44 protein-coding genes and 1 pseudogene (2 of these 45 only partly in view) are annotated in these 57,671 nt (G+C 40.1%); 26 read left to right on the top strand and 19 right to left on the bottom strand.

Annotation, left to right across the window (positions count from 1 at the left end; genetic code table 11):
- A protein-coding gene (gene hyaB, locus EGC86_RS10755; RefSeq protein ID WP_123777572.1) for a nickel-dependent hydrogenase large subunit crosses the window boundary here: on the bottom strand, positions 1-1,446 show its 5' portion. It extends 258 nt beyond the left edge of the window; 1,446 of the gene's 1,704 nt are visible here — the first part of the coding sequence; the start codon lies at positions 1,444-1,446; the stop codon falls past the left edge of the window.
- A 2-nt stretch (positions 1,447-1,448) separates the two neighbouring features.
- Entirely contained in the window at positions 1,449-2,585 is a 1,137-nt protein-coding gene (gene hyaA / locus EGC86_RS10750) for a nickel-dependent hydrogenase small subunit (RefSeq protein ID WP_123777571.1), read from the bottom strand.
- Between the two features lie 848 nt (positions 2,586-3,433).
- Here hyaA and EGC86_RS10745 point away from each other — a divergent pair.
- From EGC86_RS10745 to EGC86_RS10735, 3 genes are all read left to right on the top strand, one after another.
- Entirely contained in the window at positions 3,434-4,090 is a 657-nt protein-coding gene (locus EGC86_RS10745) for a Qnr family pentapeptide repeat protein (protein ID WP_207893044.1), read from the top strand.
- A gap of 280 nt (positions 4,091-4,370) precedes the next feature.
- A complete protein-coding gene (locus tag EGC86_RS10740) occupies positions 4,371-5,204 on the top strand; it encodes a hypothetical protein (RefSeq protein ID WP_123777568.1) in 834 nt (277 codons plus the stop codon).
- 342 nt (positions 5,205-5,546) lie between these two features.
- Positions 5,547-6,311 (top strand): mechanosensitive ion channel domain-containing protein, encoded by a 765-nt coding sequence (locus tag EGC86_RS10735; RefSeq protein WP_404948474.1) that lies wholly within the window; start codon positions 5,547-5,549, stop codon positions 6,309-6,311.
- A gap of 395 nt (positions 6,312-6,706) precedes the next feature.
- On the opposite strand, the gene EGC86_RS10730 is transcribed toward EGC86_RS10735, so the two are convergent.
- The 6 genes from EGC86_RS10730 to EGC86_RS10705 all read right to left on the bottom strand — a co-directional run bounded on the left by EGC86_RS10730 (position 6,707) and on the right by EGC86_RS10705 (position 11,629).
- Complete coding sequence (locus EGC86_RS10730) at positions 6,707-7,807, bottom strand: alkene reductase (RefSeq protein WP_123777566.1); 1,101 nt, start codon at positions 7,805-7,807, stop codon at positions 6,707-6,709.
- Between the two features lie 13 nt (positions 7,808-7,820).
- Complete coding sequence (gloA, locus tag EGC86_RS10725) at positions 7,821-8,207, bottom strand: lactoylglutathione lyase (protein ID WP_123777565.1); 387 nt, start codon at positions 8,205-8,207, stop codon at positions 7,821-7,823.
- 207 nt (positions 8,208-8,414) lie between these two features.
- Positions 8,415-9,197 carry an EAL domain-containing protein gene (locus EGC86_RS10720; RefSeq protein ID WP_123777564.1) on the bottom strand — a complete coding sequence of 261 codons (783 nt, stop codon included), beginning with the start codon at positions 9,195-9,197 and terminating at the stop codon, positions 8,415-8,417.
- A 504-nt stretch (positions 9,198-9,701) separates the two neighbouring features.
- On the bottom strand, positions 9,702-10,409 hold the full coding sequence (locus EGC86_RS10715) for an SDR family oxidoreductase (RefSeq protein WP_123777562.1): 708 nt from the start codon (positions 10,407-10,409) through the stop codon (positions 9,702-9,704).
- 270 nt (positions 10,410-10,679) lie between these two features.
- Positions 10,680-11,132: a DUF302 domain-containing protein gene (locus EGC86_RS10710; RefSeq protein ID WP_123777561.1), complete on the bottom strand. Its 453-nt coding sequence runs from the start codon at positions 11,130-11,132 to the stop codon at positions 10,680-10,682.
- A gap of 173 nt (positions 11,133-11,305) precedes the next feature.
- On the bottom strand, positions 11,306-11,629 hold the full coding sequence (locus EGC86_RS10705) for a heavy metal-binding domain-containing protein (RefSeq protein ID WP_101087111.1): 324 nt from the start codon (positions 11,627-11,629) through the stop codon (positions 11,306-11,308).
- A gap of 612 nt (positions 11,630-12,241) precedes the next feature.
- On the opposite strand from EGC86_RS10705, the gene EGC86_RS10700 reads away from it, so the two are divergent.
- On the top strand, positions 12,242-13,144 hold the full coding sequence (locus EGC86_RS10700; protein ID WP_123777559.1) for a CLCA_X family protein: 903 nt from the start codon (positions 12,242-12,244) through the stop codon (positions 13,142-13,144).
- Positions 13,145-13,492: 348 nt separating this feature from the next.
- On the opposite strand, the pseudogene EGC86_RS10695 reads toward EGC86_RS10700, so the two are convergent.
- The 6 genes and pseudogenes from EGC86_RS10695 to EGC86_RS10675 all read right to left on the bottom strand — a co-directional run bounded on the left by EGC86_RS10695 (position 13,493) and on the right by EGC86_RS10675 (position 20,424).
- Positions 13,493-14,501, bottom strand: a pseudogene (locus tag EGC86_RS10695) (Xaa-Pro dipeptidase).
- 602 nt (positions 14,502-15,103) lie between these two features.
- Complete coding sequence (locus tag EGC86_RS21070) at positions 15,104-15,382, bottom strand: S24 family peptidase (protein ID WP_245423140.1); 279 nt, start codon at positions 15,380-15,382, stop codon at positions 15,104-15,106.
- Positions 15,369-18,002 carry a DEAD/DEAH box helicase family protein gene (locus tag EGC86_RS10690; RefSeq protein WP_245423139.1) on the bottom strand — a complete coding sequence of 878 codons (2,634 nt, stop codon included), beginning with the start codon at positions 18,000-18,002 and terminating at the stop codon, positions 15,369-15,371. The genes EGC86_RS21070 and EGC86_RS10690 overlap by 14 nt, the downstream gene beginning before the upstream one ends.
- Before the next feature lie 10 nt (positions 18,003-18,012).
- The gene (locus EGC86_RS10685) at positions 18,013-18,603 is read right to left on the bottom strand and encodes a class I SAM-dependent methyltransferase (protein ID WP_123777558.1); all 591 of its coding nucleotides are present in this window, start codon (positions 18,601-18,603) and stop codon (positions 18,013-18,015) included.
- Between the two features lie 80 nt (positions 18,604-18,683).
- Positions 18,684-19,652: a DUF4268 domain-containing protein gene (locus EGC86_RS10680; RefSeq protein WP_123777556.1), complete on the bottom strand. Its 969-nt coding sequence runs from the start codon at positions 19,650-19,652 to the stop codon at positions 18,684-18,686.
- Between the two features lie 181 nt (positions 19,653-19,833).
- The gene (locus EGC86_RS10675; RefSeq protein WP_123777555.1) at positions 19,834-20,424 is read right to left on the bottom strand and encodes a hypothetical protein; all 591 of its coding nucleotides are present in this window, start codon (positions 20,422-20,424) and stop codon (positions 19,834-19,836) included.
- A 400-nt stretch (positions 20,425-20,824) separates the two neighbouring features.
- Here EGC86_RS10675 and EGC86_RS10670 point away from each other — a divergent pair, with 400 nt between their 5' ends.
- Complete coding sequence (locus tag EGC86_RS10670) at positions 20,825-21,847, top strand: DUF4382 domain-containing protein (protein WP_123777553.1); 1,023 nt, start codon at positions 20,825-20,827, stop codon at positions 21,845-21,847.
- Between the two features lie 165 nt (positions 21,848-22,012).
- On the opposite strand, the gene EGC86_RS10665 is transcribed toward EGC86_RS10670, so the two are convergent.
- Both EGC86_RS10665 and EGC86_RS10660 read right to left on the bottom strand, forming a co-directional pair.
- Positions 22,013-22,366: a YkgJ family cysteine cluster protein gene (locus EGC86_RS10665; RefSeq protein WP_011637537.1), complete on the bottom strand. Its 354-nt coding sequence runs from the start codon at positions 22,364-22,366 to the stop codon at positions 22,013-22,015.
- 214 nt (positions 22,367-22,580) lie between these two features.
- Positions 22,581-23,261 (bottom strand): Hpt domain-containing protein, encoded by a 681-nt coding sequence (locus EGC86_RS10660; protein ID WP_123777551.1) that lies wholly within the window; start codon positions 23,259-23,261, stop codon positions 22,581-22,583.
- 221 nt (positions 23,262-23,482) lie between these two features.
- Between EGC86_RS10660 and EGC86_RS10655 the strand changes: the two genes are divergently transcribed.
- Entirely contained in the window at positions 23,483-23,890 is a 408-nt protein-coding gene (locus EGC86_RS10655) for a response regulator (RefSeq protein ID WP_123777549.1), read from the top strand.
- Positions 23,891-23,893: 3 nt separating this feature from the next.
- Positions 23,894-26,644, top strand: a complete 2,751-nt coding sequence (locus EGC86_RS10650; RefSeq protein WP_123777548.1) for a PAS domain-containing protein — start codon at positions 23,894-23,896, stop codon at positions 26,642-26,644.
- A gap of 631 nt (positions 26,645-27,275) precedes the next feature.
- Here EGC86_RS10650 and EGC86_RS10645 read toward each other — a convergent pair.
- Positions 27,276-29,516, bottom strand: coding sequence for a peptidase U32 family protein (locus EGC86_RS10645; protein WP_123777546.1), 2,241 nt, complete (start codon positions 29,514-29,516; stop codon positions 27,276-27,278).
- Between the two features lie 383 nt (positions 29,517-29,899).
- Positions 29,900-31,501, bottom strand: coding sequence for an ABC-F family ATPase (locus EGC86_RS10640; RefSeq protein ID WP_102037000.1), 1,602 nt, complete (start codon positions 31,499-31,501; stop codon positions 29,900-29,902).
- A gap of 303 nt (positions 31,502-31,804) precedes the next feature.
- Between EGC86_RS10640 and EGC86_RS10635 the strand changes: the two genes are divergently transcribed.
- The 7 genes from EGC86_RS10635 to EGC86_RS10605 all read left to right on the top strand — a co-directional run bounded on the left by EGC86_RS10635 (position 31,805) and on the right by EGC86_RS10605 (position 42,369).
- A complete protein-coding gene (locus tag EGC86_RS10635) occupies positions 31,805-32,314 on the top strand; it encodes a hypothetical protein (protein ID WP_123777544.1) in 510 nt (169 codons plus the stop codon).
- Between the two features lie 60 nt (positions 32,315-32,374).
- Complete coding sequence (locus EGC86_RS10630; protein WP_123777542.1) at positions 32,375-32,947, top strand: PcfJ domain-containing protein; 573 nt, start codon at positions 32,375-32,377, stop codon at positions 32,945-32,947.
- Positions 32,948-33,174: 227 nt separating this feature from the next.
- Entirely contained in the window at positions 33,175-33,951 is a 777-nt protein-coding gene (locus EGC86_RS10625) for a hypothetical protein (RefSeq protein WP_123777541.1), read from the top strand.
- A 497-nt stretch (positions 33,952-34,448) separates the two neighbouring features.
- A complete protein-coding gene (locus EGC86_RS10620; protein ID WP_123777540.1) occupies positions 34,449-37,166 on the top strand; it encodes an EAL domain-containing protein in 2,718 nt (905 codons plus the stop codon).
- Positions 37,167-37,590: 424 nt separating this feature from the next.
- Entirely contained in the window at positions 37,591-38,235 is a 645-nt protein-coding gene (locus tag EGC86_RS10615) for a hypothetical protein (RefSeq protein ID WP_123777538.1), read from the top strand.
- Positions 38,222-40,426, top strand: coding sequence for a CHASE domain-containing protein (locus tag EGC86_RS10610; RefSeq protein ID WP_123777537.1), 2,205 nt, complete (start codon positions 38,222-38,224; stop codon positions 40,424-40,426). Before EGC86_RS10615 ends, EGC86_RS10610 begins: the two co-directional genes overlap by 14 nt.
- 233 nt (positions 40,427-40,659) lie before the next feature.
- On the top strand, positions 40,660-42,369 hold the full coding sequence (locus EGC86_RS10605) for a putative bifunctional diguanylate cyclase/phosphodiesterase (protein WP_207893043.1): 1,710 nt from the start codon (positions 40,660-40,662) through the stop codon (positions 42,367-42,369).
- Between the two features lie 150 nt (positions 42,370-42,519).
- Here EGC86_RS10605 and EGC86_RS10600 read toward each other — a convergent pair whose 3' ends face one another.
- Positions 42,520-43,431: a LysR family transcriptional regulator gene (locus EGC86_RS10600; protein ID WP_123777535.1), complete on the bottom strand. Its 912-nt coding sequence runs from the start codon at positions 43,429-43,431 to the stop codon at positions 42,520-42,522.
- 349 nt (positions 43,432-43,780) lie between these two features.
- On the opposite strand from EGC86_RS10600, the gene EGC86_RS10595 reads away from it, so the two are divergent.
- The 12 genes from EGC86_RS10595 to EGC86_RS10540 form a co-directional block, all read left to right on the top strand.
- A complete protein-coding gene (locus EGC86_RS10595) occupies positions 43,781-44,515 on the top strand; it encodes a histidine phosphatase family protein (RefSeq protein WP_123777534.1) in 735 nt (244 codons plus the stop codon).
- 53 nt (positions 44,516-44,568) lie between these two features.
- Positions 44,569-45,339: an SDR family oxidoreductase gene (locus EGC86_RS10590; protein ID WP_123777533.1), complete on the top strand. Its 771-nt coding sequence runs from the start codon at positions 44,569-44,571 to the stop codon at positions 45,337-45,339.
- A 72-nt stretch (positions 45,340-45,411) separates the two neighbouring features.
- The gene (locus EGC86_RS10585; protein WP_123777531.1) at positions 45,412-46,536 is read left to right on the top strand and encodes an NADH:flavin oxidoreductase; all 1,125 of its coding nucleotides are present in this window, start codon (positions 45,412-45,414) and stop codon (positions 46,534-46,536) included.
- Between the two features lie 161 nt (positions 46,537-46,697).
- Positions 46,698-47,909, top strand: coding sequence for an acyl-CoA dehydrogenase family protein (locus tag EGC86_RS10580; protein ID WP_123777530.1), 1,212 nt, complete (start codon positions 46,698-46,700; stop codon positions 47,907-47,909).
- A gap of 156 nt (positions 47,910-48,065) precedes the next feature.
- Positions 48,066-49,100 (top strand): phosphotransferase family protein, encoded by a 1,035-nt coding sequence (locus tag EGC86_RS10575; protein ID WP_123777529.1) that lies wholly within the window; start codon positions 48,066-48,068, stop codon positions 49,098-49,100.
- Positions 49,101-49,247: 147 nt separating this feature from the next.
- Positions 49,248-50,009, top strand: a complete 762-nt coding sequence (locus EGC86_RS10570) for an SDR family NAD(P)-dependent oxidoreductase (protein ID WP_123777527.1) — start codon at positions 49,248-49,250, stop codon at positions 50,007-50,009.
- Between the two features lie 114 nt (positions 50,010-50,123).
- Positions 50,124-51,929 (top strand): acyl-CoA dehydrogenase, encoded by a 1,806-nt coding sequence (locus EGC86_RS10565; protein WP_123777526.1) that lies wholly within the window; start codon positions 50,124-50,126, stop codon positions 51,927-51,929.
- A 409-nt stretch (positions 51,930-52,338) separates the two neighbouring features.
- The gene (locus tag EGC86_RS10560) at positions 52,339-52,800 is read left to right on the top strand and encodes a MaoC family dehydratase (protein ID WP_123777525.1); all 462 of its coding nucleotides are present in this window, start codon (positions 52,339-52,341) and stop codon (positions 52,798-52,800) included.
- Positions 52,801-52,872: 72 nt separating this feature from the next.
- Positions 52,873-53,793: an SDR family NAD(P)-dependent oxidoreductase gene (locus EGC86_RS10555; RefSeq protein ID WP_123777523.1), complete on the top strand. Its 921-nt coding sequence runs from the start codon at positions 52,873-52,875 to the stop codon at positions 53,791-53,793.
- Between the two features lie 121 nt (positions 53,794-53,914).
- Positions 53,915-55,096: an acetyl-CoA C-acyltransferase gene (locus EGC86_RS10550; protein WP_123777522.1), complete on the top strand. Its 1,182-nt coding sequence runs from the start codon at positions 53,915-53,917 to the stop codon at positions 55,094-55,096.
- A gap of 106 nt (positions 55,097-55,202) precedes the next feature.
- The gene (locus EGC86_RS10545) at positions 55,203-56,873 is read left to right on the top strand and encodes an AMP-binding protein (RefSeq protein WP_123777521.1); all 1,671 of its coding nucleotides are present in this window, start codon (positions 55,203-55,205) and stop codon (positions 56,871-56,873) included.
- Positions 56,874-56,927: 54 nt separating this feature from the next.
- Positions 56,928-57,671: the 5' portion of a patatin-like phospholipase family protein gene (locus EGC86_RS10540; protein ID WP_123777519.1), read on the top strand. The gene runs 321 nt beyond the window's last position; 744 of the gene's 1,065 nt are visible here — the first part of the coding sequence; its start codon is at positions 56,928-56,930; its stop codon lies off the right edge, out of view.

Raw genomic sequence — 57,671 nt, 5'->3', positions numbered from 1 at the left:
GATCCAATGACTTAACATGCCGCGAGGAGCTTCAATCATCGAATAACCTTCGTAAACGCGGTCTGGGTCTATCTCAGGTTTAACGTAAGTAGACTGATCCGACTGTATGTTTATCAGTAAAGCATCAAAGGTTTGCAAACTGGCTTGGCCAACCAATACGGTTTGCAACATACGTGCAGCAGTACGGCCTAAAGTGGTAAACAACGCCTCAAGAGGCAAGCCAGTGCGAGCTAACAAACCATCAACCGCATTGACCACAACTTGGTTTCCGCGAGCATAGTTAACTAATAAACAGGCTAGTGGACCCACTTCAATCGGTTCATCCTGGTAACGCGGAGACTTAACCCACGAGTATTTACCATCGCCATTAATGGTCGGCAATTTGCCATACACAGTGTCGCGCTCAATAAACCCGGTGTAATCAGGAATGGTGGTGCCTTGATATGGATGTTGCGGACCATCGGCTTTATACCAAGCGTGAGTCACGTCTTCTTTAATCAAGCTCGGATCAATATCCAATACATTGGCTAAATCACCGTTTAAAATGACTCCTTGGTTAAATAAATACTCGCCATTGGCTGTGATAAAATCTTCACCGCACAAGAAGCTGTTAACATTTACACCGCCAAGTACACTGGCTTCAGAGCCAAATGCTTCTGCTGCCATCACAATATCGGCTTGGTAAGCTCGCTCAATAAAGTCTTGCACGATGGCGTGCTTTTGTTTCCATTCTTGTAAACGGGCAGGGCTTAACATGTCTCGCACTGAGGTTACGCCGCCCACAACAATAGACTGTGGGTGTGGCGATTTACCACCAAAAATAGCCAACATTTCAGCCGCAACACGTTGTACTTCAAGTGCTTTTAAATAATGCGATAACGCAATGAGGTTTTGCTCAGGGGTAAAACGATAAGTACCATTACCCCAATAGGCATTGGCAAACGGTCCTAGTTTTCCGGTTTCGACCAAGCCTTTTACGCGTGCCTGTACCGCTTTTAATTCACCTTCACCGGCAGCAATCGGTGCATCAGAGTAATTCATTGCCACTTTAGCGGCTAAGGCTGGGTCGGCACTTAATGCCGATACAACATCTACCCAATCAAGACCATGTAAATGATAAAAATGAACAATATGATCATGCATGTAGAGTGACGACTGCATTAAGCTGCGTAAGTATTTTGCATTAAGAGGGATCTTAACTCCGAGGGCATTCTCAACGGCCTCAGTACCACAACGATAGTGCGAATAGGTACATACGCCACAAATACGCTGCACAATTAAGCCCACATCCATTGGAGTTCGGCCTTTTAAAATAACCTCAATGCCCCGCCATAAGGTCGACGAAGACCAAGCCTTGGTAATGACATTATTGTCATCAACTTCAACTTCGACACGTAAATGGCCTTCGATACGGGTGATAGGGTCGATAACGACACGTTTACTCATGATTATTCCTCCAAAGGCTTAGCAAATACGCTAGCAACTGCATGGGCGCCAATACCAACAACGGTAGCGCCTAAAATGACCGCACCAATGGTGTCAGCGGTGGCATCAATGCCATGTAAAAGTTGGCGTCCTAGCGGTTTTTCAAAGTCCGCCATGTCATCCCAAAAATTCGGTTCAGAGCAACCCATACAGCCATGACCTGCTAACACCGGCCAACTGGTGTGGTGGTTAAAGCGCTCAGTTGGGCAGTTGTTGTAGGTATAAGGGCCTTTACAGCCGACCTTATAAAGGCAGTAACCTTCTTTAGCACCTTCATCGCCAAATTCTTCAACAAACTCACCAGCATCAAAGCGACCACGGCGTTCACAGTTATCATGTACCCGTGCACCGTATGCCCATTTAGGACGATTAAACATGTCCAGCGCAGGTAACTTACCGAACATAATGAAATACATTAACGTGCCAACAATGTTTTTTTCACTCGGAGGACAACCGCCTAAGTTAATCACCGGCTTATTGACCACTTCGTAAACGCCTTTTGCACCAGTAGGATTGGGTGCAGCGGCTTGTACACCACCAAAGGCAGCGCAAGTCCCGACAGAGATAATTGCAGCAGCATTTTCAGCCGCTTCTTTAACAATGTGTAAACCTGTGTGACCTTTACAGCCTACGGTTAAAAAGGTGCCGTTATTGGCGGTAGGGACGGCACCTTCAACGGCCAGTAAATACCGACCTTTGTAAGTTTCTAGTGCATGCTCTAGGTTCTCTTCGGCTTGCCAACCAGAGGCTGCCATTAAGGTTTCATGATATTCAAGCGAGATATGATCAAAAATCAATGTGTCTAAATTGGGCGAATCGGTACGAATTAATGACTCAGAGCACCCGGTACATTCGGCTAAATGTAACCAAATTAACGGTACTCGGTCGGCTAATTCAGCCGCTTCGGCAACCAGATTACTAAAGGGTAGGGGCAAGGCGAACATTGCGGAGACCGATGCGGTCCACTTAATGAAGTCTCGACGAGATATCCCAATGTTGGCCATTTTTTGTTGTAGTGATACGGGCTGACGTTGGGTAAATTGGCGTAAATAATCAAGGCGATCTTGACCCTGTTTATAAAGGGCTGCATGTGTGTCCATGTTGATACCTTCTGCTTAAGTTAGCTCAGTGGCTAATAATTAGTTGCAATCCATCGGTATCAATTTTAGAACTTGGCTAAAAATCGTCTTTGATATAAATCAATTTGTGAGATATTCCCATAACATATGTAGGGCTATATCGCAGTATTTATGATGTTGATCAAGTTAACAAAAATGAAATTGGACAAATTGTCGCAGATCACTAATTCATAGAGAAGGTGATCAAGCACTTCACTTGGGGATTTTGTAGAAACATGATGTTGTTGTTTTTAACAGCCATTGCAATATCGGCTGTACCCAATATTGGCAACAATAAATACTACACAACTTATTTGCGAGAACAGATAAATATAGATAAGCAGTATTGAGATTATGCGCTCCCTTTCTTTGCTTTTTATCAAAGGAGACTTGCCAACCCTCAATCGACCATTAAGCGTAAGAATCAGGTTTTAAATAAATTGCTTGTTAACAGAAATGCTATCGCGTGAAACTTATCCCCTAAGCATTAATGGTTTTTCGCTGTCAAATTAGGCCAAAATACTGAAGCTAATATCAACATTTCGGTTTAAATGAATTTATACACTTACTCAGAAAACAGACAAAATGTGTTATCAAACTGAGTGATTTTCAGCCAAAAGCACATTTAATTCAGTCGCTGGTGAAGTGGTTAAAAGTTTTTCCGAGGGAAGCGACTAGGGTGATGCTATATAAAGTCTCTCAAAACGTCTCTTTTGCCCCTTAAAATCGCTATTTGAGGGGTTTGTAATATGTTGATTTTAATGGTGTTAATAAATTGGTTTTTTGCTGTTTTACAATGTTAACCTTGGCCAATAGTCAATTTGGAGGCCCTGATGAGTAACAACCAAACTTTTCGTGAACATGATTTCTCACAACAACTTTTACCTGAAACCACATTTGAAAATTGTCATTTCTATCATTGCGACTTCAGTCGTGCAGACTTAAGGGATGCAACATTCATCAACTGTAAGTTTATTGAAGCAGGAGACAGTATAGGTTGCCAATTTAAGTACGCCGATTTGCGTGATGCCAGTTTCAAACATTGCAAGCTAGGCATGGCCAACTTTCAAGGTGCTAATGGTTTTGGAGCCGAGTTTAGAGAATGTGATTTACAAGGAGCCAGTTTTTTAAAAACCAGCTTTGTAAACCAGATTTCACACAAAAGTTATTTTTGCTTGGTGTATATTACCGGCTGTAATTTGTCTTATACCGACTTTGAAAAGCAATGCATTGAAAAATGTGACTTGTTCGAAAACCGTTGGACGGGCGCCAATTTACAAAAGGCCTCTTTTAAAGGTTCAGATTTAAGTCGCGGTGAATTTTCATCCAATAGCTGGCAACAATTTGATATGCAATATTGTGATTTATCACATTGTGAATTAACCGGTTTGGATCCTCGTCGAGTTAACTTAACGGGGGTCAAAATCTGCGACTGGCAACAAGAGCAATTATTAGAGCAACTCGGCGTTATCGTGTTACCTAGTTAACTCTAAATGAGGCATAACGATACTGGCTCTGCTTATTCTGAATTAACTTGTCATCATTAATTGTTCACATGTTTAGCGCTAGGTAATATACATGTGCAAAGTGCTCGGTTTATTGTGATGTCTACACTCTAACTGAGTCGACATCTTTGATTAAAGAGTACTAATAATGACAACGTACAGCTTTCACTTTGCTTGTTTTTATAACATCATGACAACAAAATTGTGTTTTGCTTAAGCAACAATGACGTTAACGATGACATTAAAAGGATGTTACTCACCTATGAGAGCCACTTATCTATTTTTGTTATGCTCATTGCTAGTGCCTATAGTTGTCTGCGCTAACAACTTACCAAATTTCCTCACCGCAGATTCTGATAAAGAGTACCGTGCAACAATAAATCATTTACGGGGTTTATTACCCAAAAATGGCATTGCAGAAATATTACCCGGATTAGCCTCACCGTATGGTTTGCTTGATGTGCACCCTACAAAATTTACCTCAGCCGAGGATAAAAATGATTTTGCTAATTTCAACTTAGGTGTAATGAGTAACGCGATATTTAAAGCCGACCCCAACTTTGTCACCAGTTTGCCCAATCGAGTACTGTGCAATGAAAAATCATGTCGAAACCAAAGGGTTAAGGCCATCAACAAATTGCTGATACAGCAAGACGTAATCCGTGTTTTTTTTAAGGACAATGTCGATATCACTATCGTGCAGCAGTCAGATGATAATGTATTTAGAGTCAATAACGCATTTTTCACCCCCGCAGGTATTATTCAATATCAACCGTCAGCGGTAGCTGGGTTTGTACCTTCAGGCGATGCCACTTTTTTTAAAAATGTCACCAATATAGAAGCGTGTAATATGTGCTCAACACGCTCAGCTAGGGTAAGGGACATTATGGCCAAGTACCACGTTGCCGCGATGGTTAAAGAAAGTGACGGGGTAATTAATATTATTTTCGAAGGTATTAGTAATAATCATTGGGGAGTTAAGTTAAGCGACAACTCAGATGTTAAGCCAGTAAAAGGGCAGCCAAATGCTTTGGGGTATCCATATGATGATGTTATAGCAATAACACCAACGGTTATTTACTACCAATCTAACTAAAATGATCACCAGCTAACATATTCATTTCTTTATTTCGAATGTTGATACGCATAAAGCCATTAATGTCAGTCACATTAATGTTTTTATCGTGTTTATTAAGGGGCAAGTTTACTGAAGTTGGTTAAGTGTTTTATGCTGCACCAGGTTAGACTTCATACTGTTATGGCCTAATTACCTTGTCTTCTGCTGCTATTGCCAATAGAGTGACGGCCGGAATGTCCGTAATTCAGCACCATCAGTGTGAAAACACAAACAACGTAGGTAACAGGTTTGATAGATAATATAACTTTGATCGTCGATTTCTTTCTTGAACACAAATTATTATTAACGGTGTTAATAATAATGCTTATCTCAGTGATAAAACGTTTTATCATTTCAAGTATTCGTGGCGACGTCGCTTTTCTTTCTGATGTGCAACGGAAATGGATGTCACGCACTAAAAATGGCACCTTCATTTTAATACTGGTTATTTTGTTCATACTTTGGCAATCCGAAGTTAGCAAATTTGCCCTGTCAGTTACCGCCATTGCCATTGCCATAGTGATAGCATCAAAAGAAATCATTCTTTGCTTTACCGGCTCAATACAACGCGCGAGTTCACGTTCATTTGTGATTGGTGATTGGATTGAAGTGGGAAAAATATATGGCGAAGTGATTGAACATAACTTAATGGCCACAGTGATCCAAGAGATCGACCTCGATCAAGGTCAATACCATTACACAGGAAAAACCGCGACGTTACCTAACAGTATGTTTTTTACCTATGCGGTTAAAAACCTCAACTTTATGAAACGTTATGTTTACCACAACATAACGATTACCGTAGTCCAGTTTGTTAATCTCTATACATTGTTTCCGGCGTTAACCCGTCAAATAGAACAGCACTGTGAAGACTTTATTGAAGTGGCTAAACGTTACAACGGCGTAATAGAAAAACATGCTGGTGTCGATTTACCTGGCAGCGAACCGCATATTCATATCACTAGCGGCATTAACGGCGAGCAAAATGTGCATATCATGATTTTTTGCCCCACAGAACGCGCCATACATTTAGAGCAGTTAATAAGAGAAGACTTTATGATTGCTTACCACGAAAACTTTAGTTAATTCAATTATGATTAATCTCAGTTTAATGCTGAGATTAATCAAATCGCCACTCCGCTTTAACATCAATAGCTTCACTTAGTTTTAGCATCAATAAACACTTCACCGTGCATCTCTAAATAACAAGTTTGGAGGCTATCCAACCCACAGCACCAAGCATAGTGGCCAGTATAAGAATAGTTTGCCGCGCAACTCATTGGTTTTTCATTCAACGTTTTTTCAGCTTATGGCAGGGCTAAGGGAGTAAGGTTTTGGCAACGCTGAATGATACAGCATCACATAAAGACAGATGAAGATTGATAAGTGGTCTATACGCACAAAGCGATCCTAACGTTACGTCAGAATCGCTCAAATATTCACTTAGTTAAATAGCACGTAGTTAAATAGCACGATTGCTATTAACTTGGGCTGTATTGTGGGTAATCAGTTAAGCCTTTTTCAGAGCCGCCAAATAATGTCTCTGGTGTGTGCACCGCTAATGGATAACCATGCTTAATGCGGTTTGGCAAATCAGGATTAGATACAAATGGTCGACCAAAACCAATCATATCAGCTAGGCCATCGTTAATTGCCTGTGTGCCTTTTTCACCGTCGTAACGACCAGCATAAATGAGTATCCCTTTATAGGCCGCTCGAACTGCATCTTTAAACGCTGCAGGAGTCTCCGGGGCATCATCCCAATCGACTTCAGCAAAATGAATGTAAACCACATTTAAGCTGTTCAGTAATACTGCCGCTGCGGTGTAGGTTTCAATGGGGGTTGCATCAACAGTACCATTTAAAGATGTAAATGGCGCAAGACGAACACCAACACGATCAGCACCGATGGCATCTGTCATTGCACCAACCACTTCACCTAAGAAACGCAGGCGGTTTTCGATACTACCACCATATTCGTCAATACGATTATTCGCTTCAGAATCGATAAACTGGTTAATTAAATAACCGTTTGCAGCATGCAATTCGATGCCATCAAAACCTGCTTCAATCGCATTTAACGCCGCTTGGCGATATTCACCAATAACATGTTCAATGTCAGCTTTAGACATTTCACGCGCCACAACCACGTCAACAAAACCAGGTTCGTCAGTACCATTATCTACAAACACTTTTACATTTAGTGCTTTTAGTGCAGAAGACGAAATAGGTTGCTTGCCATTGATATTATCTGGATGAGTCACGCGGCCAACATGCCAAAGTTGGGCGAAGATAGTGCCGCCTTTTGCATGCACAGCGTTGGTGACTTTTTGCCATCCGGCTATTTGTTCTGGAGAATAAATACCTGGCGTCCAAGCATAACCTTGGCCCATGGCTGAAATCTGGGTACCTTCACTCACAATAAGACCCGCTGAAGCGCGTTGAGCATAATATTCAGCCATCATATCGTTGGCAACATTACCTGGCTGAGAGGCGCGCGATCGCGTCATTGGAGGCATAACAATACGATTTTTTAAAGAAAGTTTACCGAGTTGTATCGGTTGAAATAGTGAATCTTTCATTGTGTATTCCTCTTTACTGACTAATTTGGATGAGTTCAATTTGGTATCCATCAGGATCGACAATAAAGGCGATGTGGGTTGTACCACCTTTTACCGGTCCTGGTTCACGGGTGACGTTGCCTCCGCGTGCTTTAATGTCATTACAGGCTCTATAAATATCCTCTACACCCAGCGCAATATGACCAAAAGCATTACCTTGATCATACTCATTGGTATCCCAGTTATAGGTTAATTCAATTGTGGTGCTGTCTGCTTGAGTGCCATAACCGACAAAGACTAAGGTGTAGCGATACTCTTTGTTTTCGGCTGTTTCTAACACTTTCATGCCCAGCACATTGGTGTAAAACTCGATTGATTTCGCTAGGTCAACAACTCTCAACATGGTGTGTAAAAATTTCATCTATTTCTCTTTTGGCAATATCTTTGAATCGCATCATTAAATGTGCAAGCTCTTGGATAAACAATTGGCTACATTACCGGGTGAAGTGTGCGTATTAATGATGAATTATGTTCGATAAGAGTAATATACAGCGAGTATGCTTAAACATTAAATTATTAAAAATTATCCTTTTAATAATTTAATGTTATTAATTGATGGTTCAAAAAATTAACTTTTACTGCGGTAGATGTCGTCAAAATCAACTTGTGGTAGGCATTCAAAGCCGGGCTTGGCAAATAAATAACCCTGCATCAACTCAATGCCGCAATCGCGCAGCCATAGCATTTCTTCTCTTGTCTCTACGCCTTCGGCCAAAGAGATAATGTTAAGTTCATCGAACAAGTTTAAGCAGTTTTTAATAATCGCTTGTCGAGTTTTATCTTGGTTGATATTACGAATAAGATTCATATCAAACTTGATAATATTGGTTTGAAAATCAGCCAACAATCCCAAGCCTGCATAGCCAGAACCAAAATCGTCTAGTGCGGTGATAAATCCTGATTGCTTATAATACTCAACGATACTCTTAACAAATGCAGTATCGCTAATGTTCTCATTTTCCGTAAATTCAAACATGATTCTGTTGGTCGGAAAGCCATACTCTTTAGCGGCTTCTAAGGTTGTTCGAATACAGCGCTCAGGTTTATAAATGGCATTTGGAAGAAAGTTAATGCTAAGCATTGAGTCTAGCTTTAGTTTCGCCGCCAGTGCGATGGCTTTGACGCGGCAAAGCTGATCAAAGAGGTAACGATTATCATCATTGACTTGAGAAATGATCGAAAAGGCCGATTCATTCTGTAAACCACGTACCAATGCCTCATAGCCAAATATGGTATTGGTCTTACAGTTAATAATTGGCTGAAAAGCCATGGTGAAATCAAAATCAAGGCTGCTTTTATCAACACATTTATTACAAGAAAATCTGTCATAAATTATTGGCTTTGTTTCCATTGTAGCAACCTCAATCAATATAACACTCACTTAATGCTGCAACGCAACCTTAAACTCTGCCTTACCTCGTAATCACTAAAGTCATTACTTGTACAATGCAGCGTGTTGCAAATTAACATTAAGTGTTTGTTTAACTAAGCCGCTATGCGGCAGGGAAAAGATAAAACACATCTTAATTGTGTCAATTTTAATTTGATTAACTATCGACTTCATCTCTGTTGCCAAACTCTGTGGGTTAACACTCAAACATCAAAATAATATCAACGATAAACACAGTAAAACAACATCTTACCCATTTCAATTTTTAAGGCAAGCCACGCACATACATCAATACACTTTATCTAATATTTAATAGTTTATCGGTCAATTTGTTGTCTATTGGCTTAATAAAAATCATCATAATTACCATCTTGCGTACTGAAAATATAGCTTCAATTCAACCCAAGGTATAACCCTATAACCAACATAACGGTTAGTTGTTTGCTGTCCGAATTAACGCGCTGATTAGAACGGCAGTTGCTCACCGCTAACATCATAAAACTGACCGGTATTGTGAATAGATAAATTGTTGATCACTTTGATAATCCCAATGGCGGAATCGTTAACGCTAACCTTTGCAGAGCTGCCGCCCATATCCGTTTGCACCCAACCAGGATGAACCGATACCACCGCGACGTTATCATTAACCAGTTCAGTCGATAAATTCACAGTTAACATATTGGCTGCGGCTTTAGACATTCGGTAACCATACCAGTCGACACCTTGTGCTTGTGATAGTGATCCCTTAGAAGAAGAGATAATCGCTATTTTGCATAAACGATTTTTATTCAGCAGGTTTATTAAACAATGGGTTAAAAAAAATGGCCCGAGCGCATTCACTTTAAAACACATTTCAGCGTCAGCATAATCGATAGCATGAATACTGTGGTTATCTCGATCCAAAAAGCCCGCATTATTAACGATTAAATCGAGACTAATATTTTGCTGGCTAAGATTATTCGCTAAGCATTTGATTGATTCAGAGCTCGTGATATCAAGTGACTCAATCAATAATTTGTCAGTAAACTGAGCCTTCAACGACAAAAGCTCAGTCGTTGTAGCGATATCTCTACAGGTCGCTATGACGCTGCAACCGTTGACAAGATATTGCTCTGTTAACGCTAAACCAATGCCTCTATTCGCACCAGTGATTAATACCACTTCACTATTCATTAAAAACCTCTAAATCGATTGTTTTATCAAACTTTTCTGATAAGTTCTTCTGATAAATCATTTTGAAAAATATAGATGTAAAGTATAGATGTAAAGTATTGATAAATATCATCTTGTATTTGTGTTGCTGTGGATGTGATTCGATATATTTACTCTGTGTTGCGGTAGGAATCGTCATTCGATAAAACACCATGCCTGAGCAATCATAATCATGCTTTTCTTGTTCCTCAGATAATCGTTTTCAATCACACGCTGGAGGCCGCTCAATAACTACTTAGACGTTGCAGCAAGGCTTAATGTATTGAGGACACCAGAGATTTTATTAATAACCTTATCGCAGCCTGCAATACTATGACGCTGTTTAGTGTACTGCGGATTGTTATACGACAGCCAAACCTTGTTATCAGCATCCTCGCTAATCAATACCTTTTGTGGCAAGTCAATCGCGACAAGTTGGTTACACTGCATTAATTGAGTACCGATGTTAGGGTTACCGAAAATAATCACTTCAGTTGGTCTCAGAGTTAAGTTCACACCGGCGGCATTTTTTTGATGATCAATCCTGGAAAAAACCGTAAAACCTTTGTCTTTTATGATCGACTCAAACCTATCTGCCGTTTCTTTGGCCGAGTAATGGCTTTCAACATTGATAAGGCTTTCTACCGCATATGCATGAGTAGAGGCGAATAACACGGCAACAGCTAAAGAAATATTTTTAATCATAAAATCACCTATTCGTTATGTTTGGTCATACTCGTTATGCTTGGTCATATTAGTTATGTTTGATCAATAGAAGCATTTCGGCAATAAACTCGGCTAACATCAAGGATATAAAAATCGACTTAAGTATTTGTTGTACGCAAATACTATTAATACCCGTTTAGTTTCAGGCGTATTTATCTGCTTGGCCCTAATTTAACCGCAGTACCAAAAGCCATAATTTCAGACGAGCCATCCATAATGGCACTTGTCGTAAAGCGGATCCCCACAATCGCATCAGCCCCTTTTTGTGCCGCACTGGCAACTAAACGCTCAACTGCGACATCTCTGGCATCAGATAACATTTCGGTGTAACCGCGGATTTCGCCACCCACAATGCTTTTTAAGCCGGCCATAATGTCTCGACCAATATGTTTAGATTGAACCACATTACCGGTTACAACACCGACAATCTCGATAATGTCCCGACCAGGAATGGTTTCAGTTGTGGTATAAATCATAAATCCTCCATGAAAAATCAATCGTAAACCATCGTACTGCTAACAAGCTTAAATAGGAATCCAATTAGTGATACTTAACTGACCCCCAATACTGTTGTTTACGCTTTAGGCGCATCTTGTAATAAAGGGAAGTAATGATGAGTCGTATTGAAGAGAAGCAATAAAGGGTCGTGATGAAGAGCCGTAATAAATAGCCGTAATGTAGATTCATAATACAGAATCGTAATCTAGACGATCCATAAAATGCTGGTGGACGTAATAGGTCACTTAGTGAGTATTGTAATAGACAACTTAATGGCAGAGTAAAATACGCTCGGTGTTTTATAGGTCGATTTTATGTAACCTGCGCAGACTTATTTTGAGTAAATATGCATTAAAATGAATGAAGGTTAAAAATTTACCGAGGGTAATACTTTTATTTTTGCATAATCACGAATAGTTATTCTAGTGGTGTGCTGGTGGCATTAGCCTACGTTAGCGGTGTTTTTTACTATCAGTTTGTTTTTATAGGACTGTGTATGGCGTTAAACATGGCATAATTAACCACTACGTTCAGCATTCGTTTTTGTGTAAACGTTTTTAGTAATCGCTTTAGTGACAACAGAGGTATGTTTGGCTTCACATCATTCATTATTAAATCATCAACGTCATTTTGAACGTATCGGGCCCGACTATCGAAATGGCGATTCGGTCAGTTTTCTCGACATTAAACACACTTTTGGTTTGCAGCATATCCGTGTTGGAAAATGGGTTAACCGTGAGGAATCGGCACTTGCGGCTAATTTGATATTTGACTCACTAGCAGACTTAGCCAACATATTAGCAGTACCGCCAGAGTTGATTGGTTTACGCGGTAGCTTACGCTTTGCCTTTGGCCATGGCGGCCAAAAAGGTGTGCAAGCTCATTATGCACCAGCATACAGGGAACTGGCCTTAGCCAAAAATGCCGGAGCAGGGGCGTTGGCTCATGAGTTTTGGCATGCATTCGATCACTATATTGCTGATAAAATGTTTATCGACGACAGTATATTAGACCCGTATTTGTCGTCGCTTGTATTATCAGAGCAAACTACCAATACAAGTCGGACTAACTTCAGTCGCGCCAATTTATTTACTTGCGCCAGCGACAATTGGCTGGCCGATAAATCCATAATCGCTCACCCGCTGAATAAAAAACTCTCTAGCTTATTTAAAGTGACCTTGCTGAGTGCCAACGGCCAAGAGCCACACGATTATGTGCGTCGCTCTATCGCGCTCGATAAGCAGCAACGCTGCCATTACTTTGCCAAACCGACCGAAATGATGGCGCGCGCCTTTGAATCCTGCATTGAATTATATTCACAGGGTTATGCCGAAATTTCTAATCCATACTTGGTTAACAGTACTATCGACTCGCCACTGTCTAGGAATGGTGGCTATCCTGATGCAGAACACTGCCGTGAAATATATCAAGCCATGATGGAATATTTTGAACCTTTAGGGCTAGCGTTTGATAAGCAGAATGGACAAAAGTAACTTAGATATTAATGTACAGCCTTGAGCCAGTAATAGCCTTTGGGCGAATAATCATCTTGAGTTAATAAAAAGCTAGCGTGAAAAAGCAGTCCATCACAAGGTAAACAGCCCTTAGTCACAAGGTCTTGTTATTAAATCCCTACAAGTCATATCAGCTCACTTAGATTATAAAATAATTAAAAAAGGCCAAGCGATTAAGCGAGGCCTTGGTATGTTGTTGCTAGTCCTGAGATAAGTCATCAGGACTAAACTGCTAAGTATATCCAAGCTAATAGCAGCCTTAAGATACTAATGTTAGAAACTCATTTAGAAACATATTTTAGATAGCGATAGCCTTTAGCTTATGCTCTAAAGCTGTTTGTATACCACACCGTCTTTCATCACAAAGATGACGTTTTCCATCAAGCTAATGTTATCCAGCGGATTACCATCGACAGCGATAATATCTGCCATAAATCCTGCTTTAATCTGGCCTAGGTTATCTTGTTTTATCAAGGCTGCACTATTAATGGTAGCGGCCTGCAGCGCTTGAATAGGCGTCATGCCAAATGTCACCATGCGCGAGAACTGCTTACCGTTATCGCCATGAGGATAAATAGCGGCATCGGAACCAAACACCATTTTAGCGCCAGCCTTAACGGCTTTTCTAAAGCTGTCGCGCTGGGCTTGCGACACTTGCTTTGGCTTCTGGTACGCCGTTAGCCGCGCCATAGGCGAGGGTGTATTCGGTGTTGTAAATGTCGCAAGACAAATACGTGCCTGCTTTTATTGCCATCTTAATGGCTTCATCATCCATAAAACTACAATGTTCAATGCTATCTATACCCGCGCGTATCGCATCTTTAATGCCGCTGGTACCATGAGCATGGGCGGCGATAACAAGGCCGCGCATATGCGCTTCATCTGCAGCAGATTTTAGTTCTTCGTAGGTCATTTGTTGCGCACCAACTTGAGTACCTTTAGAAAATACCCCACCAGTGGCACAGACTTTAATCGCATTGGCACCGTATTTAATGTTTTCACGTACTTTAGTGCGTACTTCCCAAGGGCCGTCGGCAACACCTTGAGCTTTTGCATGGGCTTCTGGTGCTGGGAAGTTATCATCGCAATGCCCGCCAGTGATACCAATTGCATGGCCCACAGCCCAAATACGGGGCCCAGGAATATCGCCAGCATCAATTCCATCACGAGTGGCAATGACGGAATAACCCGATGCGCCTAAGTCTCGCACTGTGGTAAAACCCGCTAGCAAGGTTTTCTGAGCATTTTTAACCGCTTTAACCGTCTGTCTTGGCACTGAATAATTCATCGACTCTAAAAAGTTATCTTCGGCATCAAAGGATAAATGCACATGCATATCCATCACACCAGGCACCAGCGTTTTACCCTTAAGATCAATCAAACTGTAATCGGCTTTATTGTTGATGTTTGCCGCGGTGGTAACTTTAATGATTTGATTGTTTGATACGATAATCGCAGCATCATTAATGCTTTTACCTTTGGCTACGTCGATATACGCATCTGCTAAAATCAGCGTGTCTTGGGCAATCGCTGGGGTGATAAAAGTGGTACCTAAAATTAGGCTAAGGGCGAATGAAATCGCATTAATCTTACTGTTCTTTAAAGGCATGGCTATTTTAAAATCCTGTGTTGTTATTGTTAGACGCGGACATTGTTTACTTTGTATCGTACTAGGCACAATCAATTATTTAGCAGTTTAATAAGGTGGAAAGTGTGTGAGAGTTAAAGGCTAAAACTGATAATTTATATTAACAACGTGTTAAATTTAACCGTAATCATTTTGTGTATCAATTTGTATTAGCAGACAGTAATTGAAGCCAGTTTTGCGGAAAGAGCGTAATAGAAAGAGCGTAATAGAGAGACCGATTAAAAAACGCATAAAAAAAGCCACTCGCGAGTGGCTTTTTAGAGAAGTGCTAAATGGTAGGTGTTTATGATTTACACAAAATCAGAGCCATTTAATACCTGCTTTAAGCGTGCAAAGGTGTTCATTGAGTCATTTGCGAGTATTGGTGTGTACTCAGGATTATGGGCATTAAGTTGATACTGACCATTAGTGAGTTTACTCACTTTACGCAATAAGTATTGGTTATTACCTACATCATCTTGGATTTCAATTGCCATGATTTTTCCGGTAATCGAACCTGCATTGATTGGGGTAACTCGTTCTAATAACAGTAAATCACCATCATTAATTCGATTCTTACCGCCATTCATAGTGTTGCCACTGGCTGGCGCGATAAAGTAGATGGATGGATGGATCTAATCTGCTAAAGTTATCGTTCAATTGTCGAGTTTCAAAGTAGTCATCTGTTGCGGTTTTGAAGTGGCCACAAGCAATTTTTAAATCCGGATAAAAACTCAGTGATGTTAATGCGTCTTGTGTAACATCTTTGGTAATAGCAACTACATTATCCTGACGGTTATTAGTCGATTCTATGGTATTCATTTTGGTCTTGGTTAAGCGCTGGCTATAACGTGCGAGCAGTAATTGGCTCAACTCACTCATACTACGTGTGACGGTTTCAATATCTTCAACAGCAATATCAACATTAGCGTGTAAACAATCATTTTGAACCACAAACCAAGATTGAATATCAGACTTATCCTGTTTACATAAAAACGTAATTGGATTGTCTAACCAATACTTACGCCACTGAGGAGACTGAGCAGTAACTTGCTGCAAGCCGGCTTTAACATCTTGGGTCCACAATTTTGGATAACGTTTAAATACCTGCCAACTTTTGACACATAGAGAGTCAATACTAGGCGGTGTGCTTAAGCCGTCTAGTTCGATGAAAGCCTCAAGTAAAATGGCTTTAAAGCATTTACTCATAGTGGCTTTTTCAACGCCTCGACTCAGAAATTGCAAATAGGGTGCTAACGCATATAGTCGTGGGTCATCAACTTCTTGGTCAATGACCAAGTCGAACCAACTTTCATGTTGCTTGCTGAGTTTGCTCCAATTAAAACCACTATGATAAAACTCGGTAGCCGTTGGCCTATGGCCGAGTTCATCTTTTAAACGTTGAAAATGGCTATTGGCTTTTGTGTAATCGAGCTTTAATTGCTGCCAAAAATTGATGAGTTCTGGATCAATATTGATAACACAATCAGGATGTAACGTTGGAGCATTAAGTTGTTTCAACGTATCTTTGGCATTCGTTGTTTGTAATAACGCCATTGGACGATTTAAAAAGCTGATGTGATTACCGATAAAATCAATAACAGAGACAAAGGTTTTATGAGTTTCAGGAGATGTACGTAATCCACGGCCTAACTGTTGTAAAAAGAGAATTTTAGACTCAGTAGGCCGTAAAATTAAGATCGTGTCTATTGAGGGTAAATCGGTGCCTTCATTAAATAAATCAACTGAAAATATTACCTCAATTTGACCAGAGTTTAATTGGCTAAGCGCTTCTCCACGCCTGACTTCAGAGTCACTGTGAACCGAAACCGCATTTATGCCATGTGCAGAGAACCAGTTAGCCATAAAGTCGGCATGGGCTTTAGACACACAAAAAGCCAAGGTGCGATGTTGTTTGTGTGTTTGCCAATGACCAAACACATGTTTGGCTCGCTTGACCGTGGCAAATTGGTTTTCAAGAGCTTTAGGATCAAACTTTCCATTGCGCCAAGGTAACTCACGGTAATCAACCGTTTCATCATTGATACCTTGATACTGAAACGGCACCAAAATGCCGGACTCAATCCCGTCAATTATGTTTCGTTCAAATACTAAATTGTTATCACATAAAGACAAAATATCTGCTTGGTCGGTGCGTTCTGGCGTTGCAGTTAAACCGAGTAAAAATTGTGGGGTAAAATGGTTCAATAATAATTGATAACTCGCCGCGCCAGCATGATGAAACTCATCAATAATGACGTAGTCGAAGTGAGTCTGATCAAGTTTATTAAGGTATTCTGGTTTGCCTAATGTTTGAATCGATGCAAATACAATGTCAGCATCAATGACCTTAGTTTTGGCATTAAAGTGACCCGTTGTACTTTGAGGTAATAAGGTTCTAAATGTCCGTTCTGCTTGAGTTAATATCTCTTCTCTATGAGCAACAAATAACACTTTTTTTGCATTGAATTGCAGTACATCAAATGCAGCTAACCATGTTTTACCCATGCCTGTAGCTAATACAACTAGCCCTTTTGATTGCATGGCTAAACGTGTTTCAGCTAACGCAATTAAGGCTTGTACTTGGGCAGAATTAGGTACTGGTTCTTCAGGCTCTACTTCATGCACGATAGCTAAAGGCGGTTTACACAATTTACGCTTTTGGGCGTAGTCGTTGATAAATACATCACTGAGATCGATTGCCTGCGAATGATTAAAAATCTGCATAAATTGTTCGCGTATAAAAGTAAATTCTTTAGGATCTTGATTCGGCAATAAATCATGGCGTAAGCACCATTCAAATGCGTGTGTGAATGCCGCTTTACTGATGTTATTTGATCCAATGAAAGCGCTACCAATATCTGTTAGTCCAGTTTGTTGTTGGACGAAAATATAGCTTTTCATATGAAAGCTTTGATTGCTTTTACAGGTAAATATCTTGGTTTTTGCGCCGCGAGATTGCAAAATCATTAAGTGGCGCAATGCGACTGGATCGGTAATAAAAAGATAGTCTGAGGTGACGATTGAAATGTTTACATCGCGTTCTAATGCATCGGATAAAGCATCAAATATTAAATTAAGTCCAGATTGTTGAATAAACGAAACTGATATTTCAATGCTGGTGGCACGGTTAATGGCTTGCATTAACTTTGGTAAAAAGGGGTCATCCAAACCACCGCTGGTTAATACAGGTCCTTCTGCTAGCTTCATTTTTACATCTCTAGTTGGTGTTTTTGATTAAAATTGCGTTGAGCCATTGTTCACTGTCACGGCCAGGACGAACATCAGTTGTTATCCAAGTACGTTTAATGTCTAAAGGGGTTTGGCTAAGCCATTGCTGTAATCGTGCTTCGTTGGCATCGGTAAAAAATCGGCCATTATGATTGCGTTCTTGGTCGCCATATTTGAATGAGCAATAAAGCACACCGTTATCGACTAGTGTGTCGGCTAATTTAGTAAAGGTTTTAGGTAAATTCGAAGTATCAACATGCAGCAATGACGCACAAGCCCAAATGCCGTCAAATTGCTGTTCAAGCGAATCAATATGCTCAAACGTACAAACATGTACCTTTTTACCTAAATACGTTGTTGCCGCTTTGGCTAATTCAACACTGGCATCAATGGCGGTGACTTTATAGTCCATATTAATGAAAGCTTTGCTGTCACGACCAGACCCACACCCCGCATCTAAAACACGTGCTTTTGCGGGCAATTGGGTGACAAATGGTTGATATAATTCACTCACATCAGCATTCACAGTTGAGTCAAAAAAATCTTGTGAATTTGTGTCGTAGAACTCGATAGTAGGCATAACTAACTCTATGATTTGTTGTATTAAGTCACTCAATTCACATCAATGACTCAAGTTGTTAAGATGACTTAAAAAGGTAATTAGTCCACCAACGTATTTATACTTACATGATTAAATGACTTCAAATGTTTGGTAAAGACAGACTTGAATTTTAATAGATTTTTAATATGCCATTCGGTGATTAGTTCCAATTCAGCAGCAGAACTCTTTTCAATTGACCCATCTTTATAAATAGCCACTCTTGTTGCTCTTTTACCGTCGATACTTTCCCAGGAAAGCGCGCAACCAAATTCAGCTTCAATAGTTGTTTTGTGTTGCTCTAGATATTGAAGCAATTGCATATTCTCATCAGCATCACCTCTATCAATATATAATTCAGTCCTAACTTTACTTCCCTGGCAGAAATTTGCACCAAATGATGAACCGCTTATACCTGAAGAAAATGTATACCAATTTTGTGGTTGGCCAGCTCGAGCTGAAGTGAAATGATATTTTTCACGCAATTCATCAATTAAGTATTGGAAATAATTACGATACTTTTCGCCTTTTGGGCTAGCTTGATTAGAGGCCGTGTGCTTTGTTTTACTTTTATGCCATTCATTTGGGAAAACAATCGGTTTAAAATTATAAGCAGGCTTAGAATCATCAATTTTTAAAACCTCAACCACCACAGCAAAGAACTGTGTTTCCGTATCAGTTCTGTTATTTAGCCATTCCAAGGCTTGACGATGTTCTTCTCTTATACTTTCAGCTACCCAAATAACAAATGAGGCATCAAATCCTGCTGCATATGTTAATAATTTCCCTAAATGGTCATGATCTGTTTGTGTTAGTTGGTTTTCAATAATTGCAACTTTGGATGTACTTAGATCTTTTGCTAGTAAATCCAGTGAGAAATCACCGACACATGCTTCTTCTTTTATAAGCTCTAATTCAAGACCTAATGCTAGGCCTAATGAATCAATATTTTCAGCAAGCCACGGTGTAAAATCTAGCGCTTCATGTGGCCACATATTACGAAGTGGGACTTTTTTTAATGAGCCAAACATTATAAATATTCCTTTATTAAAAATGCTGTTAAATAACAGAATCAATAAACAAGTTTATACTCATTAATATTGAAAATGTATATGTTTTTTAACAATATTCTACATGAAATATTGCTTTTTTTAATTATATTGAGGCGATTGTAACCAAGAGTTTTTAAGACATACTAATATTTAAGATCGGTTAATAATCTACCTGGTTTATCACCGCGATTGCCGTTTCATCACGGCCTTTTTTAGATGGAACGCGATGGCCTGTGTCGGCATTGGTTTTCATGGTTTGTATGAACTGATTCATTTGCGGGCCAATGCTGATGTGTATTGGTCGGTTTTTACCGTAGTAGTAGAGGCGATCAAATTTCAGGTTTTCACACATCCATAATGCAACTTGCTGCATATCAATCGGTTGGTCATCGTTGCTGCTCACTAGGGTAAAGTCACAGGCGGCACCTAGGCGGTCGCAGATGATTTTTTGATTTTGATTGAGTTCGTGCGAGCAATGTTGATCAAGCTTTGGGGCAATATGCGGATTACGATTTTTAGCAATTTTTCTAACAAGCTCGGGTGAACAAAAACCATAGGTGAGCGAGATAGGGCCAAATTGATCGACGATTGGGTCCAGTATTTGAGTGGCGAGTAAACTCAGGGCGCGCCAGGTGTCAGGTTGTAATGGCAGGTTTTCAATATTATGTTCGAGCGCAGTTGCACCACAATTAATGAGATCTGCGTAAGTGAAAAAGCGGCTGGCTTTACCGTTGATATTATAGGTAAACAATCAAAATCCATCGTGTACGTTCATTTGGGGTAACAATACCGCGGATTGCTCAGGCTGGCTAGATGGAACAGTGGGTTGAACGTGAGATTGATTAAATATCGTTTAATATCATATTTTTTGAAGTGAAATAGGCGTTTAATGATTTGTTAATTTTGTTGTCTATGTAGCCAAGTTTTTTTAATGCTTATGTCTATGCAGACAATACACTTTATTGTTTACAGCGCTTTTTATAAACAGCGCTATATTGTAATGATCAGCGAACAACACGATAACAGCAAGGAGTCCTTACTAGGTTCTTAAGTATTGATTGTATAAAAATCGGTCATGAGTTGTTAGGTGATCAATACTTTATACAGTTGTAAAACAAACAATAAAAAATGCACCATTAATTAGGTTTATTATGAAAAAGCTTAATACGTTACTTGCCGTCTCGATATCGACTTTACTAGTAGCTTGTGGGGGTAGTGACGATAAAATAGACTCTCCTCAAATGGGCGTATTTAGTTTAGGTGTATCAGATAACCCTAGTGATGCCAAAGACGTGACGATCGCTTTTAAACAAGTTGTGTTAAAAAATAACTCGGGGAGTATTTCGTTTGATGTGTCAGATGATGGTGCTTTGAAACAAGTTAATTTACTTGAATTTCAAGGGCAAGCAGTTGACACTCTTGTGAGTGGGCAAAGCATTCCTGTTGGTGAATACCAAATGTGTATTTATATGCAAAGAAGTGAAACCCCGAATGCGGACAGTTCATATGTCATAACCAATGACGATAATTTATTTGGTTTAACGACCAACAGTAATGGTTCATGTGGTGGCGTTGGTGCTACAGATACCGATACTGGTCGACTATTTTTTAATAAGACATTTACGATTGCAGCTGGCACAAATAGTTTTGTTGCTGAATTTGATCTGTCTAGTGGATTACAAGACCCTCATGGTAATAAAGATTACTGGACTTTAAAACCTACGTCGGTGCAGTTACATAACATTTCTGAAGTTGGTGCGATTGAGGGAAGTATTCCTGCCGACGTTATGACTCAATGTGAAGTTGCTGCTGGCGGAAGTGAATTTAGCCATGCGGTGTATTTATATCAAGATACTGCTGCCTTAGAAAATATGACTGATTTTAACATTGATGCAGTGGTTGCCCCAGACGTTGAGCCTATTGCTTCTGCAAGAGTTAACGCTATTTTAGATCAAAATGGTCAAGTGATAGGCCAGGGCTATGAATTTGGTTTTGTGGTCGCGGGTAATTATAGTCTGGGTTACACCTGTGTTGCACAGAACGATGATCCTGATGTAACAAATACGCCTGATGATGTAGAAAGTCCTTTCTTTTTACATGCGGACTTACAAGATGTTGAAGTGACAAATGGTACTGTCGCGAAGGGTGAGTTTGTTAGTTCATCTACTATTTAGTCTTATGTTGGCATTTTCGTGAACACGAAAATGCCTTTACTTAGTTTAGCCATATTTTGTATGTTGCAGTGGTATCTTGCTCACCGAGTGAGATAACGAATATCTGTAATGTCGAGCTAGATACCTCAACACTCTACACCGCTATATTTAATAGCAATTCTATGGCTACACTAACACTTGGCGGGTGTTGGCAATGTAGTGATGGATTTGAGCCTCGGTTCTAGTATCAATCATTTCATCTGGACGGCGATCTTCAGGGCAAGGCATACGCGGTGTTGTACCAAATAACCTGCAAATTAATGGACGTTCTTCATATACTTCACAGCCATTAGGGCCTAAGTACACACAATTCCATTCTTTTAATGCTGCTTCATGTTCGGCATCTGTTTTTACCGGTAGACGGGCCATTTCAGCCGATGATGTAGTGACGGGGCCGCAGCAATCGTGACAACCTGGCTTGCATTTAAATGAAGGAATACGCTCGCGCAGCAGGTCAACTATCTCTATGTTGTTTTTCATTAATACCTAACGTTTAAAGAGTTCGCGGACATTATACGGTGATAGTGGGCTGACTAAAAGTTGCCACACTGTTTATTTGGCCGCAACTTATTTAGAAGCAATGGACCCTTTGTGCAGGATGGTATGTTAGTGGAATGACACTTTTTGTTTATTATTTGCCTAGTGGCATCAATGATAAATCTGCTTTTATAATCCGGTAACGGTTAAATGGCTATTACAACTTGTTTGATAATGAAGATAATGCAACAAGCGCATTGTCGAAATCTAATATTTCTACTGCATCATATAGCACTGCTAATTCATGCTTAACCCATAAATTATTAGCCAACATATTTTGCAGGCTTAGGATGATATTCACCGCTTCTAAATTGTTATTTTCTAGGTGTTGTTTAAGTTCTGCGAGCATAGCGATGAGCTCTGGGATTGAATAATCAACTGTTAGGTGTTGTGTTTCAACTTCTTTTTCTGCTAATAAAGCATGGATTTTTGACAGTTCAGCTTGTGTGACTGACCGTAACTGGGGTGCCAGTTCGACACAAAGTATCTCAAAAGCATGTGTACTATTCGCGTCCTTGAGTTTTATCTCCCAGGCACATAAGGCTTGATAGATTGATGTTAAGCCAGCGGTCCCAGAAGTCCCTTTAAGGGTATGTACAATGACCAACAACTCCTTGGTGTTGTTTTGCAATATCATTTGTTCCAGATTAGTCAGTTGCTGATCTAGATTTGTTTCAAAAACTTTTAGTAAACGTCGATAAAACTTTTCGTTACCACCAAAAGGCTTAAGTAAATTTTCTAGATCCTTATTATCAGATTCTGAGCTAATCTTATTAACGTTCTGTTGATTAATTTCATCAAGGGGCTGCTGATTAACAGTAATTTTAGTAGATTTCATATCTATCACTCTCGGACCATGATGACTTTCTAAGTACACTATAGAAAAGATAACAGCAATTTACTGCATTATTGGGTGCTAATGGATGTCCTATCGACATACAAAAAGATAGGATTTATTGTTAATCAATAGCTTAGTTTGCTTCAACAATCATTATAATGCAATATTAGTCCATCAAATTTGGCATATTTGGGGTTTACACCAATCAAACTGGAGTCGGCATGCAATTAGATAAAATTTTACACGTAGAGGATGATGAGTCGATTCGGATCATTGTTGAAATGGCTCTCGTTGATATATGTGGATTTACCTTGTTGGCTTGTGATGGCGGCCAAGAGGCTATTAGCCAAGTTGAGGGTTTTACCCCAGATTTAATATTGTTAGACGCCATGATGCCGGGTATGGATGGTATACAAACGCTAAATGAAATTCGTAAAAAACCAAATTGTCTAAACATTCCTGTTGTTTTTATGACAGCCAGGATTCAGGATTCTGAAAAGCAGGAATATTTGGCTGTTGGTGCCGTTGCTGTGATTGAAAAGCCCTTCGATGCTATGAGTCTTGGTGATAGGTTAGAATCTATTTATCAAGCTAGCTTAATCTCTCAAGAAATCCACAATCAAGAGTAACTTATGCAAACTCCTGTATTTCCACTTTCCGAGACAGAAAGACTTACCGCGCTAAATAATACTGGCCTGTTAGATACGGGGCCAGAGGAACGTTTTGATCGTTTAACGCATTTGGCTCAACTTTGTTTAGGCACGGAAATTGTGCTTATTTCATTAGTCGACTCCAATCGTCAGTGGTTTAAGTCGAAACAAGGTTTAGATGCATGTGAGACAAGCAGAGACATTTCATTTTGTGGCCATACCATTTTAGGCGATAGTATTTTTGAAGTTGCTGATGCTCTGCTTGATAGTCGGTTTGCAGACAATCCATTAGTTGTATCTGCACCGTTTATTCGATTTTATGCCGGTGTGCCTTTAGTGTGTAATGGTGAAAATATTGGCACACTCTGCTTTATTGATAGCAAACCTCGCCAATTCACTGATAAAGAACGAGATATCGCATACGGTTTTGCTAAAAGTATTGAACAAGAAATTATTGATAGATTACAAGAGCAAGCACATGAACAATTAACCGCAAGTGAACTGATGTATCGGTCGGTGTTGGAAGGCACTCGAGTCGGCACTTGGCAGTGGAATGTTCAAACGGGTGATATCGTATTAAACGAACGCTGGGCCGAGATTATTGGTTATACCCTTGCTGAACTTGAACCCATTTCTAACGAAACATGGGCTGCTAGAATACATCCCGATGACAACATAAAATCTAGTACATCATTGCAAGAGCATTTTAATGATGAAAATCCATTTTATGACTTTAAATGCCGAATGAAACACAAAGATGGTCATTATGTTTGGATACATGATAAAGGTAGAGTGATTTCAAAGACCAGCAATGGTAAGCCATTGATGATGTATGGCACTCGTGCCGACATAACAAAACAAAAAAATAACGAGTTAGATTTACTGCAGAGTCGTGACCAGTTTAAGACTTTGGTTGCTAATATTCCAGGCGTTACCTACAGATGCAATCCTGATAAAAAATGGACTATGCTCTTTATGAGTGACTATATTTATTCGCTTTCAGGATATCCAGCCAGTGAGTTCACCGATAATTATTCTCGCAGTTACGTTAATATTATCCATCCTGAAGACCGTGCTTTGCTTGATAAAATCGTACAAGAGTCTCTGCTTAATCAAACTAGCTGGGTATTTAATTACCGTATAGTGCATAAAAATGGTTCGGTTAAATGGGTAGAGGAGCGGGGCTCCGCTGAATATGATAGTGCAGGTAACGTGCAATTCCTTAATGGTTTTATACAGGATGTGAGCAAGCAAAAAAAACTACAGGATCAATTATTAAAACTGACACAACAACTTCCTGGTGTGGTTTACCAGTATCAGTTGTGGCCAGACGGACGTAGCGCATTCCCATATGCTAGCTCTGGAATCGAAGATATTTATGGTGTAAAACCCGAAGATGTTGTTACGGATGCTTCCAATGCATTTTCTACAATTTATCCTGAAGATGTTCCTGCAGTTTCTCAAAGTATTGAATTATCTAGCCAACAACTCACTATATGGGAACAGGAATATCGTGTTTATAGGAATGACAAATCGATAATATGGTTATCAGGCAGAGCAACACCGGAAAGGATGCCTGATGGTAGTACGTTATGGCATGGCTATATTCATGATATTACCCAAACTAAAGAATACTATCTTCAACTTGAGGATCTCAATCTTCAGCTGAATGTTACTCAGCAAAGTCTTGATTTAGCGAGTGAGCAAGCCAAAATTGGTTATTGGCATGCATCGTTTGAGCATGGAACATTTTGGTGGTCACCTATTATTTATCAAATTTTTGGGTTTAACGCTGAAGATGTCGTGCCGAGTTCTTCACTGTTTAAAAATTCTGTTCATCCTGACGATATCGATAAAGTGCTTAAAAGTGAGCAGCAGACTCGTTCGACAGGCATTGTTAACGAAGTTTACCGAATCATCCGACCTAATGGCGAAGTTCGTTGGGTGCATGAATTAGGACAACTGGTTAACAAAGAGCTGAACCCGGATAAGATAATGATAGGTTCTGTGCAAGATATTACTGAGAGGATGACATTACAGAAAATTAAAGATGAATTCATCTCAACCGTGAGTCATGAGCTCCGTACTCCGTTAACATCAATTTATGGTGCATTAAGTTTATTGCAGTCTGGTAAAATAGCCACATTGCCTGCAAAAGCGGAGAAATTGGTTGAGGTTGCGAGCAGTAACTGCAAACAACTTAGTCGTTTGATCAATGACTTATTAGATATTGAAAAGCTTGCTGCTGGTAAAATGTTGTTTGAAATGAAACGATTAAATGTAGTTCCTCTTTTGCAAAGAGCTATCAATGATCATCAACCATTTGCAGACCTGCATAAAATCACTTTAACGTTACATGTAGATAAGCAAATAGATGAATTGTTTGTATATGTAGATGAGCATCGTCTATTACAAATTCTGACTAATTTTCTATCCAATGCGGTTAAATTCTCTCCCGAATCTGGGAGTGTAATGTTGTCTGCGACTCTCACTGCTGATGAAATTGAAATTGCTGTACAAGACCAAGGAACCGGAATCCCTGAAGATTTTAAGAGCAAAATATTTGGTAAATTTTCACAAGCTGATGCAAGTAGCTCTAAAGTGAAAGGAGGGACGGGTTTAGGTTTAGCCCTTTGTAAGAATCTGATTGAAGCAATGAACGGAAGCATTGACTATAGCTCTGAACCAGGCTGTGGCGCTCGGTTTTTTGTTAGATTACCCTTATCTGTTTAACGATAAAGCATTCTGGTGTGTTTGACCTATCGCGACATAAGTGAGGATTTGACAACAAATTTCGACAACGGTCTTGAAAAACGCCGGTTGTTTCAACGTAACAAGAGAGTGTTGACCATTAGTGATGACAATAAAATGGTGACTTAATTTGAGTGTGGTTTGAAACAACCGTTGCCAACATACATGACTCGAGAGAGCCAATGGCCCTGAGCCATTGTTAAATAAAACAAATAACACAAATAATATAAATAAAATCAATAATAGAATGAGCGATGGCTGTACCAGTAAGGCAAATCAGTTGGTGTTCTTCATACACTCATGGGTATTGAAATCTGCGATAATATTCTGTTTAACAATCATGCATTGGTGTTACACGAGAGATAAAATCGAACTGTTGATGATATATGGGAGGTGTTTGGCTTGATAACTTAACATTAACGTTGCTACAGAATGTTATAATGCGGCATTGAAATCATATAACGTCAATAAACAAACAAGGGTCACACGAATGTGACCCTTGTTTGTGTTTATCTTGGATGGGACAATTAATAACTGATTAACAACAGACTAATTTACTCAGTAAGTCATTTAACCCTATACACTCTGTGGCGCGGCTAGCTGTCCTAGGCAATTACAAACCTTGCTGATACTGGGCATTAGTCGAAATTGTCACAAGTTGATTTAGCTCTACTTTAGATTCGGTGACGCCTTTAAGGACGTTTTCGAAGTGGGCGACGAGCTGAGTTTTATCGATTTCAGCTTTTGAGCCAGATCCTATGTTGGTGAGGTCGATAAAGAACTCATCAAATAAGTGCGATAAATCTTCAACGGCTTCGATGTTTAAAAACTGCTCGTGGTTATAGATGCTCGGGTAACCGCCTTTTTGTTTGTCTACTGCAAACGAAATACCTTTCACATTAGTGATGGTAGTGGCTTTTTCACACTTGAGCATGCAACCGTCTTCAATGCTGGGCTTATTACAGCCTACCGTTTGTTGGAAAAAGCATTGTCTGCTGGTCATCATCAAAATTGGGTGATAGATGCTGTAAAGCAGTTTGAAGTTTTCCGGCCTGGCGATGTTTTTAATTTGATTACGATTAATCTCGTTAGAAATAAACGCACCAGCACAATTTAATTGCTCTTGTAATGTTAACAAGGCATAAGAGTTAGTGGTGTTTAAAAACGGGCCTGCGATCCACTCAATGTCCATTTCATAGGCTTTAAACGCGACGCCGGTATTGTTAGTAACAATTCGCTTAGGCTTAACCACTTCTAACACTCTTACTGCTTCGATATAATCTTTGCCAATAAGCACAGCCGGAAACCAAGGGATTAATCTTGGGTTGCGTAAAAAGATATCAATATACTTGTTGTCGTTTTTCTTAAAGCTTTCAGGCAGCTTAAAGTAGATGTCGGCATCGGTAACATCACATAAGTTGACGTCTTTTTCATCACTAATAAGCAAAGATAATGTCGGTGTTTCTGTTACTTTAGGATGCTTAGGTAACTTGGGTAAGGTTACTGCACCTATGTATTCTCTTTGTGTTAGCTGTAATAACAGTTGGTTTTTAAGCTGAGTTAACTGACTAAATGGTAGGCTTAAATCAGCCTGCAAGCCGTCATAATTAAACGCTTGTAACAAGTAACCACTGCCTTTTAAGCTTTTAAAGCGTTTCTCAATGGCCGCTTCATCAACCCGCGATTCTGTCGCTTGGGTTAGAGAGATAGATGATTCAATCACAAAGTGTTGGTCTGGCGTGGTCACCGTGATCGACAATGGTTGATTGACTTGACCTGAAAATGCCAGTGCTAACGTTGGCTTGGCAATGCTCAGGTGATTAATTTTTTCGGCAACCAGTTGCACAATGGCGTCTTTTTCTGACGACAGTGTTTGTTGCGCTTCTTGAATTTGAACCACTGATATCGCGTTACTTTTATCGTTAGCATGTTTAAAGCTGTTATCGCGTGGATTGTCGATAAACATGTCTTTGGTGAGGTTACCCTTTAAAAACGAGTTGGTAAAATCACGGTTGAATACTTTATGTAAGTTCGAGTCATCGGCTAACAGCTTGCCAGTTTCGATAAATTTGTCGATCTGTTTACGCCAGCTATCCACCACGGTATGCACATATTGTGCACCTTTAATGCGGCCTTCAATTTTGAGTGAGTCAACACCGGCATCAACCAATTCTGGTAAATCAAAGTAAGCTGAGTTGTCTTTTAGATTCAGCGGAAACTTATTACCCGCTGCTGTGACTTCATATTCGTCACGACATGCCTGGCTACAGCGACCACGGTTGCCAGAATTACCAACACTCACTGAGCTTGAATAACATTGACCAGAGAAGGCGATACATAATGCGCCGTGAACAAAAACTTCGGTAAGCACTTCGTGATCGTGGGCGAGGGTGGTGAGGCTTTTTATTTCGCCAAGGTTTAGCTCACGAGATAAATTGACACGAGTGGCGCCGATTTTGGCTAAAAAGCCAATTTGACCTTCGTTATGAGTTGTCAGCTGGGTTGAGGCATGAATTGCTAGGCTTGGAAAATGTTTAGTCACTAGATTAAACAGGCCTAAATCCTGGACGATAATGCCGTCGATACCCGTATTCACAAGCTGATTGAGCAATTTAACCAATGTCGGAACTTCGTTTTCTAAAATAACGATGTTCATAGTAAGAAACACTTCACACTGATATTGGTGTGCAAGCGCGATAACACCAATTAAGTCATCGAATGATAGGTTTGCTGCACGGTTACGGGCGTTGAAGGTATCTAAGCCACAATAAACGGCGTTTGCACCGGCTATTATCGCAGCTTTGATCGCATCGACATCTCCACCGGGTGCCAATAATTCGATTTTTCTATTCATGATATTTTCGCTATTTTATGTCGTTAGTTATTAATTTTAGGCGTAGATTTTACGTGTATCTGCAACGGATTACTATTGATTAGGCTTTATGAATATAAATAACCTCAGTTCGTGATAACCAACGCCTCCCAAACAGCCTTTGCTTTGCTAACGGCGTTAATTCGCACTGGTTAGTAAAGTAAATGACAAGTTTGACAGTCGTTCATGTCTACACTTCTGATCTTTATACATACATCTGCAATCGCGATTTCTGCTTAATCATTATCTCTATAATGAATTAAACAAAAAAGGTCTTCATCTTTGCAATATTATGCAACATGAAGACCTTACTTTAACGATGTTATCCGTTAATGGACATTGAGTATCGCATGCCCAAAAAGAGGTTAACCTCGGGCTTCTGCTTCAGCTTGGCTTGCAAGGTATTCATCAAATGTACCTTGGAAGTTTATCAATTTTTTGCCTTTTACATCAATAATACGCGTTGCCAAAGATGACACAAATTCGCGGTCATGGCTGACAAATATTAATGTGCCTTCAAATAATTTCAAGGCTTGGTTTAGCGCTTCAATCGCTTCCATGTCCATGTGGTTGGTTGGCTCGTCCATTACCAGTACGTTAATATCCATCATCATTAACTTACCGAATAATAGGCGGTTTTTCTCACCACCAGAACAGTTACGAACTTTTTTATTGGCATCGTCATCAGAAAATAACAGACGACCTAACATGCCGCGAACCATCAAATCATTGTGCTTTGGTGTGCGCCATAATGACATCCAATCAAATAAAGTCATGTCATTATCAAAGTCAGCGGTGCTGTCTTGCGGGCAGTAACCAATCGCAGCATTTTCAGACCATTTAATACGGCCATGATTGTGTTGCAGTTCATTTACTAAGCAGCGTAAAAGGGTAGTTTTACCTACGCCATTCTCGCCAATAATCGCCAGTTTAGAACCCGCTTCAAGAATAAGGTCGCCGTGTTCGAATAACACTTCGTCGAAACCGTGTGACAACTCTTCAAGTACGAGTGCTTGGCGATGCAGTTTTTTGCTTTCTGCAAAACGAATTGATGGGGTAATACGGCTAGATGACTTAACATCATCTAACTTAATTTTGTCCATTTTTTTAGCGCGTGAGCTAGCTTGCTTTGCTTTAGATGCGTTAGCACCAAAACGGTTAACGAAGTCTTGCAGCTCGTCAATTTCAGCGCTTTTCTTGGCGTTGCCTGCTAACAGTTGCTCACGAATTAGCCCAGATTGAGCTAAGAAATATTCGTAATTACCTGGGTAAACACGTAATTCGCCGTAATCGATGTCAGCCATGTGGGTGCAAACAGAGTTTAAGAAGTGTCTGTCGTGCGAAATGATGATCATGGTGCATTTACGTTTGTTTAGCTCTGTTGCCAACCAACTAATGGTATGAATATCCAAGTTGTTGGTAGGTTCGTCGAGTAACAAAATGTCTGGGTTAGCGAATAAAGCTTGTGCTAATAGCACGCGCAATTTCCAACCTGGAGCAACCTGTTGCATTAAACCAAAGTGAAATGACTCTTCAATACCGGCTTCTAACAGAATTTCACCAGCGCGACTTTCAGCTGTGTAGCCGTCCATTTCCGCGAACTGACTTTCTAGGTCGCCTACTCGCATGCCGTCTTCGTCGGTCATTTCTGCTTTTGCATAAATGCTGTCACGTTCTTGTTTTACTTTCCACAGTCCGACATCACCCATGATCACAGCGTCGACAACACTATATTGTTCAAACGCGAACTGATCTTGACTAAGCGTACCGACTTTAAAGCCTGGCGTAATCGACACGTTTCCTGATGTTGGAGCCAAAGCACCACTCAAAATTTTCATAAACGTGGATTTACCACAGCCATTTGCGCCGATTAAACCGTAACGGTTACCGTGACCAAATTGAGCCGAGATGTTTTCAAATAATGGCTCAGGGCCAAACTGCATGGTGATATTAGCGGTAGAAATCAAAGCAATGTTCCAACTGTGTACTACTGAATATTTATCAACAAACGGCAAGACAACAGCCACGTGTGAATAAGACAGACATAAGTATATGTAAGTAAATAGGCCGCGGATTATACAGGTTAGTGCTAAGTTGTCGATTTATAATCTGCTTATATAGCAGACAATGGCGTTAACCTTGTGTTAGGGAAGTATCGAACCGTGTAAATTGGCTGATATCTGCGCGGTTGAATCGATTGTTATAGAATCTGATGCCGAATAAGTTTCAATATCAGCTACATTATTGATTTGGTTGTTTTAGGAGTCGACATGACTGGTGCGTTATTCATCCCTATGCGCGAATTGGGTTTTGATTATGATGTTCAATTACACTGCTGGGATAATGGCTTAGCTGGATTTAGAACCTTTAATCATCAATCTAATGAGCAACTTGAAGGCGGGTTAGGGCTAGGACTTGATTTAGTGACTCAAAGCGAAGCTGGTCGAGCCTGGTTGGCGACTATTCCGCAACATTTGTTGAAGATCACTCAGCCTTTTGCAGAGCATCAATACCAAATGTTGTGGCTGGCAGCTAATTGTGAACCCGCATTACAGATATTACTCAGCAGACCGGTGTTGTTATTACTGATTTGCGAGCAATGCAGTGTCGATAATCAACAAGCGCTTGAATTTTGTTTACTTGGTCAGCGGCAGATTTTAACGGCGCTGGGCTATCACAGCAGTAAAGCAGCGCTTAAGTTTATTGATAAGTTAACGTTAACCTATGAACGAGAAGCCGATTTACTGCATGTTAAACGTCAATTAGATGTGCGATTTTAACACTTTAGTCGTTTTAAGCATTATCCACAGATTAACTTAAATGCTCTGAGTGTTGATCACATGTACCCATTTTTTACTGGCACTCCGCTTGGGCTCGATTTGGCGTTTAATCAGCAACAAGGACGAAGTAAATTAATGGCGTACTTGAATGACACTTTGCATTTAGGCGTCGCGCTAGGGGTTTTCGATCCGCTACAACGGGTTAGTCAATTACCGTCGATTGAAGATTTACGCCAGTTACATGATCGCTGGGTGCTTGAGCGCAATGAAATATCGGTAGTTAATGCCCGCCCACAAAATGCTGATATCGCCTATCCGCAATTACTTAAAGCCAATGGTCAAATTATGGCTATTAGCCGTTATGATGAACTCGTTGCAGAAGGCCTGGAACAAGGTCACTGTATCGCTATTTATCATCAAAGCATTGCCAACGGACATTATTGTGCGTTTAAAATGGCTAAGCCTGAACGAATGACTATTGGTATCAAAATCACTAAAACCCAGCCGTTGATGTGCGAAATCGACCAGATTAGAGGCGCGTCTAATGCAATGCCATCGGAGCAAACACGCGAGATTGTTTATCAGTGGTTTGAGCAAACTAAAGCACAGTTAAAACAACGCAAAGCCGGATAACCTGATAGTTAACTTCATGCTAGCTTTAATACTGTGGGTGTTTGTGAGGTGTCATCAACACTAACGCGACTAACTTTAACGCTACTAGTATTAACGTCACTAACATCGATACTGCAGTGACTAATGTGTGGCGTTAGTACTAACCGAATATTTATTTATAATAATCACTTACTCGCGAATAATGCTTCGCTTGTTAAAGTATTTCACTATCGCCATAGGAAACCGTAATGGTTCAACAAACGAATATAAACGACATTGCCAAACATCTCTTTTCACAAATGCATTGTGTTAGTCCTGTGTCAAATTTACTACCTGAACAGCATATAGACAGTATTGAAACGGCACTTGAAATCCAAGTCGCGATGATTGCCTTGAATCAGCATCGTGTTACTGGCTGGAAATGTTTAACGCCCCGAGACAATGGCGATTTGATTGTTGCACCTATTTTGGCTGATGCCATTGTCAATCAACAAGAATGTGCCATTTTATCATCTGCAAAGCGTGCCCTAATTGAGCCTGAAATCGCTTTTGTTGTTGGTCAAACCTTTGAGGCTCATTGTCATTACTCTGATACCGAAATCGATCAACAAATTAGCGCTACTCACATGGCATTGGAGTTAATTCAACAACGATTTAGCCGAGATTATTCAGCCACATTTGTTGAAAAGTTGGCAGACGGACTCAGTAATCAGGGGTTGTACTTAGGCCCAGAAATTGACAAAGCTAAGGCATTGATGGCTAGCAAATTCCAAATAACGGTCACTCAACAACAAACTACCAATACCTATGACGGTTGTCATCCGTGTGATTTACCTGCATCACCTTTGTACTGGTTAGTGAATTTTTTAACCGCTCGAGGCATTGAGATTACAGCCGGCCAAGCGATAATTACCGGTTCTTATTGCGGTGTACTTAAAGTCGACATGGATAAACCTCTGCAAATTGAATATCAAGGATTAGGCAAGATGTCGTTGTCGTTTAGTGAGTTAAGCTTCAGTCAATAATCGACTGTGCTGTTATTACTTAGCGATAACGGATAAACCTCAACCAAAATCCTGATAGTAGACTTAAATGACGACTGCATGGATGCAGGAGCTAGAGTAACGCAGGAGCAGTTACCGACGACTGCATGGATGCAGCTTGTCTATTACAAGATAATAATACACCGATGGCAGTACTAATATTGCTTGGCTTACCGTTCACCCCCTAGCTCGACATAAACCGTATGGTTGAGCGCTTGATCACAAAAATGCAGTTCACAAAAGGTTACTGGCAAAAATATTCATTAAAATTTGTATCTCAGTGGTCTTTTTTAGTATAAATAAATTATCAAAGTCATTTAAATGTACACGACTAAGCAGTTGAAAAGTTTTAGTTAATATTTAAAGGCGTAAGCTATTGTTTTAAATGTGGTACTATTTAATTCGATATTAACAAATTGATTACATTTTACCGGTGTTAGTTTTAGCATTGGCTATACAAACACCAGGAACAACTAATAATGTCAAATAAACCAAATGCGTATGCAAATGTCTTTCTTTGTATATTGTTATTGTTGTTATTTACAAGTATTACCCGCGCAGATACAGTCGAGAAGGGCGTTATTGAGCCTATAACACTTGATGAAAACGAATTACAGTGGTTGAGCGAGCACCAACCCATTCGTGTTGGCGTTGATGGATATTTCCCTCCTTACAGCTATATCAATGAAAACGGTCAAATTGTTGGTATGGCAATTGATACCTTATTTCTAATGGGTAAAAAATTAAATATTCAATTTGAATTAAGTGATGAAACTCGCTGGCCAAATATTGTAAAAAACCTGCAGAAAAAGGACATTGATATTGTGTTGACCATGGTTAACACACCTAACCGCGAAAAAAAATTCTTATTCACTAGCCCAATAGTGTATAAATCGTTGGTCATTATCGGCAAAAAAAACAAGCATCATATTCATAACCGCAGTGATATTGCACATAAAACCATAGCCTTAGTAAAAGGTTATCAATATACCGATAAAATTATCGATGAATTTCCCAGTGTGACCCCATTTCTTGTTGATAATATGCGTGAAGCAATGGAAGCCGTTCAGGCAAATCAAGCTGATGCGGCTATTACCTTTTTTGCTGCTGCTAATTATTACCAGTTAAAGTATTCATTTTCCGATTTAAAATTTGTCGCTTTTTATGAAAAAAACAATGCTAATGAATCAATCGCAGTCAGAAATGATTTTCCTATATTAGCCAGTATTATGCAGAAAGGGTTGAGCTCGTTGAGCTCTGCTGAAAAAATTGCCATTAATGAAGCCTGGGGGGCAAACATTACACTGCCGAAAGATTACCAAGATTTGATTGAGTTTGCGGCGGTGGCAGGTGTATTAATTTTGTTGCTTAGTGTGTGGATTTTGCAAGCTAGACGGAATAATCAAGCCTTAACCATTGCTAATATTAATACTGCAAATGCCAATATGGCATTAAACGAATTAAAAAATAATCTTGAACAAAACGTCTTGGAACGGACGCTTCAGCTTACCATTAGCGAAAATAGATACCGTGGTTTGGTTGAGTCGTTAGAAGATGAATATATTTTTTATCAACACGATATCGAAGGGTTTATACAATACGTTAGCCCATCGGTTACTCATATTTTGGGGCTTACTATTTCTGGTTTTGGTGAGTATTACTATAAGTATTTAACGGATAATCCGAAAAACAAACTTATCTCAGGATATATTCAGCGCATTATTAACGGCGAAAAATTAGCTCCATTTGAAATGGAAATATTTGCGGCTAATGGCATTATTCATACCTTTGAGGTGCTTGAACGCCCTATGTATGATGATAATGGTGAATGTATTGGTTGTGAAGGTATTGCCCACGATGTGACATCGCGTAAACAGCAACAAGATATGTTGTATCAGTTATCGCACTATGATGACTTAACAGGCTTAATTAACCGTTACTTTTTTAAAATATTACTCGACGAAAATATTCAAACATGTTTGCAAAATCAACAGACCTTGGCATTACTTTTTTTAGATCTCACTCGTTTTAAAATTATTAACGATAACTTTGGCCATAGTGCTGGTGACTATATTCTCCAGCAGGCGGCTACACGCATTAGTACTACGCTGAAAGGAACCTTCACAGTGTCGCGTTTTGGCGGAGATAAATTTTGTATTGCGTTGCCCAATACATCAGCTGATGATGCTAATGTTATTGCGACAGAATTAGTCGATGTATTTCAACATCATTTTGAATTTTTAGAACAAACGATTATTTTAGGATGCCGCGTGGGTATTAGTCTTTTTCCTGAAGATGGCCAAGATGCTGAAGCGATATTAAGTCAAGCAGATTCAGCGTTATATGAAGCCAAGAAAAGACCGAACGGCGTGGCATTTTGTAACAAACAACAAGCACTACACAATAAGCGTCGTCTCGTTATTGAACAAGGATTACGCAAAGCGTTAGCTGAAAATGTTGTTGAACAATATCAATTATTTGCAGTGTATCAGCCCTTAATTCATTTACCCAATCAGGAATTAGCTGGATTTGAAGCGTTGATGCGCTGGCAACACCCCGTATTTGGGATGATCTCTCCGGCTGAATTTATTCCAATTGCTGAAAATACCGGTTTAATTTTCGAGTTAAGCCGTTGGATGCTCCAAACTGTATCCCAACAACTTGTTAGATGGCATGAACAACATTTCGATTTCAAAAGAGTATCGGTTAATTTGTCTGCGCTAGAATTGATGAACATAAACCTAGCTGACGATTTATTGGCTATTATTACAGCGACTGGCGCGCAACCAAAGTGGTTTAAGTTTGAAATCACCGAAACCGCATTGATGGCCATTCCTGAGCAATCAATTGAGATTTTACAAAAGCTTATTCAAGCTGATATTCATGTGGCTATCGACGACTTTGGCACGGGCTATTCATCACTTGCTTATCTCAAGTCGTTGCCAGCAACAATGTTAAAAATTGATCAGTCATTTATCCAAAATCTAATTCATTCAGCTGAAGATCAAGCCGTGGTAAAAGCGGTGATAAACATGGCGCATTCATTAGGTAAATGTGTCACGGCTGAGGGAGTTGAATTACAAGACCAATTAGACTTTTTGATTGAACATCATTGCGATGTTGCACAAGGGTATTATTTTTCTAAACCGATGAATGCTGATGATGCTTATCATAAATACGCTGTAATCACTAACTAATGGATAATGGTGCGCATTAACATAATGCAATTGTTAACCGCTTCTGAGCAGGGTTGTCCGATTTAACTTAACCCCTGCATTTTATTATCAATTTCAGTTTATTATCTGATTGCTGTTCAAGATAATAAACGCTATCAAATGACTATTATCCATCAATGAATTTAAATAATTGCCATTTTATGAGCAATTTTGGCAAGGTTTTCTGTGTATCAGTCGAGGAGGATGTTTGTTACAACGATAAATGACTAGGGTCTGCCAGTGAATTTATTATTCACATTCTACTTCGCGGTTATATCAATTCAAGCTGGTTAAATAATGATGTTTTAGCGTGATTTTTAAGCTAAAATAAAATTGTAAAAGTGTTGATTGATTGTTAATGCATCGCCTTAATCGATTTTAAAGTAGATTTAATAACAACAAATGGATGTCATTAGGACCAACTTTTACGCTACTCATAGGGAAAATTATGCCGCAGCTCAGTAAAGTATATTCTTGGTTATCCCCATCTACCACTCCTTCAAACTATATATCTGCTATCAGGGTCTTTTTTTCAGCCATTGGTTATTGGTTTTTTGGAGTCTTAGCAAGTTATTTTGTTATTGAGTCTGGCTTTACCAGTCCAATTTGGCCTGCCGCTGGTTTTGCGTTACTCGTTGGTTTACGTTTTGGGTACTGGACGTTGCTTGGCATTTTCTTTGGCGCGTTCACTGTCACTATGAATTTTCTTAATTATGCTTGGTTAGAGCCTAGCACTGTATGGTGGATCCCTTTCATCATTGCATCTGGGGCTGTTTTTCAAGCTGCTATAGCTATCTGGCTTGTGCGTAGATTTGTTTTACCACTACAAGATTTATTTTCGTTTAAGGCTATTAGCTTGTTCGTATTAACATCCGCACCCGTTGCCAGTATTATTTCCGCGTCAATTAGTGTGGTTGCGCTGCAGATTGCAGGTCAGTTAGAAGACAAGCTTTTTGTCGTCATATTGGTTAAATTGGTGGTTTGCAGATACGATTGGCGTTTTTATTTTTTGTCCTGTCATCATTTCCTTGAATTTATTGCCACAACGTAAGACTAAATTATTCTCCTTTTTTGTGCCGTACTTATTATTGATTGCGGTTGTTATTACCCTTTTTTCATTAACTCGCACAGATCAACTCGTAAAACAACAGGCTATCTTTGACGCAAAAGCCCAAGGAATGCTGACCGCTATTCATAAACAAACTGAGAATATTCTTCACGCCTCACAAACCATGGTAAGTATCTTTAGCTTATTTGATTCAATTAGTTTTGATCAATTTCAAGAATATACGGTAAGTATTTATGATTATATTCCAGGTACTCATGCTCTTTCTTGGATACCTGAGGTGAATAACTCTGAACGAAATGTTTATGAGCAACGTATGAGCATTCAACAGGAAAAAGATTATCACTTTACACAACGTGATTCATCAGGTGATTTGATTACTGCCACAACAAGAGACCGCTATTATCCGGTTTATTATATTGCCCCATTAGCATCCAATAAAGCGGCCTTAGGATTCGACATAGGGTCGCACCCTGGGCGTAGAAGTGCCATCAATCATGCGCTTGAACTTGGGCGTTCAGTCGCTACAGAACCTATTACTTTGGTACAAGAAACAGAAAAACAATTCGCTTTTTTATTACTGACACCCATCGTGACTCATGATGAACGAAACCTAGGCTTAATATCTGCCGTTTATCGCGCAAAAGAGCTGCTTGGATCAGCGTTAAATGACAATTTAGACAGTGTCAGCATTAAAATTTTGGATGTTACTGATAGCTCCACACCCATGCAGTTTTTCGAAAATAATTTAGGTGAGTCTAATATCCACTGGCAGGGTGAACTTCAGTTTGCTGAGCGCACATGGTTAATCCAACTCTCTCCAACATTAGAAAGTGTGCTCATGACTGAAGGGCAAGAAGTATGGCTTGTGATTGTTGCAGGTTTTATTATTAGTACTCTGATGGGATTATTTCTTTTATCGCTAATTAACCGAAAAGTAATTGTTGAAAATTTGGTAACCGAAAAAACGCGAGCATTGAGTATCTCACTAGCTGAAACCCAAAAGGCGCAGCAAAAGATAGTAGAAAACGAAACCAAAGTTAGAATTATTCTCGAAACAGTTGTTGATGGCATTATTACCATTGATGTTTCAGGCACTATAAAAACATTTAATCCAGCTGCGGTAAAAATGTTTGGTTATACAGCTGATGAAGTGTTGGATAAAAATGTGACTCAATTAATGCCTGAATTTGATAAAAATTCCGCAGCTAACGTAGAACCTTTTTTAAACATTGCAAATTCGGAACAGAGAGTCATAGGACGCGAAGTGACAGGCAAACGCAAAGATGGCACTGAGTTTCCTGTCGATTTAGCCATTAGTGAGATGGTTCTCAACGACCAACGTATGTTCACTGGTGTTGTGCGCGATATAACAGATCGTAAAAATGCCAAAATATCACTCACCAATGCACTCAAACAGGCAGACGATAAAGCGATTGAATTGCAGCATTATGTTGACGAGCTGTCAAAATCTAATCAAGAGCTAGATCAGTATGCTTATGTAGCATCCCATGATCTAAAATCACCGCTACAAGCTATTGGGCAAATATCATCATGGATCCAAGCAGACTGTGCAGATTTATTACCTGAAGCCTCTCAAAAACACCTACAGTTGTTACAACAACGAATTAAACGAATGGAAAATTTGTTGGCCGATTTATTAGCTTACTCACGCATTGGCCGCCAAGAATATCAATGGGAAAACGTCAATTTAGATCAGTTAACACAACATGTTTTTGAGCTCAATTGTTTGGATAATGGTTTTTCTTTGGTGTGTGAAACAGGCAACGTTGTCTGTCGATTACCGAGAATTCCGCTAGAATTAGTATTACGAAACCTAGTCAATAACGCGATTAAACATCATGACAAAAGCACAGGCGTTATTCATTTAAAATATAAAGTAACAGACACTTACCACATTATTTCTATTTGTGATGATGGCCCAGGTATTCCGGTAGCGTACCAAGGCAAAGCACTTGAGATGTTTCAAACGTTAAAATCCAGAGACGAAATTGAAGGTAGTGGTATGGGTTTGGCACTAGTGAAGAAAACCATTTCGTTTTACGCAGGAGACATCAAAATTATCTCGGAGGGTCGTGGTACCTGTATTTCAACTTATTGGCCTAAGAACGAAAGGACAACTAAGTCTATAGAAAAGCTACCTTTGAACGCATAAGTTGTTGATATAGAGTTATAAAAGTATCCACTTTATTTTTTGTTTAACACGTTATTATGTTTTGCTTCAACAGAATAAACATAATGCACTATCGATTAATTATAACCATTATTTTGTTGATGGATCGCACAAAGGGCATTTAGTAATCGATTGAATAATATAATTTATTTTTCGATATTACGATAAATCATCCACATATTTATCGTTAAAAATGTCACAACGAGGATAAAGCAATGACGCTGAAAGTATTAATTGTTGATGATGACATAATTGATCGTGAAATGATCCGTAGAGCACTACAGCAAGGACAAGTTGACATTACTATCGACGAAGCCTGCACTGTGGATGAAGGGATAGCGATTTACGATAAAAATCAATATGATGTTGTGTTACTTGACTACAGAATGCCTTGTCGTGATGGAATAGAAATGGTGCTGGAGCTGCGAAGCCGTGTGCGTGATTATGGCAGTGCCATCATTATGATGAGTTCTTCAGAAGATGAAACTCTGGCTATTGAATGTATTACCGCAGGTGCACAGGACTTTATACCAAAATCTGAAGTAACAGCATCAAGGCTACACAGGGCAGTTATTCACTCACAAGCAAAGTTCAATTTAGAGCGTGAGTTGCGCCAAAGCTATATTAAAGTAAAACAGCTTGCCGAAAGTGATTCTTTAACCGGTTTGGCTAATCGTTTTTTATTTGACGAAGCGCTAAAAGTCGCCGTAGCAAACAACAAAAGACGAAAGCATACATTAGCGCTTATTTTGATGGATATTGATAAGTTTAAATTCGTTAATGATGCTCATGGTCATGATGTAGGTGATGAACTTTTAAAGACATTAGTCGCGCGTATTAGCAGTTGTTTACGTGGTGACGAACTGTTTGCGCGTCTAGGTGGAGATGAATTTGCCATCATGGTTACTAACCTAGAATCTGCCGATGACTCTAGTATTATTGCTACTCGGTTACTTAAAACACTTGTCGAACCATTTGAACTTGCACGAGTAACGTTAAGCGTCAGTATGAGCATTGGCATCGCCACCCATCCAGGTAATAGTAGTAATAGCCAAGATTTATTCAAAAATGCAGATATTGCTCTTTATCGAGCTAAACGGCTAGGGCGAAATCAAGTGTGTTATTTTGAAGAGGCCATGCAAAAAGAGTTTATGCATCAGTATAATCTGGAAGCTGGATTATCTCATGCATTGGCCAATGACGAATTTGATGTGTTTTATCAACCGGTATTTGAACCTAACACTGCGTATTTGGTTGGTGCCGAAGCATTATTACGCTGGACACATAATGGACAAAACATTACACCCGATGAGTTTATTCCATTAGCAGAGAAAACTCGGTTAATTAATAGCATTGGACGTTGGGTGATTAGACAAACAGTTCAACAATTAGCCATTTGGAACGAAAACCAAGCTCGTTCAATGTCGATGGCGATTAATGTTTCTGCTGTTCAGTTAGAAGATCCTGATTTTGTGAACTATATTGATTCTGTTTTATTAGAATTCAATATTGATCCTGCATCTATTGAGCTTGAAATAACCGAGACGGCTCTATTAAAACAAAATGAAATAAGTTTGGCCGTCATTAATGACATTGACAGCTTAGGTTGTAAGATCTCCCTAGATGACTTTGGAACTGGCTATTCTTCAATTTCCCACCTGCATAATTTCCCAATTGATATTGTAAAAATTGATAAATCTCTTATTCCAAAAGATATTCATGATGAAAAGCGTAAAGCGCTAATTAGTGGATTAGTCGGTATGATCCGCTCGTTACATCTCAATATCGTTGCTGAAGGAGTTGAGTTAGAGCATCAAGTTGAACTTTGTAAACAACTAGAAATAGAAAGGGTACAAGGTTTTTTTTATTCAAAAGCAATCGATAATCAAACCTTTTTCGATCGATATATTAACAAGTCATCGTAGTTGCTAAGGCCGATATTGGTAGCTACTTGTTATATGGAATACATTACCGCCCTTGGTAAAAAAAGGGCTTAATTGTTTATGCCACGCAGGATCATCCATTTCTATATCCAGAATTTATCAGCCAACGTTATTCGATTAAATCAATAAGTTTTACGTAATAATTCTGGTGTTTGTCGCGGCAATAATCATCTTGTTTCTAAGCCATTTGTTGGCTGGCTCTTTGTCTACATTCACATGCCAATATAAATGCACGCCAATATCAGGTAATTCCACTGGCATAGGATAAATAGCAATATCAAGCATTTTGCTATACATGGCTGCGGCGGTTTTAGGTAATGTGAGTAACATATCGTTATTTAAGATGACTCGGCACGCCGATAAAGCATGCTGACAACGTAATGATATTTTACGGTGCAATCCAATGCGAGAAAGTTCAAAATCTTCTAGACTAGGGCCTGTGGAGCGAGATGAAACTAACACATGGTCGAGTTTTAGGTATGTTGCTAAATCAAGATCAGGATTAATTGCAGGATGGTTTTTACGTGCAACAACAACAAGTTGGTCTAGCTCTAATTGAGTATGCATAATGTTATTGCTAACAGGTATAAGTGTATCAATTGCCAAGTCAATGTCACCACTGGCCAGTTTGTTTTCCAGTTCAGTTCGTCTAACTCTTTTATTACTGCTTAAATTGATGGACGGAGACTCTAACGACAAACTCTGTTGCAATATAGGTAAATAATAAGGCTCTAATGAGCCATGCAATGACAGTGAAAAGCTCTTACGTGAGGTTAATGGTTCAAATTGACGTGATTGTACTAAACACACTTGTAGTTGATGTAATGCTTCTCGAACATCATCAATAACGTTCTTCGCTACCGGGGTAGGTCGCATTTCATTGCCTTGTCTAATAAATAAAGCATCGTCAAAATGAGTGCGCAGTTTGCCTAATGAATGACTCACAGCAGGTTGCGATAAATTCAGTACTGACGCTGCTTTCGTTATATTTCCCTCACAATAAATTGCATCGAAAACGACAAACAAATTCAAATCAATTTTCATACTCACTCCGGTGATCTCACGGTATACGTTGAGAACACCTCAACTCATTTCTGCTGTCTAGTATTTAGTATCAAGTACTGCTTCCTACTATTTAAAATATAAATAGTAGGGTATTAGAACTATTCATTTGTTCAATTTAGATGTTGCTATTAGCATAGTCAAGTAGATTCGATGCAGTACAAAAATCCATTAAATAAACGCATAAAGCATTCATGGTTAACATCGACTATTGGTTTTTAAAATTAACTTAATCATATTTTTTAGTTGTCACAATTAAATTAAAGTCAATATAAACAATTAGTTAGATTATTTTTGTATTTATCCATCATTTTTCAGTTAGAGACCTAATATGGCAGCAATTTATTTGATTCGACACGGACAGGCATCCTTTGGAAGCACTGATTACGATCAACTGTCAGATAAGGGGAGCCAGCAAGCTGCAATATTAGGCCAGTACTGGCGTGCAAGGGCTATCCCTAGCAAGTTTTATTGTGGTGATTTATTGCGTCATGGTCAAACGTTAACCAGTTTCGTAACAGGATATCAAGGTGAACATACCCCAATGATTATCCATTCTGGTTTTAATGAGTTTGACCATGTCGATATTTTAAAAAAGTACAATGAACAGTGGCGTAACTTCGCAGAAATGAGCCAGGCAATTAGCCAATGCAATGAACCGAATAAAACGCTACAAAAAGAATTTTCTCAAGCGCTCGAACGTTGGGTTTCAGGCGATAAAGACCATGAATACAAAGAGAGTTGGTCACAATTTAAGACCCGTTGTATTCGGGCTCTGCACAATATCATTGAACAAGAATTAGCAAAAAAGCGTGAGATTACCAGCACTGGAAATAACACAAAAAAATCAAAAGATATTTTAGTGTTTACGTCTGGAGGGACGATTTCAGCAATCGTGCAACACATTTTACAATTGAACGACAGACAGACATTAGCCTTGAATCAGCAGGCCAGAAATACTGGTGTCACTAAACTATTATTTTCTGAAAACATGTTGAGTGTTGATTATTTTAATAACTACAGTCACTTAGAACAGGCTGGTGATGACTGGGTAACCTTCAGGTAATCCCTACTTACTTTAGGCTTTGAACCATTAATCAAAAATTAAAAGGAAAAAACATGAACAATGACAATTTGTTTGATTTAACAGGGAAAGTCGCCTTAGTGACTGGTGCAAGTCGTGGTATTGGCGAAAGTGTAGCAAAAGTGTTAGCTCAGTACGGTGCTCATGTGATTGTATCTAGCCGAAAAATAGAAGCTTGCCAAATAGTGGTTGATGAGATTATTAACGCTGGCGGCAGTGCACAAGCCATTGCGTGTCACATCGGTGACATGGATCAAATCGATGCCATTTTTGCAGCCATTACAGAGCAACATGGCAAGCTAGATATTCTGGTCAATAACGCTGCTGCAAACCCTTATTTTGGTCACATCATTGATACTGACTTAACCGCCTTCCAAAAAACCGTCGACGTTAACATTCGTGGCTACTTCTTTATGTCGACCAAAGGTGCAAAATTAATGAAAGACAGCGGCGGTGGTTCAATCATTAATGTTGCGTCTGTTAATGGCGTTATTCCAGGTGACTTCCAAGGCATTTACTCAATTACCAAAGCTGCTGTTATTTCAATGACTCAAGCATTTGCTAAAGAATGTGCCCAATTCAATATTCGCGTTAACGCATTACTGCCAGGTGGAACCGACACCAAGTTTGCCTCTGCATTAGTTGATAACCCAGCCATTTTAAAACAAATGATGCACCACGTACCAATGAAGCGTGTAGCCCAGCCAGAAGAAATGGCCGGAACGGTTTTATATTTAGCGTCAAACGCATCAAGCTACACCACGGGTACCGCGATTAATGTCGACGGCGGCTATTTGATTGGCTAGCAATCTGATTAGCGACAGTAAAAACCGAATAGCACATGCAGCATAAATAATATAACACGCTAGGAAATACTCATGAACAGCGATAAAAACACCAGTATCGATAAGTTATTTGAATCATTCAGCACTAAATCGTTGTCATTGAAAAATAAAACCGTCATGGCGCCGATGACCCGTGCGTTTTCACCTAATTATGTCCCTAATGCTGAAGTGGCTGCGTATTACCGCAGACGTGCTGAAGGTGATGTGGGATTAATTATCACCGAAGGCACATTTATTTCACACAAAGCGGCTAACGGTTATGAGAATGTCCCCGCCATATTCGGTGAAGAAGCATTAGCAGGCTGGAAACACGTGGTTGATGAAGTGCACGCCGCAGGTGGCAAAATTGCCCCACAGCTTTGGCATGTAGGTTCAGTGAGAAAACCTGGAATTGGACCAGATAAAGAAGCACCAGCCTATAGCCCATCAGGTTTGTATAAACCCGGTGCAAAAAATGGCGTTGTGATGACCCAAGATGATATCGATGAAGTGGTTGCCTCATTTGCACAAGCCGCATTAGATGCTAAAAACATTGGTTTTGATGCTATCGAAGTGCACGGCGCACACGGTTATTTAGTTGATCAATTCTTTTGGGAAGGCACTAACCAACGTGAAGATCAATACGGTGGTTCGTTAGAAAATCGTACTCGTTTTGGGGTTGAAATAGTGAAAGCTATTCGTGCTGCAGTGGGTGATGATTTTACGATTATCTTTCGTTTTTCGCAGTGGAAACAACAAGATTACAGTGCAAAACTGTGTCAAACCCCTGAAGAGTTAGCGACATTTTTAGGTTTGCTAAGCGATGCTGGCGTCGATATTTTTCATGCCAGTACACGTCGATTTTGGGTGCCTGAGTTTGACGGTTCCGATCTTAATTTAGCGGGCTGGACCAAAAAACTGACGAATAAGCCTGTTATTACAGTTGGTAACGTTGGTTTAGATGCTGATTTTATTGGTGAAGGTAACGCTGATTTATCTGGTACGTCTAATCCCACAGGCATTGATGAATTATTAGTGCGCTTAAATAATGACGAATTTGATTTAGTCGCAATTGGTCGTGCGTTGTTAGTTGATCCACAGTGGGTTAATAAAATTAAGCAAAAAGCCATTGCTGATATTAAACCGTTTAACAAAAAATCATTAATGTCACTCAGTTAACGTTTGTTGATCTGCCTGAGTCTTAATCACAAATATTAAGGCTCAGTCCAGGGGCTTTTAATCTTTCAAGGTTGGTTTTGTTCGAGATAAAATTTGACCAGAAAAGATCAACAGACCCTAGCACTACTATTACACCGTAATGACAACTAAAAGGGTAGAACATGAATTTTGAATACAGTGAAAAAGTTCAAGTATTAATCAAACGTGTAACCGATTTTATGGATTTGCATGTGTTTCCGGTTGAAGAAGAAATGCATAAACAAGTTGAACTTGATCCTTGGTCAACGCCTCCGTTAATGGAAGAATTAAAAGCCAAAGCGAAGGCTGAAGGATTGTGGAATTTATTTCTGCCCGTTGCTTATGGTAAATACAGTGCTGGATTGACCAATTTAGAATACGCACCTCTGGCTGAAATTATGGGCAAAGTGATGTGGGCGTCAGAAGTGTTTAACTGTGCAGCACCCGATACCGGCAACATGGAAGTATTGGCTAAATACGGTAACGAAGCCCAGAAAAAACAATGGTTAGAGCCATTGCTAGAAGGCAAAATTCGTTCAGCATTTGCCATGACAGAACCAGAAGTTGCCTCAAGCGATGCGACTAATATTGAGTTACGCATTGAGCGAGATGGTGACGAATATGTCATCAATGGTCGTAAGTTTTACATCAGCGGCGCGTGTCGTAAGCAATGTGAAATTATGATCGTGATGGGCAAAACAGACCCAACCAACAGCAATCGCTATATTCAACAATCACAAGTACTTGTGCCAATGAACACCCCGGGTGTGACGTTAGTGCGACCAATGAAAGTGTTTGGATATAACGACGCTCCCGAAGGTCATGGCGAAGTGACATTCACCAATGTCCGCGTACCTGTTGAAAATATTATTGTTGCAGAAGGCAAAGGTTTTGAAATTGCTCAAGGCCGCCTTGGCCCTGGACGAATTCATCACTGCATGCGTTCAGTCGGCGTCGCTCAGCGCGCGTTAGATTTAATGTGTAAACGCGTTGGTGAACGTATTGTGTTTGGTCAACCGATGATTAAGCAACAGTCGGTTCGTGAAGACATTGCCAAATCTGCCTGCCAGATTGAACAAGCTCGCTTAATGACCTTAAAAGCGGCGCAAAAGATGGATACTCACGGCAATAAAGCCGCTAAAGAACTGATCGCCATGATTAAAATTGTTGCACCTAACATGTCACTTGATGTGATTGACCGTGCTATTCAGTGCCACGGTGCAGTGGGTGTGAGTCAAGACACTTTCTTAGCACATGCATGGGCTGGGCAACGTACTTTGCGTTTAGCCGATGGTCCAGACCAAGTGCACATGATGCAGTTAGGCCGTGATTTAGTAAAAAAGGTTTCTGAATAAACAGATGAGTCGCTGATACTTAACGTAGATTGGAACGCATCACCACATTTTAAACTACGTTAAGTGTCGCAGGCTAGATTGCTATCACGGATAGAAATCACTGTATCAAAAACTTGATTGAAAAAGACTCAAAAATAACAATAAGAGTATTGCTAAATGCCACAAGTATTATCGATTAATAATCAACAGCTGACTGCTTACTTACAAGATCATGTCGATGGTTTTGAAGGCCCGATCACCTTAGAAAAATTTTCCGGCGGTCAGTCTAATCCGACATTTAAAGTCACCGCGAAATCTGGGGTGTATGTATTACGCCGCCAACCTTCAGGTAAGTTATTAAAATCTGCGCATGCGGTCGATCGTGAATATCGGGTGCTCAATGCCTTAACAGACAGCGATGTGCCGGTCGCAAAAGTATTTCACCTGTGTGAAGACATTACTGTTATCGGTTCAATGTTCTATTTAATGGAATATTGCGATGGCACTGTGTATTGGAGCGCATCGTTAGCCGAGATAGACACCAATGAACGCCGCTCAGCGATGTACAACGAAATGAACCGAGTATTAGCTGCATTGCACAGTGTTGATGTTGATGCCGTTGGCTTAAGTGATTATGGCAAAGCGGGTAACTACTTTGAGCGCCAATTGACTCGCTGGACATCGCAATATCGGTTAACCGAGATTAAGAAAATACCTGCAATGGACCAGCTAAGTCAGTGGCTTGAAGACAACTTACCCGAAGATGATGGCCGTGTGTGTTTAGTCCACGGTGATTTTAGATTAGACAACATGATGTTTGCCAAAGATAAGCCACGGGTCATTGCGTTACTTGACTGGGAATTATCGACATTAGGTCATCCTTTTGCCGATCTTGCTTACCAATGCATGCAACTGCGTATGCCAGCTGGGATGGGCAGTATTGACGGTTTAAAAGATGTCGACCGCGGTAGTTTAGGCATTCCGACAGAACAAGAATATGTCGATTTATATTGCCAACGCATGGGCATTGAACGGATTGAAAACTGGGTATTTTATCTGGCGTTTAGTTTTTTCCGCTTAGCGGCAATTGCCCAAGGTGTGGCAAAACGTGCCGCTGAGGGCAATGCGTCAAATGAGCATGCAAATAAAGTCGGATCGTTCGTTGAACCGCTAGCACAAATGGCGTTGCAGGTTGTCGCTCAAGAAAAATAACAACGTTCTATCAACGGCATCTACCGCTACAAACCGACGGTAACATCTATTTTAATAGTAAAGACTGAAGCTAACAACAAATGATAAAAAATTAACTACCACACTCTCAATATAAAAATAAGACCATCAATTACAGGAGTTACTCGCATGGATCCATTATTAGACTTTACTGGCAAAGTCGCCGTTATTACTGGCGCTGCACAAGGTTTTGGACAATTACTGGCACAAGAGTTGGCAAAGCGCGGTGCTAAGTTGGTTATAGGCGACATTAACGAAGCAGGCGTACATCAAGTGGCTGATGCTATTGCCGCTACGGGTGCGGAAGTCGTCGCAATGAAATGCGATGTGTCTAAAAGTGAATCTTGCAAAGCCATGGTAGATGCAGCGATTGAGTATTTTGGTCGAGTGGATATTGGCGTTAACAATGCCGGTATTGCGCACGAGTTTATGCCGCTGCATCATATTGATGAGTCTATTATGGACAGCCAATTTGCTGTCAATGTTAAAGGTGTGCAATTTGGCATGCGTCATCAAATACAGCAAATGCTTAAACAAGGCGAGGGCGCCATTCTCAATGTGAGTTCAATGGCGGGTTTAGGTGGCGCGGCTCGAGGCAGCGCTTATTCTATGGCAAAACATGCTGTTATTGGCTTAACCAAAACCGGTGCGGTTGAATATGGTCGCGAGAATATTCGTATTAATGCGATATGCCCATTTTTTACTCTCACTCCTATGGTGACTAACTTTGCCGACGAAGAAAAGCAAAAGAAAATGGCCCGTGGTGCACCAATGAATCGTTTAGGTGAGCCAAAAGAAATCGTCGCTGTAATGTTAATGATGTTATCTCCAGCCAACACCTATATGACCGGGCAATGTATTGCGGTTGATGGTGGCGTATCAGCATTTTAAGCCAATCGAGTATGTCTTGGTAAACACCAAGACATTGTTACTACTCATTAAGATTCATTGTAAAAAGATGCAGTGACCTACATCTGCTCAGCAATAAGATAAGAAGAGAATATTATGCCTGCAACGTTAATGAATGAACGCGATTTAGAATTTATGCTTTACGAACTGTTTGATAGTGAAGCGTTAACTAGCCGAGCACGTTATCAAGATCACGACCGCCAAACCTTCAATGAAGTTGTCACCACGGCTAAAACGATCGCAGAAAAATATTTTCTTCCTATCCGTCAAAAACTCGATACTCATCAACCAACATTTGATGGTAAAAAAGTGCATATCATCCCAGAACTTAAAACCGCGATTGATGCGGTAAATGAGTCTGGTATTGGCGCTGCGACAGCAGATTATGATTTAGGTGGAATGCAATTGCCGCCGATTATTGCCAGTGCAGCAGCCTCATTTTTAAGCGTGGCTGGCGGTGTGGGTATGGGTTACAACATGTTAACCACAGCCAACGCCAACCTGTTACAAGCACATGGCAGTCCAGAGCTGATTAACACTTGGGTTAAGCCTATGCGTGAAGGCCGATTTATGGGCACCATGGCCATGACTGAGCCTGGCAGCGGCTCAGCGTTAGGTGACTTAATTACCAAAGCGGTTAAGTCGGAAGACGGAACATATCGGATTACTGGCAATAAAATCTATATTTCAGGTGGCGATCATGATCTAAGCGACAACATCGTTCACTTAGTGTTGGCGCGTATTCAAGGTGCACCAAAAGGCGTGAAGGGTATATCGTTATTTGTGGTACCTAAGTTTTTGCTTAATGACGATGGATCAGTCGGTGAAGACAATGAAGTGGCTCTCGCTGGGCTATTTCACAAAATGGGTGGCCGCGCACAAACCTCTACAGCATTAAGTTTTGGTGAAAAAAATGGTTCGATAGGCTATTTAGTCGGTGAAGAACATTGCGGTTTAAAGTACATGTTCCATATGATGAATGAAGCCCGCATTATGGTCGGCACCAGTGGTGCAGTATTGGCTGTAGCCGGTTATCAATACTCTGTAGATTATGCTAAAAACCGCCCACAAGGGCGTTTACCATCGTGTAAAGATCCACAATCACCTATGGTGAATATCATTGAACATGCTGACGTAAAGCGCATGCTATTAGCGCAAAAGGCCTATGCTGAAGGAGCAATGGCGTTAGTGTTGTACGGTACTCAATTAAGTGATGATGAACGTACAGCAGACACCGTTGAACAACGTGATCATGCACATACCTTATTAGATTTTTTAACGCCAATCATTAAAACCTGGCCATCTGAATATGGCCCTAAAGCTAACTCTTATGCCATTCAAGTTATGGGTGGGCATGGTTACATCAATGAGCATCCGGTTGAGATGTTTTATCGTGATAACCGTTTAAACCCAATTCATGAAGGTACCACGGGAATCCAATCGTTAGACTTGATCACCCGTAAAGTGCCGATGAATAAGATGCAGGGTTATAAAGCCACCTTAAGCGAAATAGCTAAAACCATTGAGCAAGCAAAAGAATACGACAGCTTAGAGCAATATACTCAACAATTAAGCCAAGCAGTTGATACATTAACACTGACAACAGAAGCCGTGTTAAACGGTATGGCGACGAAGAAGATCGACTTAGCGTTAGCCAACTCAGTTAAGTATTTAGAGTTGTTTGGCCACGTCATTATTGCGTGGTTATGGCTTAAGCAAAGTATGGTTGCCACTAAAGCTTTAGCGAAACAACCGCATCAAGCAGATGAGTTTTTCTATAAAGGTAAATTGCAGGCGTCACAGTATTTTTATCGTTTTGAATTACCTCAAATTGCAGTGTGGTCATCTTTGTTAATGAGCACCGACAGTACCAGTTATGACATGCAAGCGGACTGGTTCTAGTTCGACTCGTCTTATGTTGACCTAGGTTGAAGCCGGGCTAAGTGACTTCTAGTTGAATTGCTATATTCACCCTGAGATCAGTTATCTAAGCTAGATTGGGTAGAGAAGCATTATTATCAGCTTATAGATAATCATTAGCCATTGCTGCCAAGTGTTGGTGTGTCGAGCTTGTTGAATTAAATCAATCATTATTCCTTTATTATTAGCGCATTACTCATTTCTGAGTAATGCTTTTTTGTTTTTAACACCACTCAGTTTTAATCGGTATCAAACACCTATGCTATTCATATTGCGAATAGCTTGATATTAAAACTATTCATTTGTTTAATGCTCCCACCCCAATTAGCATGAGATATCGCTTAAATTTCATTCATGGACAGTACTTGAAGGTACAAGAGGAAAGGGAACAATGCCGACAGTAATCAATCGTAATGACATAGAAAACTATATTGGTTTTCAAGCTGAACCAACAAGTTGGTTTCAAATCACTCAAGATCAGATTAATCAGTTTGCAGATTGCACTCTTGATCACCAATTTATTCATGTCGATGAACAAAAAGCCAAAGCCACTCCGTTTGGTTCAACTATTGCTCATGGCTTCTTATCACTGTCAATGCTGTCGCATTTTGCAGAAGAATTTAGCGTGATGATTGACGGCTTTTATATGGGCCTGAATGCTGGTTTCGATAAAGTGAGATTTTTACAACCCGTTACCGTTAATAGTCGCATTAGAGCACATGCAAAAACACTGTCTATTGAAGAAAAGAAACCAGGACAGTTCCGTTTATCAACCGAGGTGACGATTGAGATTGAAGGTGTCGATACCCCTGCATTGGTTGCTGAGTGGATTTCAGTTCAAATGGTTAAGTAGATTTCTATCATTTGTCACCATCACATGAACATAAAACAACAATAAAAAATTAAAAAGCGTTAAGGAAATAGTATGACGATCAGTTTTGCAGGACAAGTAGCCATAGTCACAGGTGCCGGTAATGGTTTAGGGCGCTCACATGCATTGGAATTAGCCAAACGTGGCGCCAAAGTAGTCGTAAATGATTTAGGTGGCGCACGTGATGGCAGCGGCGCATCTTCTGCAGCATCTCAAGAAGTGGTTCGGTTAATCGAAGACATGGGCGGTGAAGCCATTAGCCATGGTGCAAACGTCGCTAATTTTGATGAAGTGCAAGATATGGTGCAACAAACCATGGATAAGTGGGGCCGTGTCGACATTTTAATTAATAATGCCGGAATTTTACGAGATAAGTCGTTTTCTAAAATGACCTTAGATGACTTTAAAATAGTCATGGATGTGCACGTGATGGGCTCGGTTAACTGCACTAAAGCAGTGTGGGAAATCATGAAGCAGCAAAATTATGGTCGTATTGTGATGACCACATCGTCAAGCGGCATGTACGGTAACTTTGGTCAGTCTAATTATGGTGCAGCCAAAATGGCAGTGCTTGGGTTAATGAATACCTTAGTGCTTGAAGGTGCAAAAAATAATATCCACATCAATGCGCTAGCTCCCACTGCGGGGACGCGTATGACTGAAGATTTAATGCCTGAAGAAATCGTTAAAGCCTTCGCGCCAGAAGCGGTTACTGCGGGTATGTTGACCTTGTGTGATGAACACGCGCCAAACCGCTTTATTTTATGTGCCGGAGCGGGTGGTTATTCAAGTGCCAGTATCTTTGAAACAGAAGGTTGTTTTATCCCTAAAGCATCACAAACCCCAGAAACGGTGCGTGACAACTGGGAGAAACTCACTGCGCAAGATAATCAAAAAGCGTTGAAGTCTGGTGCTCAACAAGGCGAGAAGTTTGTGATCAAGGCGATGGCATTTATGAAATCGCAGCAACAGTAAATGATTCTAATGTAGGTTGAGCTGTTTCGTTAACTGTTCTTGTGATTATGACTAATACTTAGCTCAACCTCAAAACCTGATTAAATACATGTCTTAGAAGACATATAAACAAGGAATTATCATGAGAGAAGCCGTCATTGTATCTGTAGCGAGAACCCCCATTGGTAAGGCGTACCGCGGTGCGTTTAATGATTTATCTGCTCCAACATTAGCTGCAGTTGCTGTTAATGCAGCCGTTGAGCGTGCGGGTATTGACCCAAATGAAATTGAAGATTGTATTTTTGGTGCCGCACTAACTCAAGGTAACCAGGGGATGAACTTTGGTCGTCAAGTGGCAATGGCGGCAAAACTGCCTGTGTCCGTGCCAGGTATGACGGTAGATCGTCAATGTTCTTCAGGGTTAATGTCTATTGCTATCGCTGCCAATCATATTGTTTGTGATGGCGCTAACGTAGTGGTGGCTGGCGGTTGTGACTCAATTAGCTTGGTTCAAAACGATAAAATGAACATGCACCGAGCGGTCGACCCAAGCGTTAAAGCTTATCGTCCAGCGATTTATATGCCGATGCTTGATACCGCCGAAGTGGTTGCTAATCGTTATGGCATCTCGCGTGAAGCACAAGATGCTTATGCATTAATCTCGCAACAACGCACTGCAGATGCACAAGCTGCAGGTAAATTTGATGACGAAATGGTGCCTGTTACGTGTACAAAATTGGTGATGGATAAAGCCAGCAGTGATATCACTAAAGAACAAGTCACCTTAACTCAAGATGAAGGTAATCGTCCTTCAACCAATATTGAAGGCTTAGCGGGTTTAAAAGCGGTAAAAGATAACGGCTCAATTACTGGCGGTAACGCATCGCAACTGTCTGACGGTGCTGCAGCTGTTGTAGTAATGGAACGAAAACTCGCTGAGCAACGCGGTCTTAAGCCGTTAGGTGTTTACCGAGGCATGGTGGTTGTAGGTTGTGAGCCAGATGAAATGGGCATAGGTCCAATTTTTGCCATTCCTAAGTTGCTTGAACGTCATAGTTTGAATATTGATGACATTGGTTTGTGGGAAATCAATGAAGCATTTGCGGTTCAGGTCATTTACTGTGCCGAAAAACTCGGGATTCCATATGATCGTTTAAACGTCGACGGCGGCGCAATCTCTATTGGTCATCCTTATGGCATGAGTGGCACTCGTATGGTGATGCACGCGTTAATTGAAGGTAAACGTCGTGGTGTTAAATACGTCGTGATCAGCATGTGTATTGGTGGCGGTCAAGGCGCTGCAGGTTTATTTGAAGTGTTGTAAAACTGGGTGTAGGTTAGTGTTTGTTAAGGTGTGTTAAGAATAAAAATAATAATCACAGCAGCTGAACCAGGCTGCTGACAATATTGTAATAATTGGGGACAGTATTATGGAAAGGATTTGGCTAGAAAAGAGTTATCCGCCTGGGGTTGAATTTGAAATTGATCCAGATAAATACAACTCATTGGCAGATTTGTTTTTTAAATATACCAAGTTATACGCTGCTAATACGGCGTTTATCAACATGGATGTTAGCATTACATATCAGCAGCTTGCTCAGCAAGCGACAGACTTCGCCGCCTATTTACAGCAAGATTTAGGGCTAGTGAAAGGTGATAAGTTTGCCATTATGATCCCCAATACACTGCAATACCCTATCGCATTATTTGGTGCACTTATCGCGGGATTAACCGTGGTGAATGTCAATCCACTGTATACCCCACGTGAATTAGAACATCAATTAAAAGACTCTGGTACCAAGGGCATTCTAATACTAGAAAACTTTGCCCATGTATTGCAGGCCGTCATTGATAAAACCGATGTTAAGCATGTTATCACCACTGGTGTGGGCGACAGATTAGGCCTTATTAAAGGCGCATTAGTCAACGGCGCAATTAAGCATGTTAAGAAACTGGTTCCTGCGTTCGATTTACCTAATGCGGTTAAATTTAATGACGCCATGGCAAAAGGCAGTAAAAAAACCTTTAAGCCTGTTGACGTTATAGGATCTGACTTAGCCTTTTTACAATATACCGGTGGTACCACTGGCCCATCAAAAGGCGCCATGTTAACTCACCGTAATATGGTTGCCAACCTTGAGCAGTCCAATGCGGTTACCAAGAACGTTTATGAAATTGGCAAAGAGCTGATTATCACTGCATTACCGCTTTATCATATCTACGCACTAACCTCTAATTGCTTAGCCTTCTTACCGTTTGGTGGTACCAACTTATTAATCACCAACCCAAGAGACATGGCTGGCTTTGTTAAAGAACTGGCTAAATATCGCTTTACTGTCATTACGGGTGTGAACACCTTGTTTAACGGACTGTTGAATACTCCAGGGTTTGATCAACTTGATTTCAGTGCATTAAAAATGGGTTTTGGCGGCGGAATGTCGGTGCAAAGGCCGGTTGCAGAACATTGGGAACGAGTGACTAAAAGTCGTTTACTTGAAGGCTATGGATTAACAGAATGTGCGCCATTAGTGACAATGAGCCCTTATAACCAAAAAAGCTACAACGGCTCGATTGGCTTACCGGCATCATCAACCGATATTCGTTTAGTGGGTGCCGATGGTGAAGATGTTGCATTAGGTGAACCTGGTGAAATGTGGGTTAAAGGCCCGCAAGTAATGAAAGGCTATTACAATCGCCAAAAAGCCACCGATGAAGTATTAATCGATGGTTGGTTGGCAACCGGTGACATTGCCACTATGGACGAAAATGGTTTCTTTAAGATTGTTGACCGTAAAAAAGACATGATTAACGTGTCTGGTTTTAATGTGTTCCCTAACGAAATTGAAGAAGTGATTGTGTCTCATGAAGGCGTACTTGAAGCCGCTGCAGTGGGTGTGTCTTGCGATATTACTGGCGAGCGCGTCAAAGTGTATATCGTGCGTAAGGACCCAACATTAACAGAACAAGATATTTTTGATCACTGCAATAAAATGCTGACTAACTATAAACGGCCTAAAATCATTGAGTTTATGAATGAATTGCCTAAAAGCAATGTGGGTAAAGTATTGCGTAAAGATCTTCGGAATCAGGCACAAGCATAAAATAACAAGGGCAGCTGTCGGCATGTATTGCGGCAGTTTAATAATAAGAATCATATGTTAGAAATATATGCCGGTGAAACGGCTTTAAAAACAATACAGCAACAGGGGTTTACTCCAGATTTATTCAGCTCTTTCCTTGGTGCCAGTGGTGGGCCTAAATGGTTCACCTTACTGGGCTTAGACAAATACCTTTTTGGTGAGTTTTTTAAAGGCAGACAACAACCTTTAAACCTGATTGGATCAAGTGCTGGCGCTTTTCGCGCCGCGTGCTTTGCCCAAAATGACCCGGTTGCGGCGATAGAACGTTTAGCCAAAAATTACAGTGAAACTGTTTATTCTAATGACACTAAACCACAACCGGATGAAATTACTGCTAAAGCAGTTGAGTTACTAGATGAGTTATTTGGTGACACTGGTGCAGATGAAATAATTAATAACCCAGTCTTTAAAGCCCATTTTATTGTGGCTAAATGCAATGGATTGGTCGCATCAGAAAATAAACTCAAGCAAGGGGCTGGCTTATTTAATAGTTTTATTAGAAATACCATCAGCAGGCCACTGCTTAACAGTCAGTATGAGCGCTATATTTTTCAACATGGTCAAAGCGATTTAAGTCTTTATGATCCTGACAATATTGCTACCACGTCCATGGCATTGAGCCAGCGGAATATTAAAGCGGCGCTGTTAGCATCTGGCTCTATTCCTATCGTGATGCAAGGCATAAAAGACATTGCCGACTGCCCACAAGGCATGTACCGCGATGGCGGGATTATAGACTATCATTTTGATTTTAATATT

The organism is Shewanella frigidimarina, from assembly GCF_003797125.1.
In the GTDB taxonomy this organism is placed as follows: domain Bacteria; phylum Pseudomonadota; class Gammaproteobacteria; order Enterobacterales; family Shewanellaceae; genus Shewanella; species Shewanella frigidimarina.
Note: the sequence above shows the minus strand (reverse complement) of the source record. Positions and strands in the feature narration are given on the sequence as shown.

Coding starts and splice junctions, on each gene's coding strand:
- EGC86_RS10600 (WP_123777535.1), bottom strand. CDS start 43,431: ATGAAAATTGATTTGAATTTGTTTGTCGTTTTCGATGCAATTTATTGT.
- EGC86_RS10650 (WP_123777548.1), top strand. CDS start 23,894: ATGCAAACTCCTGTATTTCCACTTTCCGAGACAGAAAGACTTACCGCG.
- EGC86_RS10685 (WP_123777558.1), bottom strand. CDS start 18,603: ATGCCTACTATCGAGTTCTACGACACAAATTCACAAGATTTTTTTGAC.
- EGC86_RS10645 (WP_123777546.1), bottom strand. CDS start 29,516: ATGAATAGAAAAATCGAATTATTGGCACCCGGTGGAGATGTCGATGCG.
- EGC86_RS10580 (WP_123777530.1), top strand. CDS start 46,698: ATGAATTTTGAATACAGTGAAAAAGTTCAAGTATTAATCAAACGTGTA.
- EGC86_RS10740 (WP_123777568.1), top strand. CDS start 4,371: ATGAGAGCCACTTATCTATTTTTGTTATGCTCATTGCTAGTGCCTATA.
- EGC86_RS10680 (WP_123777556.1), bottom strand. CDS start 19,652: ATGTTTGGCTCATTAAAAAAAGTCCCACTTCGTAATATGTGGCCACAT.
- EGC86_RS21070 (WP_245423140.1), bottom strand. CDS start 15,382: ATGAATGGCGGTAAGAATCGAATTAATGATGGTGATTTACTGTTATTA.
- EGC86_RS10595 (WP_123777534.1), top strand. CDS start 43,781: ATGGCAGCAATTTATTTGATTCGACACGGACAGGCATCCTTTGGAAGC.
- EGC86_RS10690 (WP_245423139.1), bottom strand. CDS start 18,002: ATGAAGCTAGCAGAAGGACCTGTATTAACCAGCGGTGGTTTGGATGAC.
- EGC86_RS10615 (WP_123777538.1), top strand. CDS start 37,591: ATGTCATTAGGACCAACTTTTACGCTACTCATAGGGAAAATTATGCCG.
- EGC86_RS10720 (WP_123777564.1), bottom strand. CDS start 9,197: ATGGAAACAAAGCCAATAATTTATGACAGATTTTCTTGTAATAAATGT.
- EGC86_RS10735 (WP_404948474.1), top strand. CDS start 5,547: ATGCTTATCTCAGTGATAAAACGTTTTATCATTTCAAGTATTCGTGGC.
- EGC86_RS10575 (WP_123777529.1), top strand. CDS start 48,066: ATGCCACAAGTATTATCGATTAATAATCAACAGCTGACTGCTTACTTA.
- EGC86_RS10730 (WP_123777566.1), bottom strand. CDS start 7,807: ATGAAAGATTCACTATTTCAACCGATACAACTCGGTAAACTTTCTTTA.
- EGC86_RS10560 (WP_123777525.1), top strand. CDS start 52,339: ATGCCGACAGTAATCAATCGTAATGACATAGAAAACTATATTGGTTTT.
- EGC86_RS10620 (WP_123777540.1), top strand. CDS start 34,449: ATGTCAAATAAACCAAATGCGTATGCAAATGTCTTTCTTTGTATATTG.
- EGC86_RS10545 (WP_123777521.1), top strand. CDS start 55,203: ATGGAAAGGATTTGGCTAGAAAAGAGTTATCCGCCTGGGGTTGAATTT.
- EGC86_RS10710 (WP_123777561.1), bottom strand. CDS start 11,132: ATGATTAAAAATATTTCTTTAGCTGTTGCCGTGTTATTCGCCTCTACT.
- EGC86_RS10565 (WP_123777526.1), top strand. CDS start 50,124: ATGCCTGCAACGTTAATGAATGAACGCGATTTAGAATTTATGCTTTAC.
- EGC86_RS10590 (WP_123777533.1), top strand. CDS start 44,569: ATGAACAATGACAATTTGTTTGATTTAACAGGGAAAGTCGCCTTAGTG.
- EGC86_RS10670 (WP_123777553.1), top strand. CDS start 20,825: ATGAAAAAGCTTAATACGTTACTTGCCGTCTCGATATCGACTTTACTA.
- EGC86_RS10570 (WP_123777527.1), top strand. CDS start 49,248: ATGGATCCATTATTAGACTTTACTGGCAAAGTCGCCGTTATTACTGGC.
- gloA (WP_123777565.1), bottom strand. CDS start 8,207: ATGAAATTTTTACACACCATGTTGAGAGTTGTTGACCTAGCGAAATCA.
- EGC86_RS10660 (WP_123777551.1), bottom strand. CDS start 23,261: ATGAAATCTACTAAAATTACTGTTAATCAGCAGCCCCTTGATGAAATT.
- EGC86_RS10605 (WP_207893043.1), top strand. CDS start 40,660: ATGACGCTGAAAGTATTAATTGTTGATGATGACATAATTGATCGTGAA.
- EGC86_RS10550 (WP_123777522.1), top strand. CDS start 53,915: ATGAGAGAAGCCGTCATTGTATCTGTAGCGAGAACCCCCATTGGTAAG.
- EGC86_RS10635 (WP_123777544.1), top strand. CDS start 31,805: ATGACTGGTGCGTTATTCATCCCTATGCGCGAATTGGGTTTTGATTAT.
- hyaA (WP_123777571.1), bottom strand. CDS start 2,585: ATGGACACACATGCAGCCCTTTATAAACAGGGTCAAGATCGCCTTGAT.
- EGC86_RS10655 (WP_123777549.1), top strand. CDS start 23,483: ATGCAATTAGATAAAATTTTACACGTAGAGGATGATGAGTCGATTCGG.
- EGC86_RS10585 (WP_123777531.1), top strand. CDS start 45,412: ATGAACAGCGATAAAAACACCAGTATCGATAAGTTATTTGAATCATTC.
- EGC86_RS10630 (WP_123777542.1), top strand. CDS start 32,375: ATGTACCCATTTTTTACTGGCACTCCGCTTGGGCTCGATTTGGCGTTT.
- EGC86_RS10625 (WP_123777541.1), top strand. CDS start 33,175: ATGGTTCAACAAACGAATATAAACGACATTGCCAAACATCTCTTTTCA.
- EGC86_RS10715 (WP_123777562.1), bottom strand. CDS start 10,409: ATGAATAGTGAAGTGGTATTAATCACTGGTGCGAATAGAGGCATTGGT.
- EGC86_RS10555 (WP_123777523.1), top strand. CDS start 52,873: ATGACGATCAGTTTTGCAGGACAAGTAGCCATAGTCACAGGTGCCGGT.
- EGC86_RS10705 (WP_101087111.1), bottom strand. CDS start 11,629: ATGATTTATACCACAACTGAAACCATTCCTGGTCGGGACATTATCGAG.
- EGC86_RS10665 (WP_011637537.1), bottom strand. CDS start 22,366: ATGAAAAACAACATAGAGATAGTTGACCTGCTGCGCGAGCGTATTCCT.